At 59.7% G+C, this 56,435-nt stretch carries 57 protein-coding genes, 2 tRNA genes and 1 pseudogene (2 of these 60 only partly in view); 14 read left to right on the plus strand and 46 right to left on the minus strand.

Annotated elements, in window-relative coordinates; genetic code table 11:
* Positions 1-354: the end of an ATP-grasp domain-containing protein gene (locus HQL44_04505; GenBank protein ID MBF0267831.1), read on the plus strand. 804 nt of this gene lie to the left of the window's left edge; 354 of the gene's 1,158 nt are visible here — the last part of the coding sequence; its start codon lies off the left edge, out of view; its stop codon occupies positions 352-354.
* On the opposite strand, the gene HQL44_04510 is transcribed toward HQL44_04505, so the two are convergent.
* The 24 genes from HQL44_04510 to nifA form a co-directional block, all read right to left on the minus strand.
* On the minus strand, positions 351-1,370 hold the full coding sequence (locus HQL44_04510; GenBank protein ID MBF0267832.1) for a Rieske 2Fe-2S domain-containing protein: 1,020 nt from the start codon (positions 1,368-1,370) through the stop codon (positions 351-353). The genes HQL44_04505 and HQL44_04510 overlap by 4 nt on opposite strands.
* The gene (locus HQL44_04515) at positions 1,367-2,446 is read right to left on the minus strand and encodes a GNAT family N-acetyltransferase (protein MBF0267833.1); all 1,080 of its coding nucleotides are present in this window, start codon (positions 2,444-2,446) and stop codon (positions 1,367-1,369) included. The genes HQL44_04510 and HQL44_04515 overlap by 4 nt, the downstream gene beginning before the upstream one ends.
* A gap of 70 nt (positions 2,447-2,516) precedes the next feature.
* On the minus strand, positions 2,517-3,110 hold the full coding sequence (locus HQL44_04520; protein ID MBF0267834.1) for a hypothetical protein: 594 nt from the start codon (positions 3,108-3,110) through the stop codon (positions 2,517-2,519).
* A 51-nt stretch (positions 3,111-3,161) separates the two neighbouring features.
* Entirely contained in the window at positions 3,162-3,560 is a 399-nt protein-coding gene (locus HQL44_04525) for a hypothetical protein (GenBank protein MBF0267835.1), read from the minus strand.
* 27 nt (positions 3,561-3,587) lie between these two features.
* On the minus strand, positions 3,588-3,809 hold the full coding sequence (locus tag HQL44_04530; GenBank protein MBF0267836.1) for a DUF551 domain-containing protein: 222 nt from the start codon (positions 3,807-3,809) through the stop codon (positions 3,588-3,590).
* 26 nt (positions 3,810-3,835) lie between these two features.
* Complete coding sequence (locus tag HQL44_04535) at positions 3,836-4,273, minus strand: hypothetical protein (GenBank protein MBF0267837.1); 438 nt, start codon at positions 4,271-4,273, stop codon at positions 3,836-3,838.
* A gap of 83 nt (positions 4,274-4,356) precedes the next feature.
* Positions 4,357-4,830, minus strand: a complete 474-nt coding sequence (locus tag HQL44_04540) for a GNAT family N-acetyltransferase (GenBank protein ID MBF0267838.1) — start codon at positions 4,828-4,830, stop codon at positions 4,357-4,359.
* A complete protein-coding gene (locus tag HQL44_04545; protein ID MBF0267839.1) occupies positions 4,808-5,287 on the minus strand; it encodes a hypothetical protein in 480 nt (159 codons plus the stop codon). Before HQL44_04545 ends, HQL44_04540 begins: the two co-directional genes overlap by 23 nt.
* A 57-nt stretch (positions 5,288-5,344) precedes the next feature.
* A complete protein-coding gene (locus HQL44_04550; protein ID MBF0267840.1) occupies positions 5,345-5,680 on the minus strand; it encodes a helix-turn-helix transcriptional regulator in 336 nt (111 codons plus the stop codon).
* Between the two features lie 333 nt (positions 5,681-6,013).
* A complete protein-coding gene (locus tag HQL44_04555) occupies positions 6,014-6,421 on the minus strand; it encodes a helix-turn-helix domain-containing protein (GenBank protein ID MBF0267841.1) in 408 nt (135 codons plus the stop codon).
* The gene (locus HQL44_04560) at positions 6,421-6,639 is read right to left on the minus strand and encodes a DUF4160 domain-containing protein (protein ID MBF0267842.1); all 219 of its coding nucleotides are present in this window, start codon (positions 6,637-6,639) and stop codon (positions 6,421-6,423) included. Before HQL44_04560 ends, HQL44_04555 begins: the two co-directional genes overlap by 1 nt.
* Positions 6,640-6,887: 248 nt before the next feature.
* Positions 6,888-8,837: a penicillin-binding protein 1C gene (gene pbpC, locus HQL44_04565; GenBank protein ID MBF0267843.1), complete on the minus strand. Its 1,950-nt coding sequence runs from the start codon at positions 8,835-8,837 to the stop codon at positions 6,888-6,890.
* Positions 8,838-8,917: 80 nt separating this feature from the next.
* Complete coding sequence (locus HQL44_04570) at positions 8,918-13,885, minus strand: alpha-2-macroglobulin family protein (GenBank protein MBF0267844.1); 4,968 nt, start codon at positions 13,883-13,885, stop codon at positions 8,918-8,920.
* Between the two features lie 189 nt (positions 13,886-14,074).
* Positions 14,075-14,151 (minus strand) — tRNA-Arg (locus HQL44_04575).
* A gap of 22 nt (positions 14,152-14,173) precedes the next feature.
* A complete protein-coding gene (locus tag HQL44_04580; protein ID MBF0267845.1) occupies positions 14,174-14,467 on the minus strand; it encodes an ETC complex I subunit in 294 nt (97 codons plus the stop codon).
* A gap of 21 nt (positions 14,468-14,488) precedes the next feature.
* Positions 14,489-14,565 (minus strand) — tRNA-Pro (locus tag HQL44_04585).
* 158 nt (positions 14,566-14,723) lie between these two features.
* A complete protein-coding gene (locus HQL44_04590) occupies positions 14,724-15,758 on the minus strand; it encodes a chemotaxis protein (protein MBF0267846.1) in 1,035 nt (344 codons plus the stop codon).
* A 113-nt stretch (positions 15,759-15,871) separates the two neighbouring features.
* A complete protein-coding gene (locus HQL44_04595; protein ID MBF0267847.1) occupies positions 15,872-16,705 on the minus strand; it encodes an SIR2 family protein in 834 nt (277 codons plus the stop codon).
* Complete coding sequence (gene nifT / locus HQL44_04600; protein ID MBF0267848.1) at positions 16,702-16,911, minus strand: putative nitrogen fixation protein NifT; 210 nt, start codon at positions 16,909-16,911, stop codon at positions 16,702-16,704. Before nifT ends, HQL44_04595 begins: the two co-directional genes overlap by 4 nt.
* A complete protein-coding gene (locus HQL44_04605; GenBank protein MBF0267849.1) occupies positions 16,908-17,189 on the minus strand; it encodes a nitrogen fixation protein NifZ in 282 nt (93 codons plus the stop codon). The genes nifT and HQL44_04605 overlap by 4 nt, the downstream gene beginning before the upstream one ends.
* Positions 17,179-17,880, minus strand: coding sequence for a hypothetical protein (locus HQL44_04610; GenBank protein MBF0267850.1), 702 nt, complete (start codon positions 17,878-17,880; stop codon positions 17,179-17,181). Before HQL44_04610 ends, HQL44_04605 begins: the two co-directional genes overlap by 11 nt.
* A 15-nt stretch (positions 17,881-17,895) precedes the next feature.
* Positions 17,896-18,090 (minus strand): 4Fe-4S binding protein, encoded by a 195-nt coding sequence (locus HQL44_04615; protein ID MBF0267851.1) that lies wholly within the window; start codon positions 18,088-18,090, stop codon positions 17,896-17,898.
* Between the two features lie 23 nt (positions 18,091-18,113).
* Entirely contained in the window at positions 18,114-19,556 is a 1,443-nt protein-coding gene (gene nifB / locus HQL44_04620; GenBank protein MBF0267852.1) for a nitrogenase cofactor biosynthesis protein NifB, read from the minus strand.
* 140 nt (positions 19,557-19,696) lie between these two features.
* The gene (gene nifA, locus HQL44_04625; protein MBF0267853.1) at positions 19,697-21,340 is read right to left on the minus strand and encodes a nif-specific transcriptional activator NifA; all 1,644 of its coding nucleotides are present in this window, start codon (positions 21,338-21,340) and stop codon (positions 19,697-19,699) included.
* Positions 21,341-21,608: 268 nt separating this feature from the next.
* On the opposite strand from nifA, the gene HQL44_04630 reads away from it, so the two are divergent.
* Positions 21,609-23,246 carry an acyl-CoA synthetase gene (locus HQL44_04630; GenBank protein MBF0267854.1) on the plus strand — a complete coding sequence of 546 codons (1,638 nt, stop codon included), beginning with the start codon at positions 21,609-21,611 and terminating at the stop codon, positions 23,244-23,246.
* A gap of 116 nt (positions 23,247-23,362) precedes the next feature.
* Positions 23,363-23,488 (plus strand): 50S ribosomal protein L36, encoded by a 126-nt coding sequence (gene rpmJ, locus HQL44_04635; GenBank protein MBF0267855.1) that lies wholly within the window; start codon positions 23,363-23,365, stop codon positions 23,486-23,488.
* A gap of 158 nt (positions 23,489-23,646) precedes the next feature.
* Here the strand turns inward: rpmJ and pyk are convergent, their stop codons facing one another.
* From pyk to HQL44_04680, 9 genes are all read right to left on the minus strand, one after another.
* Positions 23,647-25,065: a pyruvate kinase gene (gene pyk / locus HQL44_04640; GenBank protein ID MBF0267856.1), complete on the minus strand. Its 1,419-nt coding sequence runs from the start codon at positions 25,063-25,065 to the stop codon at positions 23,647-23,649.
* Positions 25,066-25,106: 41 nt separating this feature from the next.
* Complete coding sequence (locus tag HQL44_04645) at positions 25,107-26,294, minus strand: glycerate kinase (GenBank protein ID MBF0267857.1); 1,188 nt, start codon at positions 26,292-26,294, stop codon at positions 25,107-25,109.
* 29 nt (positions 26,295-26,323) lie between these two features.
* Positions 26,324-27,571, minus strand: a complete 1,248-nt coding sequence (locus tag HQL44_04650) for an MFS transporter (protein ID MBF0267858.1) — start codon at positions 27,569-27,571, stop codon at positions 26,324-26,326.
* The gene (locus HQL44_04655; protein MBF0267859.1) at positions 27,568-28,278 is read right to left on the minus strand and encodes a FadR family transcriptional regulator; all 711 of its coding nucleotides are present in this window, start codon (positions 28,276-28,278) and stop codon (positions 27,568-27,570) included. The genes HQL44_04650 and HQL44_04655 overlap by 4 nt, the downstream gene beginning before the upstream one ends.
* Before the next feature lie 31 nt (positions 28,279-28,309).
* Positions 28,310-29,170, minus strand: coding sequence for a DMT family transporter (locus HQL44_04660; protein MBF0267860.1), 861 nt, complete (start codon positions 29,168-29,170; stop codon positions 28,310-28,312).
* Between the two features lie 29 nt (positions 29,171-29,199).
* Positions 29,200-30,657, minus strand: coding sequence for an acyl--CoA ligase (locus HQL44_04665; protein MBF0267861.1), 1,458 nt, complete (start codon positions 30,655-30,657; stop codon positions 29,200-29,202).
* Between the two features lie 8 nt (positions 30,658-30,665).
* Positions 30,666-31,463, minus strand: a complete 798-nt coding sequence (locus tag HQL44_04670) for an Hpt domain-containing protein (GenBank protein MBF0267862.1) — start codon at positions 31,461-31,463, stop codon at positions 30,666-30,668.
* 106 nt (positions 31,464-31,569) lie between these two features.
* Positions 31,570-32,244 carry a hypothetical protein gene (locus HQL44_04675; protein MBF0267863.1) on the minus strand — a complete coding sequence of 225 codons (675 nt, stop codon included), beginning with the start codon at positions 32,242-32,244 and terminating at the stop codon, positions 31,570-31,572.
* 3 nt (positions 32,245-32,247) lie between these two features.
* The gene (locus tag HQL44_04680; GenBank protein MBF0267864.1) at positions 32,248-32,814 is read right to left on the minus strand and encodes a hypothetical protein; all 567 of its coding nucleotides are present in this window, start codon (positions 32,812-32,814) and stop codon (positions 32,248-32,250) included.
* Between the two features lie 142 nt (positions 32,815-32,956).
* Here HQL44_04680 and HQL44_04685 point away from each other — a divergent pair, with 142 nt between their 5' ends.
* The 4 genes from HQL44_04685 to HQL44_04700 are packed head-to-tail and all read left to right on the plus strand — an operon-like array spanning position 32,957 to position 37,729.
* Positions 32,957-34,387 (plus strand): MBOAT family protein, encoded by a 1,431-nt coding sequence (locus HQL44_04685; GenBank protein MBF0267865.1) that lies wholly within the window; start codon positions 32,957-32,959, stop codon positions 34,385-34,387.
* A 2-nt stretch (positions 34,388-34,389) separates the two neighbouring features.
* Entirely contained in the window at positions 34,390-35,520 is a 1,131-nt protein-coding gene (locus tag HQL44_04690) for a hypothetical protein (GenBank protein ID MBF0267866.1), read from the plus strand.
* A 32-nt stretch (positions 35,521-35,552) separates the two neighbouring features.
* Positions 35,553-36,452 carry a zinc metalloprotease HtpX gene (gene htpX, locus HQL44_04695; GenBank protein ID MBF0267867.1) on the plus strand — a complete coding sequence of 300 codons (900 nt, stop codon included), beginning with the start codon at positions 35,553-35,555 and terminating at the stop codon, positions 36,450-36,452.
* On the plus strand, positions 36,449-37,729 hold the full coding sequence (locus HQL44_04700) for a hypothetical protein (GenBank protein ID MBF0267868.1): 1,281 nt from the start codon (positions 36,449-36,451) through the stop codon (positions 37,727-37,729). Before htpX ends, HQL44_04700 begins: the two co-directional genes overlap by 4 nt.
* Here the strand turns inward: HQL44_04700 and HQL44_04705 are convergent.
* From HQL44_04705 to HQL44_04740, 8 genes and pseudogenes are all read right to left on the minus strand, one after another.
* Entirely contained in the window at positions 37,710-38,300 is a 591-nt protein-coding gene (locus HQL44_04705; protein ID MBF0267869.1) for an HAD-IIIA family hydrolase, read from the minus strand. The two genes, HQL44_04700 and HQL44_04705, sit on opposite strands and share 20 nt — an antisense overlap.
* Positions 38,279-38,887, minus strand: coding sequence for an SIS domain-containing protein (locus tag HQL44_04710; GenBank protein MBF0267870.1), 609 nt, complete (start codon positions 38,885-38,887; stop codon positions 38,279-38,281). The genes HQL44_04705 and HQL44_04710 overlap by 22 nt, the downstream gene beginning before the upstream one ends.
* Positions 38,888-38,899: 12 nt before the next feature.
* Positions 38,900-39,598, minus strand: a pseudogene (locus tag HQL44_04715) (NTP transferase domain-containing protein).
* Positions 39,598-40,578 (minus strand): galactokinase, encoded by a 981-nt coding sequence (locus HQL44_04720; GenBank protein MBF0267871.1) that lies wholly within the window; start codon positions 40,576-40,578, stop codon positions 39,598-39,600. The pseudogene HQL44_04715 and the gene HQL44_04720 overlap by 1 nt, the downstream one beginning before the upstream one ends.
* On the minus strand, positions 40,575-41,558 hold the full coding sequence (locus tag HQL44_04725) for a Gfo/Idh/MocA family oxidoreductase (protein ID MBF0267872.1): 984 nt from the start codon (positions 41,556-41,558) through the stop codon (positions 40,575-40,577). The genes HQL44_04720 and HQL44_04725 overlap by 4 nt, the downstream gene beginning before the upstream one ends.
* Positions 41,559-41,562: 4 nt before the next feature.
* Positions 41,563-42,435 carry an SDR family oxidoreductase gene (locus HQL44_04730; GenBank protein MBF0267873.1) on the minus strand — a complete coding sequence of 291 codons (873 nt, stop codon included), beginning with the start codon at positions 42,433-42,435 and terminating at the stop codon, positions 41,563-41,565.
* Positions 42,432-43,703, minus strand: a complete 1,272-nt coding sequence (locus HQL44_04735) for a UDP-glucose/GDP-mannose dehydrogenase family protein (GenBank protein MBF0267874.1) — start codon at positions 43,701-43,703, stop codon at positions 42,432-42,434. The genes HQL44_04730 and HQL44_04735 overlap by 4 nt, the downstream gene beginning before the upstream one ends.
* Positions 43,700-44,794, minus strand: coding sequence for an NAD-dependent epimerase/dehydratase family protein (locus HQL44_04740; protein MBF0267875.1), 1,095 nt, complete (start codon positions 44,792-44,794; stop codon positions 43,700-43,702). Before HQL44_04740 ends, HQL44_04735 begins: the two co-directional genes overlap by 4 nt.
* A gap of 2 nt (positions 44,795-44,796) precedes the next feature.
* Between HQL44_04740 and HQL44_04745 the strand changes: the two genes are divergently transcribed.
* Positions 44,797-45,447 (plus strand): class I SAM-dependent methyltransferase, encoded by a 651-nt coding sequence (locus tag HQL44_04745; protein ID MBF0267876.1) that lies wholly within the window; start codon positions 44,797-44,799, stop codon positions 45,445-45,447.
* On the opposite strand, the gene HQL44_04750 is transcribed toward HQL44_04745, so the two are convergent.
* From HQL44_04750 to HQL44_04760, 3 genes are all read right to left on the minus strand, one after another.
* Positions 45,444-46,364 (minus strand): class I SAM-dependent methyltransferase, encoded by a 921-nt coding sequence (locus HQL44_04750; protein ID MBF0267877.1) that lies wholly within the window; start codon positions 46,362-46,364, stop codon positions 45,444-45,446. The two genes, HQL44_04745 and HQL44_04750, sit on opposite strands and share 4 nt — an antisense overlap.
* Complete coding sequence (locus HQL44_04755) at positions 46,357-47,853, minus strand: radical SAM protein (protein MBF0267878.1); 1,497 nt, start codon at positions 47,851-47,853, stop codon at positions 46,357-46,359. The genes HQL44_04750 and HQL44_04755 overlap by 8 nt, the downstream gene beginning before the upstream one ends.
* A 216-nt stretch (positions 47,854-48,069) precedes the next feature.
* Positions 48,070-49,512: a B12-binding domain-containing radical SAM protein gene (locus tag HQL44_04760; protein ID MBF0267879.1), complete on the minus strand. Its 1,443-nt coding sequence runs from the start codon at positions 49,510-49,512 to the stop codon at positions 48,070-48,072.
* Between the two features lie 115 nt (positions 49,513-49,627).
* Between HQL44_04760 and HQL44_04765 the strand changes: the two genes are divergently transcribed.
* Entirely contained in the window at positions 49,628-51,283 is a 1,656-nt protein-coding gene (locus tag HQL44_04765; protein ID MBF0267880.1) for a hypothetical protein, read from the plus strand.
* On the opposite strand, the gene HQL44_04770 is transcribed toward HQL44_04765, so the two are convergent.
* Together HQL44_04770 and HQL44_04775 are read right to left on the minus strand one after the other, a co-directional pair.
* On the minus strand, positions 51,280-52,227 hold the full coding sequence (locus HQL44_04770) for a glycosyltransferase family 2 protein (protein ID MBF0267881.1): 948 nt from the start codon (positions 52,225-52,227) through the stop codon (positions 51,280-51,282). The genes HQL44_04765 and HQL44_04770 overlap by 4 nt on opposite strands.
* Before the next feature lie 5 nt (positions 52,228-52,232).
* Complete coding sequence (locus HQL44_04775; GenBank protein ID MBF0267882.1) at positions 52,233-52,946, minus strand: transaldolase; 714 nt, start codon at positions 52,944-52,946, stop codon at positions 52,233-52,235.
* A gap of 101 nt (positions 52,947-53,047) precedes the next feature.
* On the opposite strand from HQL44_04775, the gene gmhB reads away from it, so the two are divergent.
* The 5 genes in view from gmhB to HQL44_04800 are tightly spaced (at most 19 nt apart) and all read left to right on the plus strand, a layout consistent with a single transcriptional unit that may run on beyond the window.
* Positions 53,048-53,602, plus strand: coding sequence for a D-glycero-beta-D-manno-heptose 1,7-bisphosphate 7-phosphatase (gmhB, locus tag HQL44_04780; GenBank protein ID MBF0267883.1), 555 nt, complete (start codon positions 53,048-53,050; stop codon positions 53,600-53,602).
* A 5-nt stretch (positions 53,603-53,607) separates the two neighbouring features.
* A complete protein-coding gene (locus HQL44_04785; protein MBF0267884.1) occupies positions 53,608-54,030 on the plus strand; it encodes a hypothetical protein in 423 nt (140 codons plus the stop codon).
* Between the two features lie 19 nt (positions 54,031-54,049).
* Positions 54,050-54,199, plus strand: a complete 150-nt coding sequence (locus tag HQL44_04790) for a hypothetical protein (GenBank protein MBF0267885.1) — start codon at positions 54,050-54,052, stop codon at positions 54,197-54,199.
* A gap of 5 nt (positions 54,200-54,204) precedes the next feature.
* The gene (locus HQL44_04795) at positions 54,205-56,040 is read left to right on the plus strand and encodes a carbamoyltransferase (GenBank protein ID MBF0267886.1); all 1,836 of its coding nucleotides are present in this window, start codon (positions 54,205-54,207) and stop codon (positions 56,038-56,040) included.
* Positions 56,041-56,059: 19 nt separating this feature from the next.
* Positions 56,060-56,435 carry the 5' portion of a heparinase II/III family protein gene (locus tag HQL44_04800; GenBank protein ID MBF0267887.1) on the plus strand. The gene runs 1,133 nt beyond the window's last position, so 376 of the gene's 1,509 nt are visible here — the first part of the coding sequence; its start codon is at positions 56,060-56,062; its stop codon lies off the right edge, out of view.

Below are 56,435 nucleotides of genomic sequence, written 5' to 3' on the forward strand. Positions count from 1 at the left end.
GAATGCAATCCGCGCGCGACCAGCGGCGTTCATCTGTTCAGGCCGCAAGACGGTTTGCCCGACGCCTTTCTGGGCAACCGAGAGGCGCGCCCTTCCGGTGGGCCGCCTCCCATGGTGGGGCTGGCCATGCTGCTGATCGGTTTGCCGCGCGCGCTTGCGGCAGGACGCATGATCTCTGCGATTGGTGATTGGCGCCGCGCTCAGGATGTCGTGGGCCGTCCGGGAGATTTGGGGCCTGTCTTGACCCAATGGTTGGCTCTGGCCGAGGGATTGGCCCTGGCGGCACGTTATCGCTGCTCGCCCCTGGCCGCCACGACCGTCGACACCGAATGGAACGGCGAAGTGCTGGACTAAAGGAGCAGCGTCGTCTCGTGCCGGACGTCCTGCTCTGACTGCGGTCCGTCCTTCAGCAGCCGCTCCATATGCGGACGCATAACATCCATGCGTGTTGAAACGAATTTCGGCTTTCCCCAACGGCGGATGGTTTCGCGTTGCAGACGGACGATTCTTTGATCCTGCCAAAGCGCCAGTGCGAAGAAAGGAGCCAGCGCCAAGTGTTTGAGACGTCCCGCTACCGGACCTCCCTTGAGCGCCACCACGGCATGAACCAGGAAGCGGTCGTCCATGGCTGGGGTGAAGTAGGCGGTTATGGTCAGTTCGGTGCGATCAAGGGAAGTATATTCCAGTTCAGCGACACCGGGCAGAATGAAACGAGCGAAACTGCTGGCCCGTTCCCGCTCGAACCACTGAGAAATGATGCCGCTTTGTTTGCCCTCACCCACATATTCAATTTCGGCCCGATCCCGCGTCCGCAATATGCGGGCCGCTACCTGACGCCTAGCTCCTTCCCTTCGGATCAATCCGGCATGCACAAAATGTGTATGGAATCCGTCGAGAAAATTCTCGGCCACATCGGCCAGGTTTCCCGCTGTTACGGTTTTCCAGATAACCGAGAAGTGGCCTTTCCGCTCTGAAAGTGGCCCCAGATAAGATTCGCCTGCCGATGCAGGATCTTTGGTTACCCAGATCAATCCATTTCGTTCCCGCACGCTTGCACAGGCAAGCCTGCGTGCCGGATGGTCTGGCGTCTCATCCACCATACCGGGGATAGCCATGCAGCATCCTGAAGCATCGTACCGCCAGCCGTGATACGGACATTCCAACTCGCCTTGCCTAAGGCGCCCTGCCGACATTGGAACCATGCGATGTGGGCAACGGTCTTCCAAGGCGCCGACCAACTGTCCTGTTCTGAAGAGGACGATGGGCGTTCCATGGACGGTTACGGCCAAAGGACGCGCCTTGAGGTCACGCGCGCGACAAACCACCCACCATCCATTGGGCCAGCCAGCAATCGAGGGCAGGTTGCTCACAGTTCATACCTTTCCATTAAGGGGCGGCCAATCCGATTCAAGAGAAATTCCAGCGCCTTTATGGGTCTTTGGCGCCGCGCGGACAAGTGGCGGCACCACAAGGCGGTGTATTCAATCTCGGCCCTGGCGCCCCGATTCTTCTTAAACCCGCCCACGCCGGCGCTCAGATTGAAGCATAGGCCGCGACGCTCCATGTCCTCAAAGGCGATCGCCGTCAAAAGACGGTAAAGCCCCAGTTTAGGCGGGGCACTTGTGTCGTAACCAACCAGCGGGGTCGTCATGACCGTGTCGGAAGCGATGGTCCCCACCACGCCCAACAGGTTTCCTTGGGCTTCACGCAAGCCCTCGATACGCATGAAACTACTATGGGACGCCCAGCGCAGGAAGGCGGGCGTGAAAATCGGGTTCAGCCGGGAATATTTCTCAAGATACAGCATCTCATAGAGTTTTGCAGCGCGTTCCCAATCAGCATCGGAGAAGGTATCGGCTCTCGCGCGCTTCAGGGCCGTCTTCTTAAGCAGCCGCGCATCGTTCTTGCGATCGCGCGTCATGAGTCCGCCTCGCGCCTGGGGCGAAGCCAACCAGACTTGGCGCGACGGCAGAAGATGCCATCCCGCTTGCTTGAACGAGCGCAGCAATGCTGCGTGATGCCGATAATTTAAGGAGCGGAAGGCAATGAAATGATCCGGATAGTCCTGCGTCAGCTGACCCAAGAGAGCGCCAAGGCCTTCGCCGTTCCAGGCCGGATATAGGTTTGTCGAAAGCAGCCAGTTGTTGATGCAAACCAACTTGTCCAATTGCGCCGCAACCAGCCATTCATCCAGCCAACGGACCATAGCCTTTAGTGCCGGGCGCAAGGCCGGCACGGGAAGGGTGTGCATCTCCTCGGCGGCATAGGGGCCATAAGCGGAGCGCAGGGAAACCACCCAGGATAAGGGAAGGCATGCGGAAGGAGCTGAGATCGTTACCGGCATTCGAAACCCGGCCACTTCTAATGCCAACACCTGGACCGGCGCATTGCTGACAAACGAAGTCGCCCCGTGTTTCATCAGCTCTGCCAGGAACTCATCAACCATGCCTAGCCTTCACTTCAGCCTGTCTTGGAGCTATGCGCTTCATCACGAGGCAATTGAGGACATCGCATCACTACCTCCACCCCTTTCCCCTCTTCAAGACCGGCGTTAATCCCAGGGCAATCAGATAGCTGGCGGCCCAGAATGCCGCATCCGCGGATGCCCGATGATTAGGAGCGGACAGCTTCTGCGCCTCGAAGGCGGCTAGGTCTAAAAACTTCTTCTGATCGGCATGGAAGTGAGAATTCCATTTGCGGTCTGGGGCAAGAAGGGAAGCCTCGACTTGCAAAAGATAGATATCCAGTCCGTTATTGTACCCAGCAGCAGTCGCTAGTTGGTTCATCCAGAATCCGTCATAGGCGACGTTGTCCGAATAGACCTCCAGATGTCCCCCCAGCGCCTTCTCCAGCCTATCGGCAACGACCTTTACGCTCTCTCCGTGGTGTATCAGTTCCTGCTGGCTCAATCCGTGGATCTTCTGCGCCGACAAATCCCATCTTGCAGCATCGTCCAACCATTCTTGGGTCGGCCTGATAATGTAACCCTCTGTCGTGATGAGTCCGGTCTCGGGTTCAGCTACGGCCCACCCCACCTCAACAGGATATCCGTCAAAGGATGACGCTTCGAAATCTATAAATATGGAAGCTGAGGGCGGATATATCGTCATCGACGTCCTTTATCCCAGGGCCGGCCATGCCGTCTGGCTCTGAAAGCAAGATTACTCACGCGCAATGGATTGATCTTCACTGTCCCGACTTTTCTTGAGTTTCTGCTCGAGATACATGATCCAATGAATGAGAAAGGAGGGAATTGCCGAGAGTGCAAATGCCCAACCCCCGGTAGCCGTGTTGGGGTCAAGGATGTATGGGACAAGTTCCGAAAAGAACAGGTAAAGGGCGGCCAGATAGACAAACGGCAATGATGTAAGTGCGGCAATTTCTTTCCTGGGCCCTTTGCCAACCAGCGCAAATGATGAATTCAAGATCAGAAGAACCAAAAAACTCGGGGTAAGCCACGCAGGATTGATTACTCCTTGCAAATAGCTGTGAGCGAGCGAGTAGACAAGCCAGAATGCCGCCAGCGCGAAAATCGTTCCAAAGAGAATGACGAATCCCAAGTCAACGTCCTTTCCTGCTTTGGATGGTTATGGAATCGAAGGGGCTGCGGGCAACGGCATCCAGTGTGTGGGCCAGATTGAGCGGCCGTCTGCATTCTCGAAGGTTCCGATCATGTCATCCCATTTTACGATGGCGTAGCGGTCGTACTCTTCCAGCGGATTGGCATCGTAAACGAGGATGCGAGTTCCATCTTGCGGGGCTGTCTCAATCGGATTCCAAGTCATTGTCGGGCTTTCATTGGGGGCCATGGGTCAGCGATGACAAGGTAGGCGCATTAGACATCATTCCGTTTCTTGGCGTGTTTTTCCTTCCACCTTGTTAGGGCCGCCTTGACCTTTGCCGCCGCCTCAGGCGTTGAGGGCCGGTACCATTTGGGCACGCTTTCAAGCTCGACAGGCGCGTTCGCGTTGCGGACGCCGACAATCAGGCCCAAACCGAACAGGAGCGCTATGAAACCCACGCTACCCCCAATCGCAATCAGCCAGCCAAAGTAATGAACGATCAGCAATTCAAGGTTAACGGCGGCGCCTATGGCAAACACATCCCACGCCCTGTTGTCGCTGCCAATGCCTCCCCAGGCCCAGGAAAGCAAGGCGATGCCGCTCAGGAGCGCCAGGGACAATCCGAGATTCCACGGCCAGTCCGCCAGCAGCAGAATCCCCAGTTCAGAGAAACCATAACCGACAGTAAGAATTGCAACGTAGAATCCCATCTATTCCTTCCCTCAGGACTGCTTGACCCGTCTAGTGTGCAGATCCTCTTCATATGCTTCCTGCGCAGGGCGGGAAGATGCGTTTAAAATACAAAATCCATCAGAACGATGTCTTTCCCCGCATAGTGGTCACTGCCAAGGAGCTTCCAGCCCAGCTTAGCGTAAAGCTCTGCTTTGTCATGCGTATACAGATATAATCTCTCGGACAGATGTTCCGCATATGACATCGCAGCCTTTATCAAGTCTCCCCCAATCCCTTGACCTCTGTATTCTGGCAAGACGAGAACGTTGGCAAGCCACGGCCCTAATTCAGGTCGTGTTGGCAGATCGCTGGCAATAATGCTGCTGCAGCCAACCAACTTTGCGTTTACACGCGCCACAAAAAATGCCGGAATTGTCACGCCCTGCTGAACTGCATCCATAACTCCGGCCAGACAGTTTTCCCATGTCATGTCCGGCTCGTGGCGCGCCCATTCGTCATAGATCCACTTGGCAACTTGTTGCGCTTCTTGCGCTGTGGCAAGTCGCTTAATTTCAATCGAGCGCGCTTTGTCCATTTGAGTCTAACTTTGCTGATGAAATGATATCCGTGAATTCCTTGGCATACCTGTAGCCTTCGTTTTCATGCCGCAAAAAGTCGCGTATCGCTGGACTCTTGCGGTACAGCCCATGCATGTAGGGCACCCAGACATTCATAACGTCGGCATCCATTGCCTCTTTCGAGAGGACGAGGCTTTCAAGATGGTCGCAAATGATTTCCGCCATAGCGAGCACCTTGCTGCGTCCCGGCTCGGCCTCCGGCATGGGGGCGTTATCGTGGAAGTAAGGTCGCAATTCCGGATTGTCGATAAACAGTGTTTGAATGTTGAGGCTAAGTCCATAGACCTGCCAACCCGTCTGAGTTTCCAACGATACCCGCTCGCGTTTTAGCTGGTTCCAAACGAAGATGAAGCCAACTGCCGTGATGATCGGCCCCAACCAAGTCCCGATGGTGTTTAGCAGTTCAAGACTCATTCTTCCCCCGAAAACAGCTTAATAATGTACTGGGCCAAAGTCAGCGAGACCTATGGCTCATTTCCCCTTATCCAGTCCATGAATTGCCCGAAATAGACTGTCAGGCAACTCAACCAAAGAGCCATCGTAAAGCCAGTTGTGATCTATCCCGTATAGCTTCCTAAGCTTGCTAACGTACCAAGGGCTTACCCAGTCCGATCCCTTCTCCCAGTCGGATAAGGCGCTTTCTGCAACCCCCGTGGCGTCTGCGAAATCTTTCCCGCTCTTGTACCCCAGAGCCAGGCGCGCAGCCTGAAGCCGCTCCCCGGCTCGCATACGGTATGTAATTTCATCTGTCATGGGGCCATAAAGACGCTCCCCGGCTTGCAAGCTCTTTGCAATTTCTTCCTTCATGAAGCGATGACCTTTCAGTGTCTTGGAAGATTTGCTTACTAGCTGGTTGCCGTCAAGTCATGCGACGAATGCGGCCGAACAGCCAAGCCTGCCGCCCCTGTCAGGCCATCGACCTCCAGTTACATCAGACGGTGCGCGGCGAAGCCGGTCGTCTCGCTTAAAGGAAGAATTTTTTTCCAAAACGGAGAAATGGCGCGCCGGTCAGGATGAAGACGCGAACACCTATGTGATTGATATTTCATACCAACCCAAACAAAGCCCGCAGAGGTGAAGGCCGTCCCTCGACCGGAGGTTTTTCCGATGCCCCCCCGGTTCGTCTCCTCATTTAGACTGCTAGGCAGCGCTTTTCTCGGTTTCGTAGCCCAGCATGGCTAAGGCGACAACGCGCGGAACGAGCAAGGTTCCGTCCTCGTAATACCCGATCGTTCGGCGGCTTAGGTCGAACATGTCGGCTAACTGCTCCTGGGTTAGCCCAACGCGCTTTCGCCAAGCACGGAAGGCTTCAGGGGTTGGGGAACGCCCATCCTGCCAGGCCGCTCGCTTGATGAGGTCTGGGCTGCTGAATTCGACCTCCGCGCCCGCAAAGGCCAACGTATAGCCATGATCCTCGATGACTGGAGCGCCTGGAGGCAGACTGCCCGAAAGGTCAAGATTACAGCTTGTGCCGTCGGTCCACGAAAGGGCGATGATGCCACCGCCAGCCGGTTCGGCTGAGATGATCCGAGGGGATTTGTTAGACATCAAGACCTCCATAGCGAAAGCAGATGTTCGCGGTTTTCTTCGATGTAGGATTTTGCTGTTTCGTGGGCGTCGCCAGGGACGCTGCCAACGATGACTTCACCCGTTTCAATGGCTATGGACGCATCGCAATCCGCCCCGATCAGATGCACATGGGGGATGCCATGATCGGTGAAATAAATGCGAAGGACATAGCCATTGAATCTAAGCAAGGTCGGCATCGGCACCTCCCCACCAAGTATGAGCAATGGCTGCACAATGTCAATTCAAAATGTGCAATAACTTCGCTTTTTGATCTTCAGAGACAGCCCCACGTACTTTTTCCCGCATGACAGCCTGTCCTGGGGTGCACACACTGCGCCACGAAGCCGAGTTATCCCATATTTCCAAAAAGGAGAAATGGCGCGCCGGTCAGGATGAAGATGCGAACACTTATGTAATTGTGATAGCGGCGTAATAGTGACCTCCTTTACTTCAAGCGAACCGAGGCGGTATCGATGCGGTCCTTGGCGTCGATGACGACCACATGAACGAAGCCTTCCCCATCGGGTTGCCATGAGGCCTCCGTAAGCCTGGAGTCTGATGCGACGGGGATGCCATTGACGAGCCAGCGCAATGGCAGCGCTCCGCCTTCAGCCCTCAAGGTCAAGGCCCCCAAGCTCCCCGACTTCAAGCGCGCCAACTCGATCAGGGCGCTGTCGGGAGGGTAAAGGATATGCGGCTTCAGGTCCTCATCGTCTTCGAAACGTGCCAGGGCCTGGGGCGTTTCGTAACGCAGCGAGGCTTCCTTAAACGAACCCACAGGGGACCCGGATTCCTGCGGCAACAAATCGAACAGTTTGAACATGATCGGGGCTGCGGCTTGGCGTCCATAAAAGCCCGGGCGAGGCGTTCCATCGGCACGACCAACCCAGACGCCCACGACATAACCATTGGAAACGCCGACAGCCCAGGCGTCGCGAAAGCCATAGGACGTTCCGGTCTTGTAGGAGACTCGCCTGGAAAGAATACCCGTATCAGCGATACCATCCGGTCTTGGGCTGTCGCCCAGAATGCCCAGAATCGTCCAGGCGGCATCAGCGCTCATCAGCGGGAAGGAAGGTTCGTTCGCCGCATCGCTTTGGTAGCGCAATGGCTTGGCGCGTCCCCCATCGCCAAGGGCCGCATACAGCATGACCAGATCGCGCAACGTCATTCCTGCGCCGCCAAGGGCCAGCGGAAGTCCAACCGACGCTCGCCCCCCTGGCATGCGCAATGACGCTCCAGAAGCGCGCAATTGCGCGGCAAAGCGATCAGGCCCCAGCCGATCAAGCACCGCAAGGGCCGGAAGATTGAGAGATTGCTGCAGGGCGGCCTGAACAGTCACCCGGCCATGAAAATCGCGGTCGAAGTTTTTGGGCGACCAGTCGCCAAACCGCTTTGGCAAATCCTGAATCAGGGTTTGCGGCATAGCCAGAAGCTCGTCAAAGGCCATGCCGTAGATGAAGGGCTTGAGCGTAGAGCCCGGCGAGCGCACCGCCCTGGCCAAGTCCACTTGGCCTTGTGAGCCAAAGAAGTCATGCCCGCCGACATATAGTTTGACAGCGCGATCTTGAATGCGAACAGCAATGGCGGCAATGCTTGCCTGATCGTTGAACCACTCCGCCTCGCGCCGGATCAATGATTCGGCAAAGGCTTGCAGTTTCGCATCCAATGTCGAAACCATCCGTTTGCGGCTCTTGTTCTGCTCGATCAGACCTTGCGCAAGATGCGGCGACAGGAAGGGAAAGGGCTGGCGGGCGGAGGGCAGTTTTTCCTCGGCGGCTTCGCTGGCGGCAATGGGGTCCAGGCGGTCCAGTTTGACCAGCCTATCCAAGACCTCCTGGCGGCCTGCCCTTGCGGCTTCAGGATGATTGACCGGATGGCGTGCTGCGGGAGATTGCGGCAAAGCCACCAGCAAGGCGCTCTCACCGATCGTAAGCTGATTGGGATTTTTTCCGAACAGGGAAAGGGTCGCCGCCTTCACACCTTCGACATTGCCGACGAAGGGGGCCAGGGTTAGATAGATGCCAAGAATTTCCTGCTTCGAATAACGCCGTTCGAGTTGAAGGGCGCGGACCATTTCAACAATCTTGGCCCCTATACCGCGCGGCCTGGGTTCAAGCAGCCGGACGGCCTGCATGGTCAGCGTCGAGGCGCCCGAAACAACATGGCCGGTTGAAATCCATTGACCAAACGCCCTGGCCAGCGCTAGCGGGTCAACGCCCGGATGATGCCAAAAGCGCTTGTCTTCAAAGGCGATAAGCAAATCAAGATAGCGGGGATCGACATCCTGGGCATCAGTGCCAAGGCGCCACATGCCGTCCGATGTCGTAAAGGCGCGAAGCAACTGCCCGTTTGCATCCGTAACGACCTGCGACGCTTCCTCATAGCGCGTCATATCGGGCGGAAATGCCAGATCAAGCCCGAGCAGCAGCAGGATTGCTGCTGCCGTTCGAACGAGAAGTGGCTTTTGAAACCTCATTGCGGCGGCGCGACCGTCAGATTCTGGGTTGGGGTGGTCGCCATGGTTTGGGGCTGATACATGTCCTCGACGACAGCGCCCGGCATGACAAAGCCGCCCAGAGTGATCGCCCTGGCGATGTAGGCGATGCGGAACCAACCTTTGCCAAGTGAATTGGAGGCGACAGGCGTATAACCGTAATCGTTGGCAGAGGACTCATTCACATCGATGGCAGCGACAAAACGGTCGTCGCGCGCCTCACGCATTCTGACTCGGCTTAATCCGCCCAGCCACAGATAAGCATCCGAGCCTCCTGCTGCATTGACAGTTACCGGAGCCTCGATTTCCAGACCCGCAGGCAGCATATCGACCAATACAAGCTGACGATAGGCCGCCTTGCCGGTAGCCCCCTCAAGAACGACGATCACGCGGTCGTTCTGCCGCAGATCCTCCAGCGAAACCGGTTCTCCCTTAAGGTTCAGCACCTTCTTGGTCAGTCCGACGCCTTGTGACAGAACGGGCGGCGCTTGCCTGGGTACACCATGGGTGACGACAGACCGCCAGACCGGCTTATCGCCCTTGTTGGCGACCGATACGCCCTTTTTCAGAACAGAATCCGGGAAGGACAGCGATTTCGGCCCCGGCTTTGCGGCTGGTACGGCTTCGCCATTGACGGCCAATTGCAGTGCCGACTTTCTGGTAGCGGCTTGTGCCGCCAGAACCACCCAGAGCTTCTCTTGGGTGTTCAATTGATCCGATGGCTTCATTACGGTTTCCAGCTTGGCGGCCAGCGCCATCCCGCGCTCGGCCAAGCCTGCTTCGTAAGCCACCGCCGTCATGCCCGCCATGTTGCGCAAAGTCGAAGCATAATAGTCGCCCCAGCCATTCTGGCCATTCACCACTTTCTCGGCTTCATTGAAGGCGCTTTCGGCGCGCATGCGATCCCCCATAATGGCCAGCGCCGCGCCCAGCTGCGCCCGCCCCAGAGGCGAAAGGATCTGCGGCATCTCGACATCGTGCATATAACGAAGCGCTCCGATGTCGTCGGCCTTCATGCGGGCAAGAACGAAGTGGGCATAGGCCCGGGAATTGGGGATTCCCTTGCGCTGGTCTTGCCAATACGAGCGGAACTCGACATTCCCCCTGGCCGCCTGGATCAACCAGTTGCGCCCGCGCTGAATGGCGAGGTCGGAAACGGCATAGCCCTGCTCCTTGGCGCGCGTCAGGAAATCGATGGCATAGACGCCGACCCAGGGATCGGCCAACTGGTCCCCGGCCTGCCAAAGTCCAACGCCGCCCTCTTCGTCCTGACGGTCCAGAACGCGGTCAACCGCCGCCTGAACGCGCTGGCGAAGCCCCATATCGCCATCCTTGCCGCCATTGCCTCCCACTTCTGCGACAAGGCTTTCATCGTCAACGTAAAGAAGCGGCATCGCCGTGCTGACCGTCTGCTCGGTGCAGCCGTAAGGATAGCGGGTCAGCGACTGCATCAGACCGGGCAAATCAATGCGCAGGCCTTGGCTGAAATTAGCCTTCAGCTTCGCCGTTCCTGGCACGAAGGGATCAAGCGACTTTGAGGTGAGGATGATAGACTCGCCGGGCGACAACGGTCCCGCCTCTTCGATGGCGATCGGGCGCCAGGCGGTACGAACGGCGATTTGCCACGAGCGTTCCAAGGACGCCTTGCCTGGACCAGACAATGAGAGTGACAGCTTGCCGATACCATCCGCGCCGCCCTTGATCGGGAAGGTTTCGACCTTGCGGGCGTCCTTGGCCAAATCGAACGTCAGTTCCTTGACATCCTCTAGTTCCAGCGATCCTTCGCTTTTCAGCCTGATCGTGAAAGTTCCAGCTTCGCCCTCGATATTGTGCATCATCAAGGTGCCCCGGGCCTTGTCGCCGGGGGCCAGGAAACGCGGCAGCACCACTTCGGCCACCACTGGATCGCGAATGATCAGCTTGGCTTCGCCCTGGCCCAGTTTCGTCTTGCCATAGGCGACGCTCATCAGGCGCAACTGCCCAGTGAAGTCTGGAACGTCGAATTTAACGCGTCCCCTGCCCGAACCGTCCAGCTTGACCGGACCAGAGAACAAGGCAACCGTCTTGGTCGGCACCACGGGAAGACCGACACCGCCCAAACTGTCGCCGCCTTCACGCAAGGCGCCCGCCTTGGCCTTGTTGCCATCAAGCAGCTTGGCGTAATCGTCTCGCATGTCGAGCGCCATGCGCCTCTTGCCGAAATAGTGGCTCAAGGGATCGGGCGACTTGAACTTTGTCAGTTGCAAAATGCCCTCGTCCACGGCGGCCAGCGTCATGTAAACCGTTTCGCTGGAAGCGCCCTCGACAGTCACGGGAACCTCGACCTGCTGGCGCGGGCGCACAATCTCTGGCGTTGCGAAGGCAACGCCAAGTTTGCGGGAGGCTGCGTCGATTGCGGCATAGGCAAGCCCCACCGCCCGCACCGGGTCGCGCTTGTTGGCGCTGTAGACGGGGCGGTACAGGGATACCAGGAAATAAGCACCCGAACCCCATTCGGCGCGCACGGGCAATTCCACGGTCGCCCCCTCGGCTCCGACATGCAGAGTCTTCAGATCGTGAATGCGATCCGTGGCGACGGCCACCGATACCTCGCCCTCGAATGGCGGCATGATGCGAAGACGCGCCGTGTCGCCCGGACGGTACGCCTCCTTTTCGACCGATACCTCGATCTTGTCAGGCGTTTCGTTGCCAGCCTCGGAGGGTGCCCAACCGGACCAGAAGCGCGTGGAAACGATGGACTCGGACTCTGTATCCTTTACCGTCAGACGATAGCGGCCCCAGCTTGGGCGCAGCTTGATCTGGCCCTGCCGTCCACCCTCAAGCGAAAGGCTTCCGGCATCCGCCTTGACGTCCCGCCTGTTGGCGAAATATTGCCAACGCCCGTCACGGTTGACCCAGTCATAGTCGGTGACTTCGCGGATCAAGCTATATTCCAATCGCTTGCGGGAAATCGGCTTGCCTTCGGCATCGAAGGCCTGGATTTCGAAGATGGCGTCGCTGCCTTCGCGCACCTGCCCATCCTTGAACATGGGCTTCATGCCGACCAAAACCGGGGCCAAGCGAATGGGCAGATTCAGCCTGTCCTTGACCACGCGTCCGCCCGGCTCGAACAGAGCCGCCTCGATCCTGGCTTTTAGCGGCCGTGTGGTCTTCGGCAACTCGGGCAAGCGGACGGACAATTTTGTCGCCCCCTTGGCATCCGTTTCGTCCAGCTTGAAGTCGAAGCTCTTTTCCCTGAACGGATCGTCAGCCAGACCGAACAGATACCCCTTGGCATCAGGGAAGGGTTGAGGATCGGCCTGAACGATGAGTTCCGCTTCGCCCTTTACCCCGGCGGCAGGCGCCCCATAGAGGAACAGGCCATCGATATTGACCTCGATCGACTTGTCATTTTCGATAAACTTCAAGGGCGATTTCGCCGTCACCTTCATCTTTTGAGGCACGAAGTCCTGAACGTCGAACTCGATCCGGTTCAGGGGCGGCAAGGTTGGATCTACATAGGCTTGAACGCTCCACAGTCCACGCGACGCCGTGGCGGGAAAATTAAAGTCGAGCGCGAAGCCGCCCTCGGGCTTAGGCTCCAGTGTCCAGCGGCGGAACTCGGCGCCATTCGGCTTGACCAACGCCAGAACCAGGGGAACGTTTTCGACCGACTTGGCTTGCTGGTCGCGCAACAGAGACATCAGATGTACCGTCTCGCCGGGGCGGTAAATGCCACGATCCGCATAAAGGAAAACGTCAAACGGACCCGGCATGGCGCGCCCCGAAACGCCGCGATCCGACAGGTCGAAGGCCGGGCGATTGAGATCAAGCATGGCGAAATCGCCTGACGAACCGTAGGCCATCACCAGATTGGGCCTAGCCCCACCTTTGCCCTTCAACAGCCCAGAGTGAAAAACGCCCTGCCCTTGTCCATCGGTCGTGACGGTGGCCAATTCCTCCTTGTCGGTGGCGATCAGGGCTACGCGCACACCCTGGATGGGCTTCGCGCTGGCCAACGAACGGGCCATCACATGCAGCCCATCGGCGCCCGACAGTGTGGTCAGCGCGATGTCGGTGTCGATGACCCACTGCGCGGCCTTGCCGGACCAGTAATCATTGTTCGAGCGGGCCGTCTGACTAGCATTTTCGGCGACCAAGACATAGGCGCCGGGTTTTCTTTCCTTCAATGCCTCGGACAACGGAAATGCGGTGCTAACCCTCTCGTTGGGCTTTCTGTCGACCTGCATTTCGCCAGTCCAAACAACTCGCCCGCTGCTGCTCGACAGGCTTTCGACGGCGTAAGTATAAAGTTTGTTCGAATTCCAATTATTCCTGAGTTCGTAAGGAAGCGAGCGGTCATTGACTCGGATCACTTGGATCTTCACGCGTTCAACATTGACCGTCTCGACGGCGACGCCTGCCGAGCCGACATGCGGCAGGATCCAGCCGCCGCCGCTGAAGGCAACCATGGGTGATAAGTCGCCGAAGGTGATCGAAACCGTTTCCTGTTTCGCCGTCTTGTCGCCCCAGTTGGAGGGCAGGCCGGGTGCAATGGTGACGCGATAGTCGCGCCCGAACGACAGGCCGCCCAGGCACAGCTTCTTGCCATCGATTTTGAAAGAGGGCTGGGCGGTTGGCTGGAATTTCAGATAGTCGGCGTATTTGGTCTCAGGCTTATCGGACAATTCCTGCGTGAAGGAAAGGCAGGCCTCGGGCTGATTGCCGCTGGTGTTAAGCGCCAGTCGGTCGAAGGCCATGTCGGGCCGCGACGCCGAACTATCCGAGCTTGCTTCGCTGGGTTCGGACGTTTCCTGCTGGGCGGCATCTACTGCATGGAGCGCTTCTGCTGTCTGTGCCGGCGCTTCGATTTCTAAGGAAGGTCCCGGTGGCCAAAAGAGCAGCGCCGCAACAACCAGCAAGCAAGCGACGACCAAGCCCGGGAACGCCACTTTTCTGCCGCTCATTTTTACCCCCTACCAGCATAGATTAGAACGAATGCTACTAGCTGGAAAACACAACGTAAAGACGAAAACGTATGCGCAGACCCCCTTCATACGCTCCGCCATGCAAATATCATTCGCCGTGGATGAATGATCTAGACTGTGCGCTTCCGTCCAAAAATGCGGGCGCAGAATTTATCCAAAAAGGAGAAATGGCGCGCCCTAGTGGATTCGAACCACTGACCCACAGCTTAGAAGGCTGTTGCTCTATCCAACTGAGCTAAGGGCGCTTGCCTAGCAGCCGGAAGCAAATCAGGCCGGTCTGTCGTAGCGGAAATTGTCGGCATAGTTCTTGATGATGTGGCCGCGCTCGTGCGGAGCGCAGACAGACGCTTCGAACCCCATGCGCTTGGCGTAGTCTAGCGCCGCATCCAGGCTGGCGAAGGTCAGGCGCACCTGGCTTTGCGTATCGGCGGAACCGATCCAACCCATCAGGGGATCGATTTTCTTGGGGGCCGACGGCTCGTGCTCGAGGATCCAGTCCTTTGCCTTGGCCTGTCCCGACTGCATGGCCGATTTGGCCGGACGATAGATGCGAACCTGCATCGCAAACTCCCACGTAATGTCTGGTCGGGGCGAGAGGATTCGAACCTCCGGCATCCAGCTCCCAAAGCTGGCGCTCTACCAGGCTGAGCTACACCCCGCTTAGGGTCCGATCGAATGATCTGGGCCAATTGAGGCCTGGATTATGTCGTGGACCGATCCCTAAATCAAATTTCTAGAGCGGTTCCTGGTCTGCATCCGCTCGGGGCGCAAACCTAGGGGGTTCGGGACGGCTTGGCAAGCAACTAAGGCGTCGCGGTCAGCTGGGCAAGGGTTCTTGGACGATCACACCGTACCAACCCAACCCCTGATAGGTCTCATAGCCTGGGGTCAAGGCGTAGCCCACAATATGGCCCTGGTCGGCCTGATAGGTGCCCATGGGCTGTCCGCCTTCCCGGCGCAGATTGAAGGTTTCGGCAAGCACGCCCCTTCCGTCGGAGGCGGCGATGACCCGCCCGCCCGAATTGATCAGCAGACAGCGGCTGCGCTCCTTCTCTTCGGGCGTCAGGCGAACGCCTTCCACGATCGTGCGGGCCTGCGCCTCCCAGTCAAAGAAAATGCCCAACGCGCCCAAAGGCTTGCCGCTGGCGTGTCCGCCCTCTCGAATGGCCGTGGCATAGGTGGCGACCGGCACCCCGCCCAGAACGGGGTTGATTTCGATGTCGGCCACCGAGAATTCGTTGCCGTCCCTGGTTTTCATGGCGTCCTGAAACCAGGCTTGGCGCGACACGTCGGCGCCGATGGCCCGATAGCGCTCGGGCCGCCCGTTGGCGATCACGCGACCCTCGGCGTCGGCCACCCACAAATCGAGATAGACCGTGTAGGAATCGAGGATCACGCCCAGACGCCGCGAGGCCCAGTCGGCTGCTTGCGTCGTTCCCTGGCCCAGGCAATCGACCATGGCCGAATCGGTCGCCCACCAGCGCACGTCGCAGGACCGCTCGTAAAGATTGCGGTCGATCAGTTCGATCATATTGTAGGCCAAATCCATCAGGCGGGTGCCGCGCACATGCGACACCATCAACTCGCCCAGCGTGGTCAATTCGTGAACCCGGCTGGTCAGTTCGTTTTCCAACTCCTGCGTGACGCTGGATATCTGGGTCGAGATGGTCTTCACCTCGCTGGCCACCACGGCGAAGCCCTTGCCCGCCTCGCCCGCCCGGCTGGCTTCGATCAGCGCATTCAAGGCCAAAATCTTGGTCGCCCCGGTAACGGTTTTGATGACCTTGATCTTGTCCCCGGCAATTTCGGCTACGGCACGCGACAATTCGACAATTCGCTCTGGTTCCGCCATGTCGAGAATCCTCCCCTGGTTTCCCGTTTCGCCGCACTCCTCGACGATCTGTGCTTATTTTTTAAGCGTCATTATAATATGACTAATTTATGAGCTAGTCATCAGATTATTAGTTATAGAACCGCTTCGAGGACCGAAATCGCATCGGCCAGCGGCACATCGATTCGGGCAATCCCCTGTCCTTCCAGAAAGCGGGTCTCGTTCTTCGTCAACTCGCCCTCGATCACCGCCACATGGCCGGTGCCAGAGCGCTTGATGATCTGGCGGGCGAAGTCGCGTTCGATCTGATCGCGAAAGCGACAGCCCAGAAACAGGAACGAGCGGCCTGTGCGGCGCTTTTGCACCTCTTCGGGGATCGGGGTCTGGATGTCGATCTCGGCCAGCACCTGCACATAATCAGCGTCCGAGACCAGCATATTGACCTTGGGCGCCACCGAGCCATGCGGCTTGTAAAGCAGTTGCGCCCAAGCGGCCCCGGCCTGGGCATCGGTTTCCCCGCCGCTGGTTTCGTACCAGCGGTTCCAGCAATCCTTGACCTGATCGGCCTTGGTGACGCCCTGCACCATACCCCGGCCCGGCAAGCCTTCCAGCGCCATGAAGGCGGCGCTGTCGTACCAGGCATCGACGATCATCGGCAAAGCGTCCAGCCCGGCCAACTTGCGATGAAATGGCAAGGGTTCAGGCGGTTTGGCGAAGATCGTCCCCAGCGCCCGGTCCAGCGTCATGCGATGGCGGTGCGTTTCCACATACTGGGCGGTGGACCAAACATTATGGCGGATGCGCCCGGGAACCGCCACGATGGCTGACAGGGCCTTGGCCAACGACAAGGTGGAATCGGGCAACGGCGAAGCCGTTTTTTGCAGCGAAAGCAGCAACGGCCCCAGATATGGAATACGCCCGCCTGTCTTGATTTCCCCGGCCAGAGATGTAAGCAGGGCTTGCGTCATTCGCCCGCCAGCCGCTTGGCCTCGACGGTGATGGGCAGTTTCGTATCCAAGGCCAGATCGGGCAATTCAAACACCCAGTCGTTGGTCAATTTGATCCAGCCGCCCCACATGCCGGGCTTTTCCATCTCGACCACATTGGCCTCCATGTCCTTCTTGGGGACATAGGCCTGAATGCCCTCGCCGTGCTTTCGCAACATCACCTTCATCGCAACCCCTCCACGGCTTCCAGTTCCTTGGCGCGCATGCCGACCAGCCTGCGCTCTTTGACGAATTCGATGGCGTAAATGTAATGGCGGGCCAGGAATGTGCCGACATGATGCACATAGCCGATGGCGCCCGGCTCGATCAGCACGTCGCCGACGCTGGCGTTGGGATAGGTGCCGTCATTGCGCACCAAGGCCATCGCCCGCACCTTTTGGCCTTCTTGGAATTGCGGCGGAAAGTCGATCTCGACCTCTTCGCCTGGCCTTGCCTCACGCATCATAACCTCCTTGGCGCATCAGCACCCGATCCACTTCGGCATCCAGCCTGCGCCTTGCCGTTTCTCGAACCAGTTGGTCGTCGTCGTCGCACAGTTGGGCCAGATGGCGCGGATCCAGCCGTTCGGCAACGATGCGCCTGACCGCCTGCGCTTTATCCTGGGCCATGGCGGATAATTGTTCGGGGTTCAATCGCTGGGCCACCAGTTGGCGCACTTGCGCATCCTTGTCCCAGGACATCACGATCAACCATTCCAGGGCCAAACGCTTGGCGCAGATCAGGCGCACCGAAACATCTTCGTCCTTCAAAAGCGCGGGAAGCAGCGCCGTGGGCAGGCGTTCGGCGGCCACTTGGCGCACCAAGCTGGATGGATCGCCCAGCAGCACGCCAAGTTCATCGCCCGCCAAGGTCTTGGCGATGCCTGCGCGCACACGGGCTTCAGGATCAGACAACAAGCGCCTTCGCAATCTGGCGGGCAAACGTAAGCCCGCTTCCAGGCGAACTTGCGGATCGGCATCCTTCAGCAAGCCCGGCAGCAAAAAGACGCTGGCGATCGCGCTGGCCCTTTTTCGGACCAGCGCGTCGCCGTCATGGATGCATAATTCCCCGGCCGCGCAATAGACACGCTCGGGATCGCGACCCTGCGGGCAGGGACTGCAATCTTGAAGCCTTGTCTTGTCGCTGGGCGGGGTCACTTTGAATATCCGCCGTCAGGCCGGCACGCAGGTGTCGTCAACCGGACAGACGGCGGCGCATTGCGCAGTGTCGAAAGCGCCTTCGCATTCGGTGCATTTCTCGGCATTGATGGCGAAAACGCCGCTCTTTTCCTTGATCGCCTTGTTGGGGCATTCGAATTCGCAAGCCCCGCAGCCGGTGCACTGCTCGGCGATGATTTTGTAAGCCATGATGCGGACTCCTTATATGTTAGTTAAGCGGTGATCTTGTTCCTGCGCGCCTGCTCGGCGAACCAGCCGGAAACGCCTTCCTCGATATAGGCCAGCGCGAAACGGTCAACCGCTTCGATGCCTGCCTTGGCCAATTCGTCCTTGGGACAACGCCCGATCTTGGAGACCAGCACGGCGTGACAGCCGTCCAGCGCCGCCAAGATGGCCTCCATATGGTCTTCCTCGCCCCAGCCGCCCTGGCAGTAATTGTCGGCCCGGCGCACGCCGACGAAACTAAGGCCGCCAGCATCGACGTCATAGACGCGAAATTCCTTGGCATGGCCGAAATGCTCGTTGATGCGCCCGCCGCCCTTGGTGCAAACCGCCACCCGGCGCTTCTGGCCGTGGGCCATCTGCGCCAATCCAAGCCCTGCGCGCTGGGCCGCCTGCTTGCGGTCCTCGCGTTCCTTGGCGACCAGTTGGCGATAAAGGTCGCGCGCCTCGAAATCGACCTCGGTCTTGGCGGCCACTTGATCGTTGGTGAATTCCTGCCCCCGGTCTTCGCCCAGCATGCCGACCGCGTCGGCGCGGCACTGGCGGCAATGGCGCATCAGCTTGGCGTCGATGCCGCATGCCGCCTGCACGGCCTCAAGCTCGGCATTGGTGGGCGCTCTTTGGCCGGACAGACCGAAAACGGTTCCATGCTCGGGATTCGAGATCAGCGGCATGATGTTGTGCAGAAAGACGCCCCTGGCTCGCACCGCCTTGTGGACCTCGGGCAAATGATGGTCGTTGACGCCGGGGATCAGCACCGAATTGATCTTGACCAGCATGCCCGCGGCAACAGCCTTTTCGATGCCCAGCAACTGGCGATCCAACAGGGTTTGCGCGGCCTGCCTGCCGGTCAGACGCTGGCCCTGCCAGAAAATCCAGGGATAGATCTTCTCGCCCACTTCGGCATCGACGGCATTCATCGTGATGGTGATGTGGTCGATGCCCAGTTCCTTCAAACGGTCCACATGTTCGGCCAAGGCCAGCCCGTTGGTGGACAGGCACAGCTTCACGTCGGGCAGTTGGGCGCGCACGGCCTCGAACAGGGCCAAGGTTTTGGGCGCACTGGCGCCGGCCAACGAATCGCCCGGCCCCGCGATGCCCACCACCGACATCTGCGGCACCTTAGCCGCCACCGCCATAACCTTGGACAATCCTTGCTCGACCGTTAGCTTTTCCGACACCACACCCGGGCGGCTTTCATTGGCGCAATCGAATTTGCGGTTGCAGTAATTGCATTGGATGTTGCAAGCGGGCGCCACCGCCACATGCATGCGGGCGAAATAGTGGTGCGCCTCTTCGCTATAGCAGGGATGGTCGGCAACACGCGGATCGACGCCGCCCGCCTGGGAGGGGCAGCCAGACGCGACCGTCGAAGGGCGATCCTGGACGTTGATGCGCTTGATGCTGGCAAGTGAAACGACGGAACCCTGCACGGCCTACCTCCACCGCTTTGTGACTGGAGGGACACTTGCAACCCGGATGCCAACATTAGTGCGTTGATTGTATTGCGTTTTATGCTTTGTGCCGCTGTCGTGAGTCCGACAAAGCCGTCCGACTCGCGACAGGGGAAGCCTCAAATCCGCTTGATGGGGATGTTGTATTTCTTGAGGGCGTAGCCGACTTGGCGGGGCGTGAGACCCAGCAGGCGGGCCGCCTTGGCCTGCACCCAGCCGGTCTTTTCCATCGCCTGAACCAACCGGTTGCGTGACGGCATGCTGTCGCCGGACAGCCCCGCCTCGACGCCGTCGGTACCGGTGGCGGCCAGTTCCTCTTCCTCGAAATCCGCGTCATGGTCTTGCGCGTCGGACAGCGAGCGTATGGGGGCCGATTGTTTCCAAAGCGCCGAGGACAGGCACAGATTCTTCTGGCAAGGCAGGTCGGCGCCCTTGATCACATCGCCCTTGGTGGTGGTGGCGACGCGCTGGATGCAGTTTTCCAACTCGCGCACATTGCCCGGAAAATAGCAGGACATCAGATTTTCCAAGGCGTCGTCCGACATGACCAGCTTGCGCTTGTTCTCGGCGTTGAAGCGTTCCAGGAAATGGCGCGCCAGCAGCGGAATGTCGTCCTTGCGCTCGCGCAGGGGCGGCACGAAAACCGGCACCACATTGATGCGGAAATATAGATCGGCCCTGAACTCGCCCGCGGTGACGGCCTCTTCCAGATTGCGGTTGGTGGCACAGATCAGGCGCACGTCGGTCTTCAAGGTCTTGTTGCCGCCCACGCGCTCGAACTCGCGCTCTTGCAGCACGCGCAGCAGCTTGGACTGGAACGCCTGCGAGATTTCACCGATCTCGTCTAGGAACAAGGTGCCCTTGTCGGCCAGTTCGAAACGGCCCTTGCGTTCCTGCGTGGCCCCGGTGAAGGCGCCCCTTTCATGGCCGAACAATTCGGATTCCAGCAGCGTTTCCGACAGCGCCGCGCAATTGACCTTGACGAAGGGGCCGTTCTTTCTGGGGCTGTTGGCGTGAATGGCTCTGGCGATCAGTTCCTTGCCGGTGCCCGATTCGCCGCGCAGCAGAACGGTGGTGGCGCTGGCGGCGATCTGCAGCACCTCGCCGAACACGTCGCGCATGGCGCTTGAGGTGCCGATCATTTCCGGCAGCGATCCCTTGGCGGCGCCGATGCGGCTGCCGGTCAATTCCTTCTGCAAGCGATGCTTGTCTTCCAGCAGCGCCTCGCGGTCCTTGGCCACCGCCTGGCGCAGATGCACGGCATGGCCGACCAGATTGGCCGCCATGGCCAGGAAACGCACGTCGGATTCGAAATTGACGTCGCCCGCGCCGTCCCACACGCGCTCGATCGACAACACGCCGAAAGCCTTTTCGGTGGTCTTGATCGGCACGCCGATATAGGCGACTTTCTCGTCGTCCAGCGAATCGTCATGCTCGCCCGACCCCGCCAGATCGGGTTCGTCCTTCAGATTGGGAATCACGATCGGCATGCCCGACGACAAGATGCGGGCCGCCATGCCTTGCACGGGGCGCACCTTGCCCTGGCGCGCCGCCTCGTTGCTCATGCCCGCCGCCGCCATGATCTCGAGCCGCCCGCCATCGCCCATCAGGCTGATCAGGCCGCGGCGCATCTGCATGTAAGACGACAGCAAATTCAATACCTCGCGCAGCGTCTTTTCCAGATTGAGCGAGCTGTTCAACAGCTTGCTGATCTCATACAAGCTGATCATGGACAGGGCTGCGGTGTTCTTCGCTTCGTTCATAGGGGGCACGCAACCTTTATCAGTTCTTTTGAATATTGCATTGCAACAACCGGGCCAGACCCCGGCCCCTGACGAATGGCCCCTGAATCAAGCAAGTGGGCGGTGAGCGCTCGATTTCAATCCCTTTGGCCGGGGAGGTGTTGCTTAAATTATTGGCCCACTCCTGGTCAATGGTTAGATTTTAGGCATTTGTCAGGCGCATTGACCTTTTCTCGGCTCTCAACGACTCTGAAGCTGCGAACAACGGAGCGGCGCCATGAACACTTTCATGAAATCAAGCTGTTACGACACTGGCCTAGATGCCGTTGCGGCCAATTACGCGCCCTTGACCCCTTTGCAGTTTCTGGAACGCGCCGCCAGCGTGTTTCCCGACCGGATTTCGCTGATCCATGGCAGCCGCCAAGACAATTGGAAACGCACCTTCGAGCGCTGCAAACGGCTGGCTTCGGCGCTGCGGGGGCGTGGGCTGGGACCCAGCGACACGGTGGCCCTGATCGCCGCCAATATCCCCGCCCATTACGAGGCGCATTTCGGCGTGCCGATGGCGGGCTGCGTGCTGAATTCGATCAATACCCGCCTGGATGCCCAAACCGTCGCCTTCATCTTGGAGCATGGCGAGGCGAAGCTGCTGCTGGTTGATCGCGCCTTCGCAGCCATCGCCGCCGAGGCGCTGGTGATGATGGAAAATCCGCCGCCGGTCATCGATATCGACGACGATGGCTTGGCGGATCACCCCGGAATCGGCGAGATCGACTACGAGAATTTTCTGAAGCAAGGATCGCTCGATTTCTCCTTCGCCTGGCCCGACGACGAATGGCGCGCCATCGCGCTCAACTACACATCGGGCACGACGGGCAATCCCAAGGGCGTCGTCTATCATCACCGAGGCGCTTACCTGAACGCGCTGGGCAACGCCATAACCTGGAGCATGGCGGCCCATCCGGTCTATCTGTGGACATTGCCGATGTTTCATTGCAACGGCTGGTGCTTTCCCTGGACGCTGGCGGCGCTGGCAGGCACCAGCATCTGTCTGCGCCGCATCGACGCCCCCCATATTTTCAACGCCATCGCAGAGCACAAGGTCTCGCATTTCTGCGGCGCGCCCATCGTGCTGGGCATGGTCATCAACGCCAGCGACGCCGAGCGCAAAGCCTTCGCGCACAAGGTCAAGATCATGACCGCCGCCGCCCCGCCGCCCGCTGCCGTGCTTGAACGCATCGAGGCGCAGGGGTTCGAGGTAACCCATGTCTATGGCCTGACCGAAGTCTATGGACCGGCCACCGTCTGTGCTTGGCATCCTGAATGGGACGGGCTTGAGGCAAGTGAGCGGGCGCGTTTGAACTCAAGGCAGGGTGTTCGCTATCTGGTCGAGGAGGGGCTGATGGTGGCGCATCCCGAAACCCTAGAACCTGTGCCGCATGACGGCCAGACCATGGGCGAGGTGTTCTTCAGGGGCAATGTGGTGATGAAAGGTTATCTGAAAAATACCAAGGCGACCGAAGAGGCGCTTGCCGGCGGCTGGTTCCATTCCGGCGATTTGGGCGTGGTGCATCCCGACGGCTATATCGAGCTTAAGGACCGTTCGAAGGACATCATCATCTCGGGCGGCGAGAACATCTCGACCATTGAGGTCGAAGGAGCGCTCTACCAGCATCCGGCGGTGGCAGAGGCGGCGGTGGTGGCCAGGCCAGACGAGAAGTGGGGCGAAACCCCTTGCGCCTTCGTCACCCTGAAGCCGGGAGCAAAGGCTGACGCCGACGAGATCATCGCCTTTTGCCGGACCCGGCTGGCCCATTTCAAATGCCCCAAAACCGTTGTTTTCTCGGACCTGCCCAAGACCAGCACCGGCAAGATCCAGAAATTCGCCCTGCGCGACCAGGCCAAGGGGTTGGGTGAAACGAAGTAGGAACACGCTGGGTCTTGCGGTCCAAAAACTTTCATCCGGTGCCGGTTGACAAGCCGGGGGGGTGGCCTGTATGGTCCCCCCCTCTTTCGACCCTGGCAACAATTGGAACGCGTCCCATGAAAATCCGCAACTCGCTGAAATCGGCCAAGCTGCGCGACAAAAACTGCCGCATCGTGCGCAGGAAGGGTCGCGTTTACGTCATTAATAAGACGAATCCCCGCTATAAAGCCCGCCAGGGTTAACGGGTCCTAAGGCTCTCCACAAGAAAATATGGTTCTCTCTTCACTTCCGCGCCCCATTGTCGGGCGCGGCTTTGTGATTCGTTGTTTGCTGCACTCAGGCGCCGTGCGCAAGCTGCGCTCGCTTGGCTTTCGCGCCACCGGGCGCGCGGCCCCTTGGGCTACACCCTCGCCACCCTGAGCATGTTGGTGGTGCCTTCGGCGCCGAAGGGCACGCCCGCCACGATCACGATCTGGCCGCCGCGCTTGGCGAAATCCTGGGCGGCGACATGGGTGGCCACCTCGACCATCTCGGCCACGCTTTTGATGTCGTTCTTCGTATGGACCATGTGGATGCCCCAGGCCAGGGCGAGCCGTCTGGCCGTGCTGGCCCTGAGGGTCAAGCCCAGGATCGGCACGTCGGGGCGCTGGCGGGCCACGCGCAACGCCGAAAATCCCGACGAGGTGTAGGTCACGATGGCCGAAGCCTTGACCGTGTGCCCGACCTGGCGCGCCGCGCTCGCGATGGCGTCGGCCATGGTCGGCGTGGGGTCCAACTGATCCGACGAACGCAGCCGCTCGAACGAAGGGTCAGATTCAACGCTTTGAATGATTCGATCCATGATCGACACGGCTTCCATGGGATGGTCACCCGCCGCCGTTTCCGCCGACAGCATCACGGCGTCCGCCCCGTCATAAACCGCCGTCGCCACGTCCGAGGCCTCGGCCCTTGTGGGAACGGGCGCATGCACCATCGATTCCAGCATCTGGGTCGCCACCACCACCGGCTTTCCGGCTTGGCGACAAGCCGCCACGATCTGCTTTTGCAAGATGGGCACCCGCTCGGGCGGGCATTCGACGCCCAGATCGCCCCTGGCCACCATGACGGCGTCGGCTTCCGAGATGATGGCGGCAAGTTCGCCAGGCTCGACCGCCGACGGCTTTTCCAATTTGGCCAGCACGCCAGCACGCCCCTTCACCTTCATCTTCAATTCCGTCACGTCCGACACGCGCTGAACGAAGGAGAGGGCAATCCAATCGACGCCGATTTCAAGCCCGAATTCCAGGTCTTCAAGATCCTTGGGCGTCAGCGCCGACAAGGGCAGCACGACGCCGGGCAGATTGACGCCCTTGTGATCGGACAGTTCGCCGCCATCGATCACCCTAGTATGCGCATAATCGGCGCCGCAGCGTTCGACCAGCAGCTTCAAGCGTCCGTCGTCGAGCAGCAATTCCTCGCCGGGTTTTAAGGCGGCGAAAATCTCTGGATGCAACAATCCAACCCGCTTGTCGTCACCGGGCGTCGAATCGAGATCGAGCCGGAAGGCGGCGTCTTTCACCAACTGAACGCGCCCGCCTTTGAAACGATCAACGCGCAGCTTGGGGCCTTGCAGATCGAGCAGCACGCCGATCGGGCGACCGCTTTCTTCTTCCAATTTGCGAATGGCCTGCAGCCTGGCTTTATGTTCGTCATGCGAGCCATGACTCATATTCAGGCGAAAGACGTCGGCCCCCGCCCTGAACAAAGCGGCGATCTTATCCGCCGTGGCGCTGGCAGGACCCAATGTGGCAATGATTTTTGCGTTGCGGCTACGGCGCATATGACCCCCCGAGAGACGAGGCCAGCATACTGGATTGATTCTTAAAGCACCAGCACGAGACGTAAATCATTTAGGTTGGTTCGCGTGGGTCCGATTTCGATCAGATCGCCCAGGCCTGCAAAGAAACCGTAACTATCGTTGTCGGCCAGATGACGGCTGGCGTCCAGCCCCCGCGCTCTGGCTTTTTGCAGCGTCTCGGGTCCGATCTTTGCGCCTGCATTGTCCTGGCTGCCGTCGATGCCATCCGTGTCGATGGACAGGGCGTGAATTTGAGCCGCCCCGTTCAGCTCCAACGCCAAGGCCAACAGATATTCGCCGTTCGGACCACCTTGTCCTTTGCCCTTCAATGTCACGGTTAGTTCGCCGCCCGACAAGATCAGCGTGCCCGGTTTCGCGGCCAGCGCCAAACCGGCATGCGCCTTGGCGATCTGGCGGGCCTCGCCGGTTACTTGATCGCCAAGATCGAGAACGGACAGTCCCAGCGCCTGTGCCTTGGCTTTCACCGCCGCCAACATGTCGGCAGGCTTCAAGATCAGTCGATAATCCGCCCTTGCCAGTTTCGGATCGCCTGGCTTTGGCGATTCGCTCCAACAGACGGGCTGTGCAATGGCGTAGCGATCCAGAATGCGGCGCGCTTCTTCCGCCGTGCTGGGATCAGCCACCGTCGGACCCGAAGCGATGATCGCGGGATCGTCGCCCGCCACGTCGGAAACCGCCAAACTCACGATGGGGGCTGGCCAAGCGGCGACAGCCAGCCGCCCGCCCTTGATGGCCGACAGATGCTTGCGCACGCAATTGATCTCGCCGATCGCAGCGCCCGAAGCCAACAGGGCTTTGGTGACGCGCCTTTTCTCGTCCACCGACAGGCCGGGGGCGGGCAAGGCCAACAGCGCCGAGCCGCCGCCCGACATCAAGGCCAGCACCAGATCGTCTTGGCTCAAGCCTTGAACGGCGGCAAGAACGCGCTTGGCCGCAAGCTCTCCCGCCTGATCGGGAACCGGATGGGCCGCCAAGACGCAATCGATGCGCCTCAAAGGCAGGCCGTAGCCGTAGCGCGTGACCACCAGGCCGGAAAGCGGCGCATTCTTGGGCCAAGCGGCTTCGAGCGCCGCCGCCATGGAAGCCGCCGCCTTGCCCGCCCCCACGACGACTGTGCGGCCCTTGGGCGGTTTGGGCAGGAAGGAAGGCAAGCGGGTTTGGGGATCGGCGGCTTTCAAGCCAACATCCATCAGCGCCGACAACAAGGCGCCGGGCTGCGTCACTTTTGCGGCTTGCAAAAAGTTTCGCGCACCATGAGCGCGCCTAACAGCGAAGCAATCTGGCAGGCGGGCAGAACCAGGAAAGCCGACTGCCAAGCCGTCATCGAATAGATGCGCGCCCCATTCAACAAATCGCCCGTCCAACCAAGATCGAGCAACCAGCCGGTCAGCGATTGGAAGATCGCGCCGGTGCCCATCACCGCCATGTTGACGATGCCCAGCGTAGCCCCCGCCGCCCAATTGGGATTGTGTTCGCGCGCGGTGGCGAACAGCAGAACCATGCCGCCCGCACAGATGCCGTTCAGCAGCAGCAGTGCCGACAAAAGCCACAGCGGCAACGGCAGGTAAAGCCAGATCAAGGTGATGGCCAACGACCCCAGCGACGCCGCCAGCATGGGCGGCTTGCGCCGGTGCCAGTGGTCGGACAGCCAGCCGAAGATGGGAGAGCCGATGCCCCAGCCGATCAGCATCAAGGAAACGGCGCCCGCCGCTTCGGGCCTTGCCACGTCGTAACGCGTCATCAGGTAAGGCACGCCCCACAGGCCTGCAAAGGTCAACATGGGGGCCGCCAGCAAGGCGCCGAACAGCGAGGTCCAATAGGTTTGCGGCTCCTTCAGCGCCAGCGCCACGCCTGACCATAATTTGCTGCCTTCCTCGGGATCGTAGCTTTGCTGGCTGGCGGTGGCCGGTCGGTCGCGCACGATCAGCGCAAAAGCCACGGCCAGCACGCCAGCGATCATGGCGGTGCCCACCAAGGTTGCGCGCCAGCCGAATTCAGCCACGGCAAGGCCCAAAGGCACCTGTCCGCCCACCGCACCTGCCATGCCCATGGCCATGGTCAGACCGGTCAGCAGCGCAAAACGCTTAGGGGGAAACCAGACGGAGGCCACTTTCAGCGCGCCTACCCAGGTGACGGCGGTGCCGATGCCCACCAAGGCACGCCCGACATAGGCCAGTTCCACCCCGCCCGCTTGGCTGAACAGGTAGCAGCCCAACCCGGCGATCAAGGCCGAAGCGGCCAGCATGCGCCTGGGGCCGATGCGGTCCAGCATCAGGCCGATGGGAATCTGCAAGCTGGCATAGGCGTAGAAATAGAGCGAGGACAACACGCCGGTGATGGTGGCGCCGACGGCGAAATCGCGCATCAGCTCTTGCACCATCACGCCGGGCGCGACGCGTTGGAAGAATCCATAGCAATAGAAAATGGCCGCTAGGCCCCACATGAGCCAGGGAAGGAATTGCGTCATTCTTCCATCCCGCAGGCTTTCAGCACCTGCCCCAGATGGTTGTGAATCAGCAACTGCGCCTTGGCGCCATCGCCCGCCTTGACGGCTTCCAGGATGTCGCGATGCTGGCGGGCCAGGCGTCTTGCTTCCTCGGGCGTTTCGTAGACGCCCTGGCGCAGATGCGTGACCATTTCGGCCATCACCTCGCCCACGACGGTATGGATATGATCGTAGACGGCGCTGTCAGCACCCTGCGCCAGCGCCTTGTGAAAGGTCAAATCGTCGGCCACCACGCGCTTGCGCTTGAAATCGGTCTCCATCGAGCGCACGGCGTCTTCCATGGCGAGAAGCGAGTCCGGATCTTGCCGCCTCGCCGCGCGCTGGGCCGCCCAGCCTTCCAACAGCATGCGCAACTCGACCAAGTCCTTCAGATTCTGCGGCGAACGGCGAACCAAGCCCGCCAGGGGTGCTTCCAGTGTGCGCGCCGACGAGACAACCTTGGTGCCGCCGCCCTGGCGCGCCTCGAGATAGCCTTCGGCCTTCAGGCTTTGCAGGGCGGCCCGCACCGAAACCCGAGACACTTTCAAGGCTTCGGCCAATTGCCGCTCGCCGGGCAGCCGCTCGCCCGCCGCCAGCACGCCCTCGTCGATCAGACGGCGCAGATGGCCCGCCACCCGCTCGGACAGCAGCCCCGCATCCCGGCCTTCCTGAACCGCATAATTGGTCATACCAATGTTATGGCGATGATTGACGTTCGCGTCAACTCCCCCGAGGCAGGCTTCCCAATCTGGCGAGAAGTATACCGGCCAAGATGACCAGCCCGCCCGCCATGACCAACAGGGTCAGGCTTTCTCCCAGCAGGGTCCAAGCCAGCAAGGCCGCCACCAGGGGCTGAAGCAGCAGAACGACCGAGCCGAAAGAAGCGGGCAGATGGGCCAGGGCATAGGCGATCAGGCTTTGCCCGCCGACATGCGACACCAGGGCAAGGGCGATCAACGCCTCCCAGCCTTTGCCGGGTTCTGGCCACAGGGCTTCTCCCGACGCAACCGCCACCAGAAGCAGGACCGGCGTGGTGATCGCACCGCTGATCGTCATGATGGCGGCGGTGGACAGGCGAGAGCGCAGCCGCCCAACGGCGACGATGTAACCGGCATAGAAAACCGCTGTCAGTTGCGCCAGCAGATCGCCCGCCAGATGACTGCCGCCCAATTGCAGATTCTCGCCCATCAGCAACACGGCGCCACCCAAGGCCAGACCCATCCCGGCAATGAACAGTGGGCGAACCCCTTGCTTGAACAAAACCCACCCCGCCAGCGTCACGTAAATCGGCGCGAAATTGGGAAACAAGGTGGCATTGGCGACGCTGGTCAGCAAAAGCGCCCAATGCCAGACCGCCAGATCGGCGGCAAAGCACAGGCCCGCAACCGACAAGCCCTTTATGTCGCTCGCTCTGAAGGGTGGACGCTTTTGGGCATGGCATTCCCAAGCCAACCACAGGCCCAACACAGGCAAGGACAGAAGCAAGCGGTAAAAGGCGGTGGCCGACGGCCCCAGCGGACTTAGGCGGACCAGGATGGGGGCAAAGCCGATTCCCACCGCGCCCAGCAGCAAGGCGGCCAGCGCGATCCGGTTCGCACGCTGGCTTGCGCTCACGCTTTCGCCTGTTGCGAAAACATCCGCCTGACCTCGACGCGACGCAATTTGCCATTGGCGGTTTTTGGCAGCGCCTTCACTGCCTTGGCAGTGACCTGCCCCGCCTCTTTCGCAATATGCGCCGCCAGTTCTGGCGCGATCTGGGTCATGCTTTCGCCCGGCTCCAGAATGACCGCCAGGCACAATCTTTCGACGCCATCGCCATCCGGCGCCGAAACGGCGACGACGTCTCGCAAGGCAGGAACCGCCTTGCGCAGGCGTTGCTCCAATTGGTCGGGGGCGATCTTGACGCCGCCGATGTTCATCATCTCATCGCTGCGGCCCTGCAGGCGAAAGCGATTGTCCGCCAAGCGCTGGCCGATGTCGCCGCTTCTGAACCAGCCGTCATGGAAGGCCGAGCGCGACGCCAAATCGTCGTTCAGATATCCATAAACCAGTCCCGGCGTTTGCAGCTCGATCATGCCCAAAGCGCCCTCGGCCACCTCTTGCCCTTCCTTGTCGACAATCCGCAATCCGATGCCCGGACATGGCGTTCCCACCCCTTGCGGATCGATCAGACAGACAGCACTTCCGACTTCATTCGCGCCATAGCCGAACAAGATGTCGCAGCCAAGCCGTTCCAGCGTTTTCTTCCTTAGGGCCTTCGAAAAAGCGCCGCCGCAAGTGGTCAGGCGCAGGTCCGTCAGTTTGCGCAGGTCGGCAGGAAGCCGCTCCATCGTTTCGCCCAACAGCCCGGGAAGAATCCATAGATGCGTAATGTCGCCCTTGGCCAGCGCCTCGTCGGCTTTGGCGAAAATCGTTTGCCCGCCCTGGCGCAGGCAGGCCATGGCCCGACAATAGGCGGCGTTGACGGTAAAGGGATAGGCGACCAGAAGGCGGGCGTTGGATGAAATGGTCTCCAATTCCTGGACGTGGCGGATCCAGAAATCCTGCATGGCCGAGGTCATCATCATCAGCTTCGGCCTGCCCGTCGTGCCTGACGAGCGGTTGAGGCGAAGCGGGCGGGAATCTTCGAATGGCTCTTGCGGATGATCCAGGGCCAAGGGATCGGCCAGGGTGAAAACCTGGCGCAACCAATCGCTATCGAGGCGTTGGTGACGATAACTTCCCGAAATCGTCGGTTTGTCAGGGCTTAGCGCAAACTGCGCCAGGGCCAGCAAATCAGCCAGCGATTCGCCCTCGTTCTCCTCGCTGGCCAGGAAGCTGGCCGAAACGGCGCCCAGCGTTTCGCAAGCGATCAGCAGCAGCCAATGCACATACGGGTCGGGATGCGAGACGGCGACGATCTGGCCCTTTTGCACGCCGATGCCGTGCAGGGCGTGGGAAAAACGTTTGGCATCTTGGTGGAATGAACGCCAACTGATCCGATTGGCGAAAACCTCGATGGCGAGACGGTCGGGGAATCTGTCTGCCTGGACAGCCAAACAGTCAAGACTGGTCGGCGAGATGGCCACCGACAACCCTAAATCAGGAACAGCTGATCCAGCGCCTGGGCCAGATCGTCGCCGAAAGAGGGGCCTTTGCGAATCACCGGCACCTTCTTGGGCACCAGCTTCAGATACTCGTCCTCGGGGGGCAGGCTGGTGATCAGCGCGGTAGGAATGTTGCGCGTGCTGGGCATGTTGGCCAAGCCGATGGCCAGATCGATGCCCGACAATTCCGGCATCACCGCCGAGATCAGCACCATGTCCGGCTTGGTGTGCAAGATCATCGACAGCGCTTCCAACGTGTTGGTGGCCAGGACAGTGCGATAGCCGCACTGCTGCAATTCGCGCTCGACATAATGGGTTGCCGTGCCGTGCAGCATGACCAGCATGATTTCGACGTTGCGCACCTGGATGTCGCCGATGTCGAAACCGATCTTGGCAGGCAGCTTGCGCACCAGCATGGCGGGATCGGCTTCCTTTGCTTTTCCGCCCTCCATCAAATCAAGCGCAATCTCGATGAAGCGCTGAACGTCGTCGAGCGCTCGCGGCGGCATGTATTTCGTTTCGGCGAAATAGTCTTCCATACGGTGCGCCAGGGCGATGACCGCTTTCACGTCCAAGGTTCCGCCCTGCGATTTGAAGGTGATCGCGATGCGCCTGACCTCGCGCACCAATTCGTCCACCGGTTTTCGCCCTTGGCGCACCTCGGACAGCAGCATTTCCAACGAGCGCAATTGATCGGCGGCCTCTTCCAAGAAGGTGGCGCGCATTTCGGCCACGATCTCTTCCACCCCATTGGCGTAAACGCCTTCGCTGCCAACCTTGCCGGCCATCTTGTCCTCGCTTGTCGATAGCCCCGAGTGTGGGGCGGGGTGGGCCTGGGAATCAAGCCGAAACAGGTTACAGTCCGGCAACATCCCTATTCCGATCGGCTAATGATCAGGGCTTTTCCTGAACCGGCGGTTTTTCTTCGGGATTATCCGCCGGTTTTTCCTCAGGCTTTTGCGGGGCTGGCGGCGCGCTCTTTTCTTCCTGGCCGGGTTCCTGCGTCTTTTCTTGCGCGCTTTGGGCGTTCTTTCGCTCTTTTTCGCTCCAAGCCTTGAAGGCGGCCTCGCCCGCCTCGCGGCCATCGCGGGTGCGGGGAATTTGGATCGTCGAGTCCGGCCCGGTCGTCACCCACAAGGCGATGACATAGACGGGTTTGGTGACCGGCTTCTTGCCCCGCTTTTCCTCGATTATTTTGTCGCTTTCGTGCTCGACCAAGCCCCAGACGGCGGCTACCGCGCCGCAGCCCAGCCAGACTTGCGACGATTCCTGCGCCTGCTTGACGGCATCTGGCACCGATGCCTTCGAAAAATCGGGCAGGGGTGAAGGCACGCGGGCCACATCGACCAGTTCCGACATTTTCTTGACGACCGTTTCGGCCTGCAGGCCCTTCGAATCGTCGCCCAGCAAAGGGGCCAAGGCCACCACCGGTCGCCCGGCTTGCGTTTGTGCCTTGGCGATCAGCGAACAGTCCGGACCCCTGGGCTTTCTAAGGCCGAGCAGCACTACCGCCCCCACCAGCAGAATGGCGGCGGCAACGCCGATCAAAAGGATTCGCTTGCGTTCCATGGGTTAGGACGGCGCCGAAGCAGCTTGGGCAGGCTTGGGCGAACCGGCAGGCAACGGGGCGGCGACCGACCCGGATGGCGGCGGCAGAGCGGGCGTCGACGGGGCGGCGCCTTCGGCGGCTGATTTCGCCGCCTGCGCGTCGGCGGGCGCAGCCCCGCCATGCGCCTCCCGGCGCAGGGACTTGACCTTGTGGTCCAGGGCGTAGAGCAAATCGCGCGCCTCGCCCAGCAGCCGGTTGGTTTCCGCTAGATCGTGGCGCAACCCTTCCTCCGCCCCGGCCACCATCTTGCGCGTTTCTTCCAAGATGGTGATGCCGCGATTGGTGATGTCGGCTTGCATGCCGCCCTTGATCCGCTCGATCTCGTCCAACAATTCGCGCTTGATCCAGCGCGAGCGCTTGTTCAACTCCTCGTCTGCCCTTTTTAGGCCTTCCTCCAAGTCGTTGCGCATTTCGATCTTGATCTGATAGGCGCTTTTGACCAGCGACGACAGATAGACGATCAACGCCACGGCGAAAACGCCGATCAGCGCGACGATGAAAATGACGATGGTGACGGTCAAAAAGTTCATGACCTGCGTATGCTTCCTTCCTTAGCCCCCTCATGGTCGTCGATGTGGGGTCTCTTTGCAACCTTTTACAGGAAGAAACCCCTTGCTATGACGGGAACTTTCCGACACCGTGACCCCCGCCACCATCATTTGCGCTTATCTCATGTTGTTCAATTCGCTTTCTTTCCTATTCGTCTTCCTGCCGATTGCACTGGTGGGGTGCCGTTTGCTGGAACGGGCAAAGCGATCCAGTTGGATTGCGCTGTGGCTGGGTATAATCTCGCTCGCTTTCTACGGCTGGGACGATCCCCTGCGCTTGTTGCCGCTGATTCTGGCGTCTATCTGTTTCAATTTTCTGGTCGGCACGGGCCTAGCGCAACGCCCCTCGCGAAGCCTGCTTGCCCTGGGCATTATCGGCAACCTTGCTTTGCTAGGCTATTTCAAATATGCGGGGTTCCTGCTGGATAGCCTTGGCCTGATGGGCGTGGCGGGCCTTCCTGAAATCCAGGTGGCGTTGCCGATCGGCATTTCCTTTTACACCTTTACGCAAATCGCCTTCCTGGTTGACGCCTACAGCGGCAAGGCCAGGGAATACCGCTTTGGCCATTATTTGCTGTTCGTCACGTTCTTTCCGCATTTGGTCGCCGGCCCGATCCTGCACCACAAGGATATGATGCCGCAGTTTGAACGACGTCAGCGCAATCTGGGAAATTTGAACGATTTGACGCTTGGCCTCAGCATTTTTCTGTTGGGCCTGTTCAAGAAGGTAGTGCTGGCGGACGGCGTGGCGGTCTACGTAGCTCCCGCTTTCGACGCTGCGGCGCAAGGCGCGTCGCTAGGCCCGACAGACGCCTGGATGGGGGCCCTGGCTTTTACCCTGCAACTCTACTTCGACTTCTCGGGATATTCCGACATGGCGGTCGGTCTGGCCCGCATGTTCGGCATCGATTTTCCGATTAACTTCAACTCGCCTTACAAAGCCGCTTCACTCATCGATTTCTGGCGGCGCTGGCACATGACGCTGTCGCGATTTCTGCGCGACTATCTTTACATTCCGCTGGGCGGCAACCGGCAGGGGCCAACCCGCCGCCTGATCAATCTGATGTTGACCATGCTGATCGGCGGCCTGTGGCATGGGGCGGCCTGGACCTTCGTTCTGTGGGGAGGTCTGCATGGACTTGGGTTGGTGGTCAATCATCTCTGGCGCCTGGGGCCAGGGAAATTTCTTGCGCTTCCCCGCTGGCTGAGCTGGGGAATCACCTTCATCTTCGTCGTGCTGGCTTGGGTACCCTTCAGGGCCGAGAATTTTGATGCTGCGATTGCCCTATGGCGTGGCATGTTTCTTGGCGCTGGCGAGAACCTGCCTCAATTTGATGGGCTGGAACCGTTACAGGGCTGGGCCTGGATCGTCGGCCTGCTGAGCCTAGCGGTTCTGGCTCCAAACAGTCAGGAAATCATGCTTGAGGGCGCCAACAAGCCACTTGCTTGGAAACCCGCACGCGCTTGGGGCATTCTGTTGGGCGGCATGGGCGGCATGGCGCTGGCCATGATCGTCATGCAGGCTCAATCTGAATTTCTCTATTTCAGGTTCTAGCGATGCCGAGACGCAACCATCGCTATTTTCCTTGGCTGGGCCTAGGCGTCATGCTGGGCTTTATTCTGTCTGTAGAGCTGTTTTTCGGTTCATGGTTCAAAGCGCCGGGGCTATGGAATTTAGGCATCATCCGTAGCGTCGACTGGACGATCGACGTCTCTGAACACTACCAGCATGAGGGTCCGATTCGTTATAGACGCGATTACTACGGTCTGCGCGGGTCCTTCGGCCATCCAAGGGAAATCGACCTGCTGGTCATCGGCAACAGCAGCACCGATCAGCGCAACGTGGCAGAGGGCGAAACCTGGGTCGACCAATTGAACGCCTGCTTGAATAAGAAGGGCGCAAAAGTAAAGACCGCCAATGCAGGCGTAACCGGGCAAACCCTTCGCGGCCTGGCTCGTAACTTCGACCTTTGGTTCAATCACATTCCGGGCCTGAAGCCCAAATGGGTCCTGGCCTATTTCGGCGTTACCGAGATGGATTTGGCGGATCGCGACGACAGTGACGACGTGCGCAGGTATTTCGAAACCAACAAACCTCCGCCGCCTTGGAAAAATCTGCAAAACTGGATCAAGATGAACAGCGCGCTCAACCGCCTGTTCTCCGATGCGAGATCCAACCTGAAGGCTTGGCGCAGGGGCGAAATGCCCAGCGCCCAAACCAGACCGACAAGCGCCGGGTTTCGGGGCGACAAAGCCGTCGATGATCGGCTTGCCAAGGCGGCGCCAGAAGCCCTGGCCCTCAATTCGCAAGCCTTTCTCGCCCTTAGGGCTCAAGAGGAGGAGCGCTTGCAAAGCGAGCTTGCCTCGTTTGAGACCCGTCTGGGGCATCTCAATGCCAAAACCCAAGCCTTTGGCGCTCAACCGATTTTCGTGACGCAGAATTCGGCCAATTATCGCGTAGAGGGCGGCAAGGTGTGGGGTGACGTCCGTCAATTTATCCGCCTGCGCGCGTTGGCCAAACGTACTATGTCGTATTGCGCGGCCCAGAAGATGGTCTGCTTCGATCTGAGCGCCGATCTGTCCTTGGAAGATGGCGACGCCTATGACGGCGCGCACTTGACGGCCAAAGGTTCGGCGCGTGTCGCCGATTACCTGTGTCAACGCCTGAGCCTGCAAGCTCCCCCTTGAATCGAAACCCTCTCTTCACTATTCCTAGCCCCATGGGATACGCGAAAACCGCTCTTCTCCTTGCCGGCATGACCGGCCTGTTCCTGACCGTCGGCTTTCTGATCGGCGGCGAGACCGGCATGCTGATGGCCCTGGGCCTGGCGCTGGCCACCAACCTGTTCGCCTATTGGAATTCGGGGAATATGGTGTTGTCGATGTACGGAGCCAGGGAAGTCGGCCCCAACGACGCGCCGGAACTGTATCAGATCGTGGCCCAGCTGGCCCGCAACGCCCAATTGCCGATGCCCAGGGTTTATCTGATCGACAATCCACAACCCAACGCCTTCGCCACCGGGCGCAATCCGGAAAACGCCGCCGTGGCGGCCACCACCGGCCTTTTGAATTTGTTAAGCCCCGAGGAAATCGCGGGCGTCATGGCCCATGAGCTGGCGCATGTCAAAAACCACGACACGCTGGTCATGACCATTGCCGCCACCATCGCGGGCGCCGTCGGCATGCTGGCCAATTTCGCTTTCTTCTTCGGCGGGTCGCGTTCCAGCAGCGAAGAAGGCGGCGGCAGCCCTTTGGGCGCCGTGGGCACCATCCTGGCCGCGATCCTGGCCCCCATTGCCGCCATGTTGGTGCAGATGGCCATTTCCAGATCCCGCGAATACGAAGCCGACCGCGAGGGCGCAGCGATTTGCGGCCAGCCCCTCTGGCTGGCCCAAGCCTTGGGCAGGCTTGAGGCCGCCGCCCACGTCATTCCCAACCGCGATGCCGAGGCGAACCCCGCCACGGCGCACATGTTTATCGTCAATCCACTTTCCGGAAAAGGAATGGACAACCTGTTCTCAACACATCCCAGCATGGATAATCGCATCGCCCGTTTGCGGGCCATGCAGCCAGAATCCCGGCCCGCCGCAGCGCAACGCCCGCGCGGTCCCTGGGGATGAGCGCGCAAGGTCTGGTTTCCAGGCAAGCGGCGCTTGATCTGATCCGCGCCGTTCTGACTTATCGCAAGCCGTTGGACACGGCGCTGGACGCAAGCCCCGCTTTCAAGCTGCTGCCGGTGCGCGACCGCGGGCTGGCCCGCCATTTGGCCGCCACCACCCTGCGCCGCCTGAACGCCATCGACGACCTGATCGGCCAATGCGTCGACAAACCGCTTGGACAGCGTGGCGAACCGGCCAGCATGGCCTTAAGACTGGGCATCGCCCAACTCTTGTTTCTCGATTTACCCCCGCATGCGGCGGTGGCTACAGCCGTCGAGCTGGCGCCCGCCAACTACAAAGGGCTGGTCAACGCCGTTTTGCGCCGTATCGGACGCGACGGCAGGGCCATGCTGGCAGCCTTGGATCTGGATAGAACCTGCATACCAGACTGGTTGTGGCAAGACTGGGTGCAAGACTGGGGCGCAGACAAGGCCGGGCTGATCGCCAAGGCCAGCCTGCAAGAAGCGCCGCTTGATCTATGCGTGACGGCAGACGCTGAGAAATGGGCCGAGGCACTGGGCGCCGAGACCCTGCCCACCGGATCGCTCCGCCTGATGAAGCCCGGCCCGGTCACCGAACTGCCCGGCTTCAAGGAAGGGGCTTGGTGGGTGCAAGATGCCGCCGCCGCCCTGCCGGTGCGCCTGCTGGGCGAAGTGCGGGGGCTGAAGGTGGCCGACCTGTGCGCCGCCCCCGGCGGAAAAACGGTTCAGTTGGCAGCCCTGGGGGCCGAGATCACCGCCGTTGAGAAAGCCGACGGAAAACTGCCCAGAATGCGCGAGAATCTGGCCCGCCTGCATCTGCAAGCACGCCTGATCACCGCCGACGCCGCCAGTTGGAAGCCCGGCTTAGCGCAAGACGCCGTGCTGCTGGATGCGCCCTGCACCGCCACCGGCACGCTGCGCCGTCATCCCGACGCCCTGCATTTGAAGCGCCAAAGCGATGTAGCAGGTATGCAGGAAAGCCAAGCAAAGCTGCTGGCCAACGCCGCCAAGATGCTTAAAACGGGCGGCAAGCTGGTCTATTGCGTCTGTTCGCTGTCCAAGGCCGAAGGCGAGGCCATTGCAAGGCAGGCCCCGCCTAGCCTAGTGATCGACCCCATCTGCGCCGACGAAATTGCCGGATTGCCTGAAGGCGCCATCACAAAAGAGGGCTTCTTGCGCACCTTCCCCGACATGTGGGCGGACAGGGGCGGCATGGACGGCTTTTTTGCCGCCCGCTTTAAGCGGATTGAAGAATGAGCGCCGCCGCTTGCGTCAAATCCTGCACATGGGCCAAGGGCCTGGGGTCGGCGCCAGCTTCGCCCTGACCCGAAACTTGAATCGCCTTGACCCCAGCACCCTGGGCACAAGCGATGTCGGTCGCCCGGTCGCCCACCATCCATGACGCGTGCAGATCGATGCCGAACCAACGCTCGGCCTGCAGCAGGAAATAGGGACTGGGTTTTCGGCAGGCGCAGACGCCATAACCGGGCAGGGTCGATTCGGGATGGTGCAGGCAGGTGAAGACCGCCTTCAGCGACACGCCTTCTTGCGCCAAATCGAAACGAAGCCGGTCATTGATCGCCGTAATGGCTTCCAGCGGCGTCTTCTTGTTTTTGGCGTAGCTGGGCTGGTTGGTGACGACGATCAACGCGTAACCCGCCTTTTGCAAATCGCGCATGGCCTGGGCAGCGCCCGGATTCAGGCGAAAGTCTTCCACCCGGTGCGGAGACTCGAAGGCTTTGGCCGCCTCGTTCCAGACATTGGGATTGATGACGCCGTCGCGATCTAGAAATACGGCTTTGCGCGTTATTTTCCTACCGATTCCCATTTCATCTCGCGGTCTTTGAGGCGGGGATGGGTGACGATCATATGCCAAACGACGCCCTGGAAGGCTTCGGTGTGCGGCGTGATGGTGTTGGGATTGACCACGGGAATGACCACGCAAGCATCTGCCATCTTGGCCGTCGAGCCGCCATCGCGGCCAACCACGCCCAAGATCTTGGCGCCGTTGGCGCGGGCGGTTTCAAGGGCGCGCACGATATTCATGCTGACCCCCTTTTCGGCGTTGCCGCCGCCCACCGAAAAGACGAACACGCCGTCCTTGGGGCCGATGCGCGATCCCTTCAGCCATTCGGCAAAGCTGCTGTCCCAGCCATCGTCATTGATCCTGGCCGTCAGTTCCGAGACATTGTCGGTGGGCGCATAGGATTCGACGCCCGCGATTTTGCGAAAATCATTGACCGCATGCGCGCAATTGCCCGCCCCGCCGCCAACGCCCAGAAAGAACAACCGCCCGCCATTGGCCCGGATGTCGGCCACGTGGTCGACCATGCTGTCGATGGCCTTGGCGTCGATCATGTTGAGAATCTGGATCGCTTCGCCAATATAGGCGTTGGTGTAGTCGCTGGCACTCATGGGCCGTCCCTCGTTCAGATGCGCGTTCAAGTCCGCCAGGCCCGCGAAAGAGCCTATCTCGTAAAAGCGGCGATCCACCTCGTAACCGACCAGATCGCCCTTGTCCAGCAGAAGCCCGAACAGATCGGCCAGATCGAAGGCTTGCGGCGCCTCCGCCAGGGCTTGCCTGTTGATCACCGACAAACCCCAATCTATATGCTTGAACAATGGGTCGCGCTTGGTCTTCGAATAGTCGATCAGCCTTCCGGCCTCGAAGCGGGCGTTGCTAAGGCCAAACCGGTTGTCGTTTTGCCACACCGTCATCAAGGCCGATTTGCCCGATCGGCGATAGGCGTCAACCAGTTGGGAAAACGGCGTTTCCAGGTAGGAATCGCCATACATGACCAGCAGGTCATGAGCGCCCGGAAGTTGAGTCAGCGCCTGCTTCAGCGCTCCCCCGGTGCCCAGGGGCTGCGCGCCATCCAGACTGTAAGTGATTTCAAGCCCAAAGGACCCGCCATCACCGGCGAACGCCTTGATCTGATCGGCCAGATGGCCGATGGCCATGACGACGCGTTTAATGCCCTGCCCTGCGACCAGGCGCAGTTGATGGGCGAGAAACGGCTCGCCCGCCACCGGCAGCAGGGATTTGGGAATATCCCTGGTCAGCGGCATCAGGCGCGAGGCCTTGCCGCCCGCCAGAATGACAAGGGGAGGCAGGGGTCCGGTCATTACTGAACGACGACCTTGGTGCCTTCGAAATCGAAGCGGAAACGCACTTCCTTCAGGCCCGCCTCGGTCATGGCGTGGCGCAGGCGGGTTTTGTCATGCGCGTAGAACATCAAGAAACCGCCGCCGCCCGCGCCTACCAGCTTGCCGCCCACGGCGCCGTTCTTCATGCCCAGATTGTACCAATTGTCAATTTCAGGATTGCTCATCGATTTCGAACGCTGCTTCTTGTGCAGCCAATGTTCATGCATGATGCGCCCGAATTCCTCCAGATCGCCGGTTTCGAACGACTTCAGGCTGCGCTCGCCCAGTTCCTTGACGAAATGCAGATTGTCGATCATGCCTTGATCCATCGATCGGCTTTTGTCGTCTTGCTCCTTCAGGATGCTTGACGCCTGGCGCGAGAATCCGGTGAAGAACAGCATCAGATTGTCTTCCAGATTGTAAAGCGTCTCGCGGCTGATCGGCAGCGGCCAGGCCTCCACGGCATTGCTGGGGTGGTAGCGAAAGCAGGTGACGCCGCCGTAAGCCGCCGCATATTGGTCCTGCTTGCCGATCGGCTCGCCCAGTATGTCGATCTCGATCTTGCAGGCCAGTTCCGCCACTTCGGCGGGCGACAATTGGCGCTTGGTGAAGGTGTAAAGCGCCTTCAGAAGCGCCGTGGTGAAACTGCCCGAACTGCCCAGCCCCGTACCGGCCGGGATGTCGGCCATGCTGGTCATTTCCAGGAAGCGGCCATCGACGCCGGACAAGCGGAAGGCCTCGCGCACGATGGGATGTTCGATATCGCCGACGTCCGAGACGCGCTCGGTCTTCGAGTATTTCACGATCAGGTCTTCGACGAAGGTTTGATGCAGCGTGATGTAGACATAGCGGTCGATCGCCGCCGCCATCAAGAAGCCGCCGTGATTTCGGTAGTAGGACGGCAGATCGGTTCCGCCGCCGCCAAGTGTGATGCGAAGCGGGCTGCGCACGATGATCATGGCGCTTGGTTCCTTTCGTAAATGCCTTCCACCACGGCCAGCACGGCCTTGGCGTCTTCCAGATCGCTAAGCGGCCTGCGCTTCTCGGCGATCGCCGATTTGAACTCGGCCCACTCCAACTGCCAGGACTTGTCCGGGAAAGGGTATTCGTATTTCGTGGTTTCGGGCGGCCCCATTTCCGGCAGCATTTTATAATGGGTAAGACTTTCCACGCCGTAACTGCCGCCCAGCCCGTCGATCTGCAATTTGGCGTTCCGGCACATGATTTCCAGCGAGAAGATGTTCTTCCATTCGCTCCACCCGGCATGCAGCCAGGCCATGGCCCCGCTTGCGCTTTCCAGGGCCATGAAGGCGTTGTCATCGACGTCGCCTTGCCAGAAATAGCGAGGGGCGCGGCCCCAGCAGCGGGCGAAATCGCCCATGAACCAACGGGACAGATCGATCAGATGCGATCCCTGGTCCAGCAACTCGCCGCCGCCCGAAACGTTGGCGTCGAAGCGCCATTCCTTTTCGTAGCCGACGCGTCCCCCATGGCCGTAGCGCCCGCGAATGAACATGACCGGCCCCGGTTCGCCGGAATCGAAAATCTCGCGCGCTTTTAGCATGGCCGGGTGAAAACGGTGATTGAACCCCACCTTCACCGTTACGCCCGCCGCCTTTGCGGCGGCAATGACGGGATCAAGCTCGCGGGGGCGGCGAGCGCCAGGCTTTTCCAGCATCACATGCTTGCCATGCTTGGCCGCCGCCTCGGCCAAAAGGGCGAGATTGTCATGGGTGACGGCGATAACGACGGCGTCCGCCTTGGCGTAAGCGCACAGAGCCAAGGGATCGGCCACGATTTCGGCGCCGGCATATTGCGCCGCCAACTTTTTGGCGCGCGCCTGATCCAGGTCGCAAACCGCCACCACCTGATCGGACCTGTCCAAGGCTGCAAGACGCTTGGCGCCGATCAATCCGCATCCGACCAGGGCAATGCGCATGTCGTCAGCCTCCCCAATCCTGGCCGCGATCCTTGGGCATCACCCGGCGCAGCGTGTAAACGTCGCTATTTTCCAAGTCGTCGCGATGGCCCTCGAAGCCGGGCCATGGGTCCCAGGGCGCCGAAATCAGCTTGCCGGTCAGGCCGTCGCTGTCGCCTGACGCCAGCCAAACGCAAAGCGCCGCCGCCTTCTCCAGGGGAGAGGCTTTCCCGGAATCCACCATGCCCTTGATGCGGTTGTAGAATGCCTCGCCCACCGTCTCGGGTCCCGCCGCCAGCAACTGGTCGGTCAAGCGCGTATCCAGCACCCCCGGAGCGATGGCGTTGACGTCGATCTTGTGATCTTGCAGTTCCATGGCCAAGGTTTCTGTAAAGCGCACCACGCCCGCCTTCGAGGCGGCATAGGCGCTGATGCGGGGAAGCGGGTTGGTTGCCCCGCCGCCGGACAGATTGACGATCTTGCCGTAAGCCGCCGCCTTCATTGCGGGCACCACGGCGCGGCAGACATAGACAAGCCCCATCAGATTGATGGCGATGGCGTCGGCCCACTCCTTCCAATCGATGCTTTCAATGGGTCCAAGCGGGCCGTAGACGCCCGCATTGTTGACCAATACATCAATGTGGGCGAATTCCTCCAGGGTAGCGGCCACCAGCGCATCCACCTGTTCCGTTTTGGCGACGTCGCAGGACATCGCGAAAACGCGCTGCCCTGGCTTGGCCTTGGCGCGAAGCGCGTCTGCCGCCTCGTCCAGCTTGGCTTTGTCGCGGGCACATATGGCAAGCCCGGACAAGCCCGCCTCCAAATACGCTTCGGCGATGGCGAAGCCCAGGCCCTGATTGGCGCCGGTCACGATGGCGGTGCGGTTGTGCAAAGTCATGCGGGCGTTCCGATGGTGACGTAGCGGATGGATTTCGCCGAAGCCAGATGGCCCAAATGGCGGTCGGGGTCAAGCAGCAGGGGCGTTTCCATGCCCGTCAGCAGCATGACCTCGGAAAGATCCTTGAATTCCGGCCAGGCCGTCGCGACCACCGCCGCTTCGACGCCTTGCAAGGCGTCGGCCAGCGACGTGGCCAGGATCAATCCGGAAACGGGCGACGTGGCCACCTTGGGGTCATAGGCCACGGGTCGCGCCTTGGCCGCGATCAGCCCACGCGCCAATTCCACGCCCAACGAGCGGCGAACGGCGTCGGTGCCCGGCTTATAGGCCAGCCCAAGAATGGCCACGCGCCGCCCGGCCAAATCGCCCCACAAATGCTCGAGGGTCCTGAGCGGCCATTGTCGATGCGCGTTATTGCTGCCCGGCACCGATTTCAGCATGGCGGCGCCGGTGCCGAACTGATCGGCCAGTTGCCCAAGAAAGGCGATGTCGCGGGCCAAGGTGCCGCCCGCGAAGGCCGAACCTGGGCGAATATAGGCCTTGGGGCCGATTCTTGGCTCGGCCTTCAGCGCTCTTTCGACATCCGCCGCGTCGGCACCGATGCGCTCGCAAAGCACCGCCACCTCATTGGCGAAGGTAACGCTGACCGCCAGAAAGGAATTGAGCGCATGTTTGACCATCTCAGCGGAAGCGCAAGACATCCACAAGATGTTGGGACAGACGCCTGCGATCATGGGTTCCAGCGCGGCTTTCACCCAAGGGGCTTGCGTTCCCACGATGATGCGCTCGGATTGCAAGAAGACGTCGATCGCCTTGCCCAGGCGCAAATTCTCGGGCGACACCGCCAGGCCGATGGCCTTGCCCTTTGGCAGCAATCCTTCCAACCGCTTGGCGGTGCCCGCCGAAAGCTGCGAGGAAATCAGCAGCACCGCGCCACCGTCCATATGGGGCAACACGCTTTCAATCTGGCGCACCACGTAATCGACGTCGGCATTGTCGTCGTCATCGACCGGCGTGTCGAAGGTGACCCACACCACGGCAGAACCCTTGACTGCCGCTGGATCGGTCGAGAAGGAAAGGCGCTGTGCCGCCAGCCCCTCGGCCAGCAGGTCGTCAAGACCCGGCTCGAACAAAGGGGCCTTGCCAGCACCCAGGTCAGCGACGACCTTGGCGTCGGGATCGATGCCCACTACTTCGTGGCCCAGCTTGGCCAGACAGGCCGCCGTCACCGAACCCAGATGCCACAAGCCTTGAACGGCGATTTTCATGAACGGCGCTCCAGCACCCAGGGATTGGCCTTGATCCAGCGAACGGTGCGGCGCACGCCCTCTTCGATGCTGCATTTGGGCTGCCAGCCCAAGGCCATGATCCTTTTAGGGCTAAGCCAGATGAAGGGATTGTCGCCGATCCAGCCCCGCTCGCCGCCCTCGAAGGTAAATTCGGGCGTCACGCCCAACTCGTCGCAAATTACCTTGGCCGAATCGATCACCTCGACATAGCCGTCAAAACCCAGGTTGAAGACGTTCACCTTCTCCTGCGCCTTGGTCATGGCCAGCAGCATGGCGTCGATGCAATCGCCGACATGCATGTAGGATTTGCGCTGACGCCCGTCGCCCAGAATATGCAGGCGCTTGGGATCCGCCATCAACTTCTTGATGAAATCGAAGACATGGCCATGCGTATAGCGTTCTCCCAGCACGGAGACGAAGCGGAAGATGTAGCCGGAAAGGCCGAAACCCTCGGCATAGGCAGCGATCAGCCCCTCGCCCGCCAGCTTGGAAGCGCCGTAAAGCGAGGTTTGAATGGGAAAGGGCGCATCCTCGGGCGTTGGTATGACGGCGGCCTCGCCGTAAACCGAGCCGGTGGACGAAAATCCGATGCGTTTGACGCCATTGGCCCGCATCGCCTCCAACACGTTGAAGGTGGCGATGGTGTTCTGTTCCAGATCGCGCCTGGGGTGATCGGTGCCAAAGCGCACATCGGCATTGGCCGCCAGATGAAAGACCGTTTCCGCCCCCGCCATCGCATGGGTCATGGCGGGCAGATCGAGCACGTCGCCCCGGATCAGTTTGAAATTAGGATGCTTTTGCGCTTCGGCGATGAATTCCACGAAGCCGGTCGACAGATTGTCGTAGGCCGTGACCTTGTGGCCCAGGGCCAGCAGGCGGTCGGCTAGATTGGAGCCGATATAGCCAGCGCCGCCCGTGATGAAACAATGGCCCAGACTGGTTGAATCCACGCTATTTCCCCCTTGAAAGAGGCCCGAAACTAGCGGCAAAGGGGGGGAGGGGTCAACCCTTGGCGCCTTAGCTAGCCTGACAGCTAGAATAATCCTGGACAAAGGGACGGCATATGGCATAGATGCCTGATATTGTTAAGGTCGCCAACATGTCTATGAAGTTCCTTGTTCCGCTGATCGATTGGGTTCTGGCATCTCCAAAAATGTTCGAGATGCATCAGACGAAAATTAATCATTACGAGGACATCGCCGACGAATTCAGCGAGTACCTAAGCGTTGGCAACCAGAAAATTCTGGACATCGGTTGTTCGACCGGCACATGCGCCAGCCAGATCATCGATTTCGCCAGCAACGACTATACCGGAATCGACATCCATCCCGGCTACACCGAGGCCGCCGCCAAGCGCTTTGCAAACGCAAAGTTCCTGCCGATGGACGCCAGAAGCCTTTCCTTCGGCAATGCCTCGTTCGACCTCATCGTCATCGTCGGCGTTCTGCACCATGTGCCAGATGACATCGCCCTGGCCGCCATGCGTGAAGCCGCCAGGGTGGTTAAGCCAGAGGGTCATATTCTGCTCGCCGAACCCGTCTTCACGCCCGGTCGCTGGATCAGCAACTTTCTGAACCATCTGGACCGGGGACGCTTCATTCGCTCACCCGAAGACTATAGAAAGTTGCTGGGGCCGGTTAAAATCGAGCGTGAACGCTTCTTTGACCTGGACGTCACATTTTGCAAGCATCGCCTGCTGTCTTTTGTTATGCGGCCAAGCTAAATTTTTCTGCAGGTCAGAACGTAGCGGATGCCGAAGGGCAGAAATATCATCCTTCGCATGCGGGCCTCAAAGGCCATCACCCAGGCCATCAAGTGGCTGGACCGCGTGTTGGCATTCATTTTTGCGACAATCTCTGGGGCTTTGTCTGATGCCGCGCCGAAACGCAACCGGCTGATTTTCTTGGTCAGCCAAAAAGCCGGGTAAACCAACGATCCCAGAAAGGTCTGCTCGATCACCTGCAACCCCGCCGCCTGCGCCAGGCTGCGCAGCATAGCCGCGTCATATCGCCGATGATGCAGCCAGTAGGCGTCGTAGAAATCGTACAAGTTGGACCCGGCGGGCACTTCGATCACCGCTACGCCGCCGGGCTTCAACATGCGCGCCACTTGCCGCATGGCCAGCGCATCGTCATCGATGTGCTCCAGCACGTTAAGCAGAACGATGGCATCGGCAAAACCGTCGGCCAGCGGCGCTTGGCGCAGGTCGAACTGCAACAGAGGAATGTTTTGCAAAGTGTGCAGGCGCTGCTGCGCCAGTGAAATGACGTAGTCGGCGCCAATCAGCCGCGCCTTTGGAAAAAGCCGTCCGATTTCCGCCAACAGCCGCCCGTCGTTGAAGCCAATTTCAAGGATCGTCGAATCGGTTTCCTGGGCGACATGCGACTGAAGCTGTCCAAGCGTCCAACGACGCGACGCCAGATCAATAGGGTGGTCAGCGCCGCCCATTGATTCCTTCACCTCGGAATGTTCGTCGCTCCAGCCAGATTCCGCCATGTTGTAGACAAGAATCCGCGTTTCCCCGTTCGCTGTTTGAAAGGCGCCGTCTTGCCAAACCGCAGCGCTCCCGCCTTCCTTGGCAGAAGGAAAGGTCATGCCATCCGACTTGGCGACAGGCGGCGCAGCCTGCAGGTCAGTCAAGATGCACCCCTAGGCTTCTCAGAGTCGTATTCTCATAAGCCGCGCTCTGTTGCTGCAGGTTCTCGCGTCGGCCAAACCAAGAGGCGATTTCTTTCCCCATCAGCTTGGCGCCAATCCTGGCGACATTGCCGAAGCCGAAATGCGATACCAGCCCCCAGGCCTTCCGGGGGGTGGAATGAGCGATGAACAGGGCGCGACGCTGCAGTTTGGCCAAATCCTCGGGCTTCAACCCACCCACCTCCATGACGCCGCCGGCATAGCGTGAATAGCGCGTGTAGTCCTTGGTCAGCAGCTTCAACCCGTTCTCGCCTCTTTCCGCCATGCTGAACAGTTCGGTTCCCGGATAGGGAATGGCGATGGCCATTGGGGCGAAGCGAATTTCTGGAATTGAGCGCACAAAGCGCGCTGTCTTCATAACTGTGCGCACCGTGTCGCCGGGATTTCCCATCATGACGCCGCACAAGGTCGAGATGCCTAACCGCTTGCATAGCCTAAAGGCGTTGCGCATGTCTTCGGGCCTTACTTCCTTCTTCATCAAACGCAGCACCTCAAGGTCAGCACTCTCCACGCCAAAGGACAGCCTGATCAGGCCGGCGCGCTTCATCAGGCGCAGCAGCGGCTCGTCAACAAGATTGGCTCTCGTCTGCCCCTCCCAGGTTACGTTGACATTTCTGGCGATCAATTCGTGGCACATGCCCTCGATCAGTTTGCGATTGAGGGTCAGCGTGGAATCAAGCGTCATGAAATGACTGATGCCATATTGCTCCTTCACATGCAGCATCTCGTCGACCACGCTTCTGGGCGTACGCTTGCGCAACGCCCGTCCCGTATTCGAAGGCTCGGAGCAAAAGACGCATTTGAATGGGCAGCCGCGCGTCAACTCAATGGTGGCGACGGGGATGACGCCCTGACCGGGCACTTCGAAAATGTAATCGCCGGGGTTAACCTTGGACCGAGCCGGATAGGGAAGGTCATCCAGCTCGCGGGTAAATGCGCGGTCGCCGTTATAGCGAACCTGACCATTCTCGCGGTAAAGAAGGCCCTTTATGCCACCTAGGGCTTCCTTCTTCTCAAGCGCCGTCATCAGTTCGACCAAAGTATCGTGGCCCTCGAGAACGGCGGCATAATCGAATTCGGGGGCAAAGGCCTCTTCGCGCAACACATTGATGTGCGGACCACCTGCAATGATGGGCAGCCCAAGGCGCTTCTTGAACTCTGCCGCAAACAGTCTCGTGATGTGAAAGACCGGCGAAGTCGCCGTAATGCCGATCAGTTCGGCGCCGCTTTCCTTGACTCTGCGGCAAACTTCTTCAAAGGGCAGTTCCTCAACCTCGAGGTCCAGAACCACGCTTTCGTGGCCGGCCTTGTCCACCGACGCAGCTAGGCACAAAAGTCCCATGGGCGGGTAAAGCGCAAACCGCTTGGCGACGCCCTTGTATTCACGGGCCGAGGCATCGGACCAAGGCGTCTGGATCAAGGCAATTTTCATTCCAACAACTCTTTAAGCCACAGCATAGGCCGATTAACTGCCGTATATACATAACTGGGTTCGGCGCGCGCTTCCGACAAGAGGAGCCTTATTTGCGCGCCTACCGCCACCCGCACCGACAAGATAGCTTCATTTACACGGAGTCATCTACTCTTTTCAAGACGGTATGCGTGATTCTGGGCTTGGCGCCCTGTTCGTTCAATCTAGCAGAACACGCTATCCTTTGGCCACCATGCGCCAAAAGACATTCAGCAGATATGGAAGTTCTCGCCAGATGGCTCGAGATTTCGTCAGCCTGAATTTAACGCTGAATCCGTACCAGCCCCAGAACAAGGCCCGATAGAACCCAGTCAAGGGAAGATCGCACAGGAAGCGGGTGAAGGGCCGAAGAAAGGGAAACTCAACGATCAAGCCGAACAGCTTGTGCAGATTCTCGACCCGGCGCTTTTCCCCGGCATCCTTAAAATCAAGCATCGATGATCGTTTGTTGGTTTCCGTGTACTCAAGTTCCCCGGAAAGGTAGCCGTTGTTTCTCGCATATGCCTCGATCGGGGTGCCGGGATAGGGATAAAGGATCGAAGACCAGCCGTAAGTCGGTCGGATGGCGATATTGAGATCCAACGTTTCCAGATCAATTTCAAACGGGTTGCTGACCGGCAGGCCAATCAGATTCTGAGTTGTCAGCTTGACGCCATGCAACTTTAAAATGCGCGCAGCCTTCATGACTTGTTCGTTGGACAGATTGCGCTGCAAGATTTCGTTGGCCGCTTTTTCGTTACCGCTTTCAATACCCATCCAAACGAGCGTTAGCCCGGCATCAGCCAAAGCGGCAATATCCACCTCGCGGATGGCGTTGGCGCGCATTGCGGCAAAGAAGGGCAAGCCAATTTTTTGCTTGTAAAGATCCCGGAATTCGTCAATCCAGCCCAAAGGCTTCTGATTGAAAACATCATCAACGAAGGCGACAGTCTCCAGACGATAATGTTCTTTCACCCAAGCGATCTCATCGACGACCTGCTTGGCCGTGCGGGCGCGCAAAACCTTGCCTAGACCCTTGTGGTCCTCGTTGAACCGGGCATTGAAACAGTAGGCGCAATGATAGGGGCAGCCCCGCCCCGCCATAAAATATTTAATCCCGGAACGCGCCAAGTTCGGATCGGCGTCGTAGATGATCCGGCGGTCAGGAAAGGGAAGCTCGGCCGGGTCGACCAGCGGAGCCAGGGCGTTGCGGTAGATCACCCCCCTGTGCCTTACATGAAAAGTTGGGGTTTCCCACCAGGGTTCTCCTGCCTCTAGACGACGGCAGAGCTCAACGAAAGTCGTATCTCCTTCGCCAATGCACAGCGCATCGATATTCTCGTCTTCAAGAAAGTCGTGGCGAAAAATTGAGTGCGGCCCGCCAAAGACGGAAATAAAGGAGAATTGGCGCTTTAGATCGCGATTTAATTCAGCGAGGGCCACATGTTCGCCGGTCATGGCGCTATAGCCGATGACTTGGGGAGCAAAGCTCGAGATTATCTGGGCAAAGTCCTTTGCAGGCGTCGGCCCGAGGATGGCGAGGCGCACCTCATGCCCCGCAGACTTAAGCACGGCGCTTAGTTGGCTGATGGCCAGCCTTTCAACCGCAATGGAATCTTTGAAAATCAGAAGGATGCGCATGCGCGCAACATAGCCGATCGATGCGCTTTTGCATACCCAGACCGATTGACTTGAGGTGGGGGGAAGGGTATGCTTCGGCGGCAGATATTACCATTTAATATCAAGGGGTTCTTGGGTGGCATCCGAAAGACAAGGTCATCGGTTTTTTGTTCCGGCCATTGTGGTCGGCCTGATCGTTCTGGCCGCGCATTCGTGCTGGATCCTGTCCGACGCCCGTTTTCTGGATGGCACCTATTTTGAGTATTTCATCGAGCAGGACAATTGGGGCGTCCTGACTTGGAACATGTATGGCGTCCTCATGCATCCTTGGGCATGGCTCATGTGGCCGTTTATGGGTACGGACAATCCGGGGTTGGCATTCAGGATTGTGGAATGGGCCTGCATAGCCATCATCGCCATGGCCGTTCAGCGCATAGCCGCAAAGCACGCCCGCCTTGATGTCGCCGAGAGTATGTTTCTTGCCCTGGCCGTCGCGCTTTTTCCTTCTTACAGCGCGGCCATGATGTCCAGCACCGTCATCTATATCTTCCCAACGGCTTTGTTTTATGTCGGTTGGGCGATCTATTTCGACGCTGCGCTATCGGCAAAGGAATGCCTCTGGCTGCGCCTGCTTCCTGTGCCAATCTGGCTGTTGGCTTTTTTTCACAACTCGCTGCTCAGCTTTCATGTTGGCTTCACTGTCCTGTTGCTCGCGCTATCAATCGCACATAGGTCGGCGCCCTTTGAAAGTGCGGGGGGCGTCATTCGTTTTCTTCTGTCCTTCTTGCGCAAGAACGCGCTGGTGGCAGCGCTTCCTTTTCTGTTCTTTGCCCTGCGCGCCTTGTCCTTTCCCGCCGACAGCCCCTTTGGCACGCATAACAACCTAGTTTTCGATCCGGCGCGCAATGTCCGCGCCTTTCTGGGCGGCTTCCATCACCATGTATCGATGAATCTGTCCTCGGCCTTTCTGGGTCAGGAATGGCTTCTAGGTCTCGTACTGGCAATCCTAGGCGGCTGGCTTGCGCTTAGATGGCGCAAAAATGGTCAGGCGCTGTCAACTTTCTGGATCGCCGCCTTGGGCGTTATGTTCGCTGTGCTGGCGATTTTGCCCTATGCTGCCGTAGCCAAAGCCGCGCCGCTGCAAAGTTTCGGCGCCAGATACGGCATTCTGTCCGGCTTGGGCGGCGGCCTTATCCTGCTCGCCGTCTGGCGTTCACTTCCGCTCGCCAAGCGCTGGCGCACATTGTTTGGCGCCTTTCTTCTGGCGGGATTGGCCTTGCGCGGCATATCGGACGACCTGATGTGGCTAGGCCGCTGGGCCAAGGACAGAGCTGCCATTGCCGCATTGGCTCAGCACCCCCCGCCGCAGCACGGAACGATCTTGCTATGGCAAGACGACTGGCGAATCGGCAACGAATCCTACCGACCGTTTGAACTGGCTTGGTTCTTCAATAAAGCCTGGGGTGGAGAGTTCTGGGGCGGTATTGATCTGCTGGAACGCGGGCCGGACTCGCTTGTCTATGACGGAAACGCTTTCTTCAAGATTAAGGACAAGCACTTGCTTCGTGACTTCGAAAGCAATGGCTGCCTCCGCAACGCCACGGTGCTTCCAACCCTTCCCACGCCTGACGCCAAGCATCTGGGCATGTCCTATTTGGGATACCACCTATTTGACAACAAAGGCTTAGACGGCTTCCTGTCTCGACTGCTCAAGGTCAATCTGGGACCGGAAGACTGTCAAACCCTGCCCGAACTGCTAAAGCAGGACATTCCCTATCCAAAAAGCAATTAGGGTTTTGGCAGGTTGATTCTCTTTTCCATGATGTAGCGAGGACGGTGGCGCACTTCTTCATAGATGCGCCCGATATATTCGCCCAGCAAACCAATGCCGGTCAGCTGTACGCCGCCCAGAAACAAGGTCAATACGATCAAGGTCGGAACGCCAAGCGGGTAGTGCGTGCCCGCCAGGAATGTAATGAAGATGAAAAGAATGCCGACGATGCTAAGTGTCGCAATGGCGGCGCCCGTCCACATCAGAAGCGACAAGGGGGCTGTGGAAAATCCGATCAAACCATTCAAACCGATCCGCATCGACCCCAAAAGCCGGTTGTAATTGCCCTGCCCGAAGGCGCGCTCCTCGCGGTCGTACTCGACCGCGGCCTGCTTGAATCCGACGAAAGCCACTAGGCCGCGCAGAAAACCATGGCGCTCGGGAAGCTGGCGCAATTCTTCGATCACGCGCCGCGTCATCAGCCGGAAATCGCCGGTGTTTCGCGGGATTCGTATATCCGACAGCCTGTTGATCACCCAATAGCCGAAAACGGAGACCAGCAGCTTGACCCAGGTTTCGCCCTTGCGGGAACGGCGCGTGGCATAGACCACGTCAAACCCGTCCAGATGCTTCTTATAGAGATCGGCGATCAATTCCGGCGGATCTTGCAGATCGACGTCGATGACCACGCAGGTCTGGCCAGAACATTCCAGAATGCCCGCCATGGTGGCCGATGGCTGACCGAAACGTCGGCTCATGACGATCAGACCGATATTGGGATTGGCTTGGATGGCCTGTTCGATCACCTCTTCCGTACGGTCGGGGCTGGGGTCGAGGACGAAAATCAGCTCGTAGGGTCCGATGGCCTCCAGCACGGGAACAGTGCGCGACAGAAAGGGGCCGATATTGGCCTCTTCTTTGTAGACGGGCACGATGACCGAGATCAGAGGTGCGGGCTTTGTCATATCGACTAGAGAATCCTGAATCCGGCTTGGGTGGCGTCCTTGAAGAACATCTTGACCGTGTCCAACGAGAAATCGTCAAGGTCGGACCCGGCCAGCTTGCGTTTCGACAAGATGTCCGGCGGCACGGTGATGATGTGGCAGCCAGCGTCCTGGGCTTGGTAAAGATTCAAAAACTCCCGCGTGCTTGCCCAGAGCAGTTCGGCCTTGGGCAATCCCTTCAAGAGGGCCGCCGATTCGCGCATGATGGGCATTGGGTCGCGCCCGGTGTCGGCAATGCGGCCCGCGAAGACCGAGACGATGGCGGGCGTATCGGCATGCAAGGCGCCAGCGACGGCGCGGACCTGATCCAGGGTGAGAATCGCCGTGACATTGAGCCGGAAACCTTCCTGGGCCAGCTTCTTGATCATCGGCACGGTGCTTTCGCGCCTGGTGTTCGTGATCGGCACCTTGATGAAAGTATTGCCACCCCAGCTGGCGATCTTGCGCGCCTCTCGCTCCATGTCGGGAATGTCGTCGGAAAAAACCTCGAACGACAAAGGCAGGTCCGGGATGGCGGCGATCGCCTCGCGCGCGAACTTTTCGTAATCCGAAACGCCCGCCTTGCGCATCAAGGTGGGATTGGTTGTAAAACCCTGAACGCTGCCCTCGGCGTGCAGACGTTTCATGGTATCGATCTCGGCGCCGTCCATATACAGCTTGATGGTCAGACTCGCACTCATTTACCCGGTTCCAAATGGTCAAAAGAGGGGCGTACTCTAATCCGCCAGCCTCGGTACCGCAACCTTGACAGAAGCCAGCCTAACCCCGAAGGTTCCCAGCCATGAACCAGCGACGTTTTGCCCTGATCGACCGCGACGGCACCATCAATGTCGAGCGCGATTATTTGTCCAATCCCAATGAGTTGGCGTTGATTCCGGGGGCCGCCCAAGGTCTGCGGGAGTTGCAGGGGCTGGGCCTGGGCCTAGCCATTGTCACCAATCAGTCGGGCATCGCCAGGGGCTATTTCTCTCAAGATACCCTGGACGCCATCCACCAGCGCCTGAAAGCCATGCTGGCTGGCGAGGGCGTCAATCTGGATGGCCTATATGTGTGCCCCCACGGCCCCAACGAGGAGTGCCAATGCCGCAAGCCCCTGCCCGGCATGGCCCTTCAGGCGGCAAAAGAGCTGAACTTCAACTTGGAGCGGGCCTTCGTCATTGGCGACAAGGCCGCCGATGTCGATCTGGGCAAGGCTGTGGGGGCCACCAGCATCCTGGTCCGCACCGGCTATGGCCGCCAGCATGAAGCGAAATGCAGGCCAGACCACGTTGCTGATGATCTTTTGGCGGCAGCGCAATGGATCGCTTTACAGATCAAGGGTGACAGTGGTAACTAGCCGACATGTCGACGCACGAGGATTTCCGCGAGAAAACAGATGTAAAGCAAGGCTCGGACAGGGGCTTTGGCCTTGTTTTCACCGTCTTTTTTGCAATTGTTGGCCTTTGGCCGCTGATCGGCGCTGCCCAGCCCCGCCTGTGGGCCTTGGGCTTGGCCGCCTTGTTCCTGGCCGTTTCCCTCATTCGCCCATCGCTTTTGAAGCCCTTGAACCGGGTCTGGTTCCTGTTCGGCCTGCTGCTGCACAAGATCGTCAGCCCCTTGATCATGGGCCTGCTGTTCTTTGTAACCGTGACCCCGACGGGCATCATCATGCGGGCGCTTGGCAAGGACCCTTTGCGCTTGAAGCGCGACCCGAACGCGGCAAGCTACTGGATTATGCGCGACCCGCCCGGCCCCGATGCGGGCGGCATGACCCGTCAATTCTAAGCGAAGAGAGCAAAAGCAGATGTCGTTCCTGGCCGAATTGTGGATGTTTCTGAAGGTGCGCAAGAAGTTCTGGCTGCTGCCCATTCTGATCATGATGGTGGTCTTCGGCGGACTGATCGTGCTGAGCCAAGGCTCGGCCGTCGCCCCCTTCATCTACACGCTGTTCTAAACCAGATGATCGTCCTCGGCATCTCGGCCTTCTATCACGATTCGGCGGCCGCCCTGGTCAAGGACGGACGCATCGTGGCGGCAGCGCAGGAGGAACGCTTCTCGCGCAAGAAGCATGATGCCGGTTTTCCCAAAAACGCCATCGCCTATTGCCTGGCCGAGGCGGGCGTTTCGGCCAGCCAGATCGACCATGTCGCCTTCTACGACAAGCCGTTCTTGAAGTTCGAGCGCCTGCTTGAAACCTATGTCGCCATGGCGCCCAAGGGGTTCACAAGTTTCAAAACCGCCATGCCGGTCTGGCTGAAGGAAAAGCTGTTCCAGAAGGATCTGCTGGCCAAGGAATTGAAAAATTGGGACAAAAGCGTCAACTGGACCGAGCGCCTGTTGTTCGCCGAACATCATGTCAGCCATGCCGCCTCCGCCTTTTTCCCCTCGCCCTTCGATGAGGCCGTGGTCCTGACCATGGATGGCGTGGGCGAATGGGCCACCACCTCGGCGGCCATCGGCAAGGGGTCTGACCTAAAGGTCATCAAGGAAATCCACTTTCCGCATTCGCTGGGCCTTCTTTACTCGGCTTTCACCTATTACACCGGCTTCAAGGTCAATTCCGGCGAATACAAGGTGATGGGTCTGGCCCCTTACGGCGAACCCAAATACGCCAAGCTGATTTTCGACCATATCCTGGACGTCAAGCCCGACGGGTCCTTCCATCTGGATCAAAGCTATTTCGATTACTGCACGGGCCTTCGCATGACCAATGCGAAATTCGACGCCTTGTTTGGCGGCCCGCCCCGCAAGTCCGAGGAAAAGCTCGACCAGCGCCACATGGATCTGGCCGCTTCGGTCCAGGCGGTGACGGAAGAAGTGGTGCTGCGCCTTACCCGTTCGCTGGCCAAGGAAACCGGCATTCCGAATTTGTGCTTGGCGGGCGGCGTGGCGCTCAATTGCGTCGCCAACGGCCATGTGGCGCGCGACGGCGCGTTCAAGAATGTCTGGATTCAGCCCGCCGCCGGCGATGCGGGTGGCGCTTTGGGGGCAGCACTTGCCGCCAGCCATATGCAATTGGCCCAGCCTCGCGCCCGCCAAGATGGCCAGGACGCCATGCAAGGCTCGTATCTGGGTCCCGCCTTTTCCCAAGCCGAGATCGAAAAACGCCTGACCCAGGCGGGTGCTCGCTTCCAGGTGTTAAGCGAGGCTGAAATGATCGGGGCCTGCGCCCAGTCCCTGGCCGACGGCAAGGCGCTGGGCTGGTTCCAGGGACGCATGGAATTCGGCCCCCGGGCCTTGGGTGGACGTTCGATTTTGGGCGACCCCCGTTCGCCCTCCATGCAAAAGACCCTGAATTTGAAGGTTAAATACCGCGAATCCTTCCGCCCCTTCGCGCCCAGCGTACTGCGCGAAGACGTGGCCGACTGGTTCGAACTGGATGGCGACAGTCCCTATATGCTGCTGGTCGCTCCGGTCAAGGAAGCGCATCGACGCGCCATGACGGACCAGGAACAGGCCCTGTTCGGCATCGAAAAGCTGAACGTGCCCCGCTCCAGCATCCCCGCCGTCACCCATGTCGATTACTCGGCCCGCATCCAGACCGTGCATGCAGGCACCAACCCGCGCTATCATGCCTTGATTTCCAGGTTCAAGGAGCTGACCGGGTGCCCGGTGGTCGTGAACACCAGCTTCAATGTCCGAGGCGAGCCTATCGTGGGGTCGCCCGAGGATGCTTTCCGCTGTTTCATGGGCACCGAGATCGAGGCCTTGGCCGTCGGCAACTGTTTGATGCTGAAGGAAGAACAGGACCCGGCCCTGAAGCTGGACTACAAGGACAAGTTCGAACTGGATTGATCTGTCCTAGGAGGTCTGCATGACCTGGCCTCCGATCCTGCGCCCCTATGCTCATCTGATCTTCGCCCTGCCCGTCTATGGCCTGACCCTGAAGGCGCCGCCTTTGGACACCCTGGCCCTGGGACCCGCCGACCCTTGGCCGGGCGACGCCGCTAGGGCGGAAGGATTGATCTCGGGCGCGTTGGAGTTGGACAACCCCCACGATTTTGGCGAACTGCCCGATATCCGGGCGATGGGCGACCGGCTGGCCAACGCCTGGGCCAAACAAAAGCTGCGCGCCTGGCTGGATCGCAACGCCCGCTGGAGCGAGGCGGCCTGGACACCTGAAACCATCGGCCTTCGGCTGTCCAACTGGCTGAAACATGCGCCCTGGCTGCTTGACGACGGCGAACCCG

The sequence above is a fragment of the Alphaproteobacteria bacterium genome, from assembly GCA_015231795.1.
Lineage (GTDB): Bacteria > Pseudomonadota > Alphaproteobacteria > Rhodospirillales > WMHbin7 > WMHbin7.

Excerpts from the sequence above, each read along its gene's own strand:
- HQL44_04785 (MBF0267884.1), top strand. The coding sequence starts at position 53,608 with ATGTCGACGCACGAGGATTTCCGCGAGAAAACAGATGTAAAGCAAGGC.
- HQL44_04570 (MBF0267844.1), bottom strand. The coding sequence starts at position 13,885 with ATGAGCGGCAGAAAAGTGGCGTTCCCGGGCTTGGTCGTCGCTTGCTTG.
- HQL44_04690 (MBF0267866.1), top strand. The coding sequence starts at position 34,390 with ATGCCGAGACGCAACCATCGCTATTTTCCTTGGCTGGGCCTAGGCGTC.
- HQL44_04615 (MBF0267851.1), bottom strand. The coding sequence starts at position 18,090 with ATGGCTTACAAAATCATCGCCGAGCAGTGCACCGGCTGCGGGGCTTGC.
- HQL44_04720 (MBF0267871.1), bottom strand. The coding sequence starts at position 40,578 with ATGATCATCGTGCGCAGCCCGCTTCGCATCACACTTGGCGGCGGCGGA.
- pbpC (MBF0267843.1), bottom strand. The coding sequence starts at position 8,837 with ATGACGCGCTATGAGGAAGCGTCGCAGGTCGTTACGGATGCAAACGGG.
- HQL44_04535 (MBF0267837.1), bottom strand. The coding sequence starts at position 4,273 with ATGGGATTCTACGTTGCAATTCTTACTGTCGGTTATGGTTTCTCTGAA.
- HQL44_04675 (MBF0267863.1), bottom strand. The coding sequence starts at position 32,244 with ATGGAACGCAAGCGAATCCTTTTGATCGGCGTTGCCGCCGCCATTCTG.
- nifT (MBF0267848.1), bottom strand. The coding sequence starts at position 16,911 with ATGAAGGTGATGTTGCGAAAGCACGGCGAGGGCATTCAGGCCTATGTC.
- HQL44_04580 (MBF0267845.1), bottom strand. The coding sequence starts at position 14,467 with ATGCAGGTTCGCATCTATCGTCCGGCCAAATCGGCCATGCAGTCGGGA.
- pyk (MBF0267856.1), bottom strand. The coding sequence starts at position 25,065 with ATGCGCCGTAGCCGCAACGCAAAAATCATTGCCACATTGGGTCCTGCC.
- gmhB (MBF0267883.1), top strand. The coding sequence starts at position 53,048 with ATGAACCAGCGACGTTTTGCCCTGATCGACCGCGACGGCACCATCAAT.
- HQL44_04735 (MBF0267874.1), bottom strand. The coding sequence starts at position 43,703 with ATGAAAATCGCCGTTCAAGGCTTGTGGCATCTGGGTTCGGTGACGGCG.
- HQL44_04700 (MBF0267868.1), top strand. The coding sequence starts at position 36,449 with ATGAGCGCGCAAGGTCTGGTTTCCAGGCAAGCGGCGCTTGATCTGATC.
- HQL44_04770 (MBF0267881.1), bottom strand. The coding sequence starts at position 52,227 with ATGACAAAGCCCGCACCTCTGATCTCGGTCATCGTGCCCGTCTACAAA.
- HQL44_04515 (MBF0267833.1), bottom strand. The coding sequence starts at position 2,446 with ATGGTTGATGAGTTCCTGGCAGAGCTGATGAAACACGGGGCGACTTCG.
- HQL44_04740 (MBF0267875.1), bottom strand. The coding sequence starts at position 44,794 with ATGCCATATGCCGTCCCTTTGTCCAGGATTATTCTAGCTGTCAGGCTA.
- HQL44_04795 (MBF0267886.1), top strand. The coding sequence starts at position 54,205 with ATGATCGTCCTCGGCATCTCGGCCTTCTATCACGATTCGGCGGCCGCC.
- HQL44_04650 (MBF0267858.1), bottom strand. The coding sequence starts at position 27,571 with ATGACGCAATTCCTTCCCTGGCTCATGTGGGGCCTAGCGGCCATTTTC.
- HQL44_04550 (MBF0267840.1), bottom strand. The coding sequence starts at position 5,680 with ATGAAGGAAGAAATTGCAAAGAGCTTGCAAGCCGGGGAGCGTCTTTAT.
- HQL44_04655 (MBF0267859.1), bottom strand. The coding sequence starts at position 28,278 with ATGACCAATTATGCGGTTCAGGAAGGCCGGGATGCGGGGCTGCTGTCC.
- HQL44_04595 (MBF0267847.1), bottom strand. The coding sequence starts at position 16,705 with ATGACGCAAGCCCTGCTTACATCTCTGGCCGGGGAAATCAAGACAGGC.
- HQL44_04680 (MBF0267864.1), bottom strand. The coding sequence starts at position 32,814 with ATGAACTTTTTGACCGTCACCATCGTCATTTTCATCGTCGCGCTGATC.
- HQL44_04590 (MBF0267846.1), bottom strand. The coding sequence starts at position 15,758 with ATGGCGGAACCAGAGCGAATTGTCGAATTGTCGCGTGCCGTAGCCGAA.
- HQL44_04755 (MBF0267878.1), bottom strand. The coding sequence starts at position 47,853 with ATGAAAATTGCCTTGATCCAGACGCCTTGGTCCGATGCCTCGGCCCGT.
- HQL44_04545 (MBF0267839.1), bottom strand. The coding sequence starts at position 5,287 with ATGAGTCTTGAACTGCTAAACACCATCGGGACTTGGTTGGGGCCGATC.
- HQL44_04790 (MBF0267885.1), top strand. The coding sequence starts at position 54,050 with ATGTCGTTCCTGGCCGAATTGTGGATGTTTCTGAAGGTGCGCAAGAAG.
- nifA (MBF0267853.1), bottom strand. The coding sequence starts at position 21,340 with ATGAACGAAGCGAAGAACACCGCAGCCCTGTCCATGATCAGCTTGTAT.
- HQL44_04555 (MBF0267841.1), bottom strand. The coding sequence starts at position 6,421 with ATGTCTAACAAATCCCCTCGGATCATCTCAGCCGAACCGGCTGGCGGT.
- HQL44_04710 (MBF0267870.1), bottom strand. The coding sequence starts at position 38,887 with ATGAGTGCCAGCGACTACACCAACGCCTATATTGGCGAAGCGATCCAG.
- HQL44_04760 (MBF0267879.1), bottom strand. The coding sequence starts at position 49,512 with ATGCGCATCCTTCTGATTTTCAAAGATTCCATTGCGGTTGAAAGGCTG.
- HQL44_04670 (MBF0267862.1), bottom strand. The coding sequence starts at position 31,463 with ATGGCCGGCAAGGTTGGCAGCGAAGGCGTTTACGCCAATGGGGTGGAA.
- HQL44_04725 (MBF0267872.1), bottom strand. The coding sequence starts at position 41,558 with ATGCGCATTGCCCTGGTCGGATGCGGATTGATCGGCGCCAAGCGTCTT.
- HQL44_04775 (MBF0267882.1), bottom strand. The coding sequence starts at position 52,946 with ATGAGTGCGAGTCTGACCATCAAGCTGTATATGGACGGCGCCGAGATC.
- HQL44_04745 (MBF0267876.1), top strand. The coding sequence starts at position 44,797 with ATGCCTGATATTGTTAAGGTCGCCAACATGTCTATGAAGTTCCTTGTT.
- HQL44_04630 (MBF0267854.1), top strand. The coding sequence starts at position 21,609 with ATGAAATCAAGCTGTTACGACACTGGCCTAGATGCCGTTGCGGCCAAT.
- HQL44_04705 (MBF0267869.1), bottom strand. The coding sequence starts at position 38,300 with ATGGGAATCGGTAGGAAAATAACGCGCAAAGCCGTATTTCTAGATCGC.
- HQL44_04520 (MBF0267834.1), bottom strand. The coding sequence starts at position 3,110 with ATGACGATATATCCGCCCTCAGCTTCCATATTTATAGATTTCGAAGCG.
- HQL44_04530 (MBF0267836.1), bottom strand. The coding sequence starts at position 3,809 with ATGGCCCCCAATGAAAGCCCGACAATGACTTGGAATCCGATTGAGACA.
- rpmJ (MBF0267855.1), top strand. The coding sequence starts at position 23,363 with ATGAAAATCCGCAACTCGCTGAAATCGGCCAAGCTGCGCGACAAAAAC.
- HQL44_04540 (MBF0267838.1), bottom strand. The coding sequence starts at position 4,830 with ATGGACAAAGCGCGCTCGATTGAAATTAAGCGACTTGCCACAGCGCAA.
- HQL44_04605 (MBF0267849.1), bottom strand. The coding sequence starts at position 17,189 with ATGATGCGTGAGGCAAGGCCAGGCGAAGAGGTCGAGATCGACTTTCCG.
- htpX (MBF0267867.1), top strand. The coding sequence starts at position 35,553 with ATGGGATACGCGAAAACCGCTCTTCTCCTTGCCGGCATGACCGGCCTG.
- HQL44_04730 (MBF0267873.1), bottom strand. The coding sequence starts at position 42,435 with ATGACTTTGCACAACCGCACCGCCATCGTGACCGGCGCCAATCAGGGC.
- HQL44_04685 (MBF0267865.1), top strand. The coding sequence starts at position 32,957 with ATGTTGTTCAATTCGCTTTCTTTCCTATTCGTCTTCCTGCCGATTGCA.
- HQL44_04645 (MBF0267857.1), bottom strand. The coding sequence starts at position 26,294 with ATGGATGTTGGCTTGAAAGCCGCCGATCCCCAAACCCGCTTGCCTTCC.
- HQL44_04560 (MBF0267842.1), bottom strand. The coding sequence starts at position 6,639 with ATGCCGACCTTGCTTAGATTCAATGGCTATGTCCTTCGCATTTATTTC.